General features: G+C 39.9%; 60 protein-coding genes, 2 tRNA genes and 1 pseudogene (1 of these 63 only partly in view). 39 read left to right on the top strand and 24 right to left on the bottom strand.

All coding sequences use genetic code 11. From position 1 onward, the window contains the following. The 7 genes from ACM44_RS11635 to ACM44_RS11605 all read left to right on the top strand — a co-directional run. On the top strand, nt 1-486 hold the 3' portion of the coding sequence (locus tag ACM44_RS11635; RefSeq protein WP_048500214.1) for an FAD-binding oxidoreductase. 831 nt of this gene lie to the left of the window's left edge; the window shows 486 of its 1,317 coding nt (coding positions 832-1,317); its start codon lies beyond the left edge, outside the window; it ends in the stop codon at nt 484-486. Nucleotides 487-545: 59 nt separating this feature from the next. After that, nucleotides 546-1,271, top strand: coding sequence for an SDR family NAD(P)-dependent oxidoreductase (locus tag ACM44_RS11630; protein ID WP_048500213.1), 726 nt, complete (start codon nt 546-548; stop codon nt 1,269-1,271). A 64-nt stretch (nt 1,272-1,335) separates the two neighbouring features. Beyond that, nucleotides 1,336-1,923 (top strand): HAD family hydrolase, encoded by a 588-nt coding sequence (locus ACM44_RS11625; RefSeq protein ID WP_048500212.1) that lies wholly within the window; start codon nt 1,336-1,338, stop codon nt 1,921-1,923. Between the two features lie 48 nt (nt 1,924-1,971). Continuing rightward, nucleotides 1,972-3,147, top strand: a complete 1,176-nt coding sequence (locus tag ACM44_RS11620) for a cysteine desulfurase family protein (RefSeq protein WP_048500211.1) — start codon at nt 1,972-1,974, stop codon at nt 3,145-3,147. 66 nt (nt 3,148-3,213) lie between these two features. Next, nucleotides 3,214-3,531 carry a thioredoxin gene (trxA, locus tag ACM44_RS11615; RefSeq protein WP_048500253.1) on the top strand — a complete coding sequence of 106 codons (318 nt, stop codon included), beginning with the start codon at nt 3,214-3,216 and terminating at the stop codon, nt 3,529-3,531. Between the two features lie 129 nt (nt 3,532-3,660). After that, nucleotides 3,661-3,734: transfer RNA gene (locus ACM44_RS11610), tRNA-Asp, on the top strand. 33 nt (nt 3,735-3,767) lie between these two features. After that, a tRNA-Asp gene (locus ACM44_RS11605) sits at nt 3,768-3,841 on the top strand. A gap of 248 nt (nt 3,842-4,089) precedes the next feature. On the opposite strand, the gene ACM44_RS11600 is transcribed toward ACM44_RS11605, so the two are convergent. Further along, nucleotides 4,090-4,998: a hypothetical protein gene (locus ACM44_RS11600; RefSeq protein ID WP_048500210.1), complete on the bottom strand. Its 909-nt coding sequence runs from the start codon at nt 4,996-4,998 to the stop codon at nt 4,090-4,092. Nucleotides 4,999-5,298: 300 nt separating this feature from the next. On the opposite strand from ACM44_RS11600, the gene ACM44_RS11595 reads away from it, so the two are divergent. The 6 genes from ACM44_RS11595 to ACM44_RS11570 all read left to right on the top strand — a co-directional run bounded on the left by ACM44_RS11595 (nt 5,299) and on the right by ACM44_RS11570 (nt 12,521). Next, on the top strand, nt 5,299-6,606 hold the full coding sequence (locus ACM44_RS11595) for a TolC family protein (protein WP_048500252.1): 1,308 nt from the start codon (nt 5,299-5,301) through the stop codon (nt 6,604-6,606). Between the two features lie 75 nt (nt 6,607-6,681). Then, entirely contained in the window at nt 6,682-7,767 is a 1,086-nt protein-coding gene (locus ACM44_RS11590) for an efflux RND transporter periplasmic adaptor subunit (RefSeq protein WP_048500209.1), read from the top strand. A gap of 69 nt (nt 7,768-7,836) precedes the next feature. Further along, nucleotides 7,837-11,097 carry an efflux RND transporter permease subunit gene (locus ACM44_RS11585; RefSeq protein ID WP_048500208.1) on the top strand — a complete coding sequence of 1,087 codons (3,261 nt, stop codon included), beginning with the start codon at nt 7,837-7,839 and terminating at the stop codon, nt 11,095-11,097. A gap of 80 nt (nt 11,098-11,177) precedes the next feature. Then, the gene (locus ACM44_RS11580) at nt 11,178-11,483 is read left to right on the top strand and encodes a P-II family nitrogen regulator (RefSeq protein WP_048500207.1); all 306 of its coding nucleotides are present in this window, start codon (nt 11,178-11,180) and stop codon (nt 11,481-11,483) included. Nucleotides 11,484-11,550: 67 nt separating this feature from the next. Continuing rightward, nucleotides 11,551-11,757 (top strand): YgaP family membrane protein, encoded by a 207-nt coding sequence (locus ACM44_RS11575; RefSeq protein ID WP_048500206.1) that lies wholly within the window; start codon nt 11,551-11,553, stop codon nt 11,755-11,757. Between the two features lie 17 nt (nt 11,758-11,774). Continuing rightward, on the top strand, nt 11,775-12,521 hold the full coding sequence (locus ACM44_RS11570) for a thioredoxin domain-containing protein (protein WP_152669349.1): 747 nt from the start codon (nt 11,775-11,777) through the stop codon (nt 12,519-12,521). Between the two features lie 205 nt (nt 12,522-12,726). On the opposite strand, the gene ACM44_RS11565 is transcribed toward ACM44_RS11570, so the two are convergent. Both ACM44_RS11565 and ACM44_RS11560 read right to left on the bottom strand, forming a co-directional pair. Further along, on the bottom strand, nt 12,727-13,419 hold the full coding sequence (locus ACM44_RS11565; protein ID WP_048500205.1) for a ZIP family metal transporter: 693 nt from the start codon (nt 13,417-13,419) through the stop codon (nt 12,727-12,729). Nucleotides 13,420-13,430: 11 nt separating this feature from the next. Next, nucleotides 13,431-14,234: a class I SAM-dependent methyltransferase gene (locus ACM44_RS11560; protein WP_048500204.1), complete on the bottom strand. Its 804-nt coding sequence runs from the start codon at nt 14,232-14,234 to the stop codon at nt 13,431-13,433. 117 nt (nt 14,235-14,351) lie between these two features. Between ACM44_RS11560 and ACM44_RS11555 the strand changes: the two genes are divergently transcribed. From ACM44_RS11555 to prmA, 3 genes are all read left to right on the top strand, one after another. Continuing rightward, nucleotides 14,352-15,521 carry a THUMP domain-containing class I SAM-dependent RNA methyltransferase gene (locus tag ACM44_RS11555; protein ID WP_048500203.1) on the top strand — a complete coding sequence of 390 codons (1,170 nt, stop codon included), beginning with the start codon at nt 14,352-14,354 and terminating at the stop codon, nt 15,519-15,521. Nucleotides 15,522-15,550: 29 nt separating this feature from the next. Next, nucleotides 15,551-16,549 (top strand): glycosyltransferase, encoded by a 999-nt coding sequence (locus tag ACM44_RS11550; protein WP_048500202.1) that lies wholly within the window; start codon nt 15,551-15,553, stop codon nt 16,547-16,549. A gap of 236 nt (nt 16,550-16,785) precedes the next feature. Further along, nucleotides 16,786-17,616, top strand: coding sequence for a 50S ribosomal protein L11 methyltransferase (prmA, locus tag ACM44_RS11545; RefSeq protein ID WP_048500201.1), 831 nt, complete (start codon nt 16,786-16,788; stop codon nt 17,614-17,616). A 1-nt stretch (nt 17,617) separates the two neighbouring features. On the opposite strand, the gene ACM44_RS11540 is transcribed toward prmA, so the two are convergent. Beyond that, the gene (locus ACM44_RS11540) at nt 17,618-18,829 is read right to left on the bottom strand and encodes a glycosyltransferase family 4 protein (RefSeq protein WP_048500200.1); all 1,212 of its coding nucleotides are present in this window, start codon (nt 18,827-18,829) and stop codon (nt 17,618-17,620) included. Between the two features lie 122 nt (nt 18,830-18,951). On the opposite strand from ACM44_RS11540, the gene kbl reads away from it, so the two are divergent. The 5 genes from kbl to ACM44_RS11515 all read left to right on the top strand — a co-directional run bounded on the left by kbl (nt 18,952) and on the right by ACM44_RS11515 (nt 24,271). After that, nucleotides 18,952-20,148: a glycine C-acetyltransferase gene (gene kbl / locus ACM44_RS11535; RefSeq protein WP_048500199.1), complete on the top strand. Its 1,197-nt coding sequence runs from the start codon at nt 18,952-18,954 to the stop codon at nt 20,146-20,148. Between the two features lie 45 nt (nt 20,149-20,193). Beyond that, a complete protein-coding gene (locus tag ACM44_RS11530; protein WP_048500198.1) occupies nt 20,194-20,466 on the top strand; it encodes a YciI family protein in 273 nt (90 codons plus the stop codon). Nucleotides 20,467-20,549: 83 nt separating this feature from the next. Then, on the top strand, nt 20,550-21,425 hold the full coding sequence (locus ACM44_RS11525; protein ID WP_048500197.1) for a glycosyltransferase family 2 protein: 876 nt from the start codon (nt 20,550-20,552) through the stop codon (nt 21,423-21,425). A gap of 86 nt (nt 21,426-21,511) precedes the next feature. Then, nucleotides 21,512-23,185 carry an amidohydrolase gene (locus ACM44_RS11520; RefSeq protein WP_241477179.1) on the top strand — a complete coding sequence of 558 codons (1,674 nt, stop codon included), beginning with the start codon at nt 21,512-21,514 and terminating at the stop codon, nt 23,183-23,185. 15 nt (nt 23,186-23,200) lie between these two features. After that, on the top strand, nt 23,201-24,271 hold the full coding sequence (locus tag ACM44_RS11515; RefSeq protein ID WP_048500195.1) for a hypothetical protein: 1,071 nt from the start codon (nt 23,201-23,203) through the stop codon (nt 24,269-24,271). Nucleotides 24,272-24,349: 78 nt separating this feature from the next. On the opposite strand, the gene ACM44_RS11510 is transcribed toward ACM44_RS11515, so the two are convergent. After that, on the bottom strand, nt 24,350-25,828 hold the full coding sequence (locus ACM44_RS11510) for a lipopolysaccharide biosynthesis protein (protein WP_048500194.1): 1,479 nt from the start codon (nt 25,826-25,828) through the stop codon (nt 24,350-24,352). Further along, on the bottom strand, nt 25,825-26,637 hold the full coding sequence (locus tag ACM44_RS11505; RefSeq protein WP_048500193.1) for an FkbM family methyltransferase: 813 nt from the start codon (nt 26,635-26,637) through the stop codon (nt 25,825-25,827). The genes ACM44_RS11510 and ACM44_RS11505 overlap by 4 nt, the downstream gene beginning before the upstream one ends. A 127-nt stretch (nt 26,638-26,764) precedes the next feature. Between ACM44_RS11505 and ACM44_RS11500 the strand changes: the two genes are divergently transcribed. Next, nucleotides 26,765-28,390, top strand: coding sequence for an alpha-amylase family glycosyl hydrolase (locus tag ACM44_RS11500; RefSeq protein WP_048500192.1), 1,626 nt, complete (start codon nt 26,765-26,767; stop codon nt 28,388-28,390). A gap of 2 nt (nt 28,391-28,392) precedes the next feature. Next, nucleotides 28,393-28,914: a TlpA family protein disulfide reductase gene (locus ACM44_RS11495; protein ID WP_048500191.1), complete on the top strand. Its 522-nt coding sequence runs from the start codon at nt 28,393-28,395 to the stop codon at nt 28,912-28,914. Between the two features lie 57 nt (nt 28,915-28,971). On the opposite strand, the gene mscL is transcribed toward ACM44_RS11495, so the two are convergent. Next, a complete protein-coding gene (gene mscL / locus ACM44_RS11490) occupies nt 28,972-29,340 on the bottom strand; it encodes a large conductance mechanosensitive channel protein MscL (RefSeq protein ID WP_048500190.1) in 369 nt (122 codons plus the stop codon). Between the two features lie 142 nt (nt 29,341-29,482). On the opposite strand from mscL, the gene ACM44_RS11485 reads away from it, so the two are divergent. Further along, on the top strand, nt 29,483-30,979 hold the full coding sequence (locus ACM44_RS11485) for a bifunctional ADP-dependent NAD(P)H-hydrate dehydratase/NAD(P)H-hydrate epimerase (RefSeq protein WP_048500189.1): 1,497 nt from the start codon (nt 29,483-29,485) through the stop codon (nt 30,977-30,979). A gap of 6 nt (nt 30,980-30,985) precedes the next feature. Here the strand turns inward: ACM44_RS11485 and lgt are convergent, their stop codons facing one another. Further along, nucleotides 30,986-31,855 carry a prolipoprotein diacylglyceryl transferase gene (gene lgt, locus ACM44_RS11480; protein ID WP_048500188.1) on the bottom strand — a complete coding sequence of 290 codons (870 nt, stop codon included), beginning with the start codon at nt 31,853-31,855 and terminating at the stop codon, nt 30,986-30,988. Between the two features lie 117 nt (nt 31,856-31,972). After that, nucleotides 31,973-32,233, bottom strand: a complete 261-nt coding sequence (yidD, locus tag ACM44_RS11475; RefSeq protein ID WP_048500250.1) for a membrane protein insertion efficiency factor YidD — start codon at nt 32,231-32,233, stop codon at nt 31,973-31,975. Nucleotides 32,234-32,324: 91 nt separating this feature from the next. On the opposite strand from yidD, the gene ACM44_RS11470 reads away from it, so the two are divergent. Next, nucleotides 32,325-33,602 (top strand): replication-associated recombination protein A, encoded by a 1,278-nt coding sequence (locus ACM44_RS11470; RefSeq protein WP_048500187.1) that lies wholly within the window; start codon nt 32,325-32,327, stop codon nt 33,600-33,602. A 79-nt stretch (nt 33,603-33,681) separates the two neighbouring features. Here ACM44_RS11470 and ACM44_RS11465 read toward each other — a convergent pair whose 3' ends face one another. Then, nucleotides 33,682-34,128: a hypothetical protein gene (locus tag ACM44_RS11465; RefSeq protein ID WP_048500186.1), complete on the bottom strand. Its 447-nt coding sequence runs from the start codon at nt 34,126-34,128 to the stop codon at nt 33,682-33,684. Nucleotides 34,129-34,379: 251 nt separating this feature from the next. Here ACM44_RS11465 and pepE point away from each other — a divergent pair, with 251 nt between their 5' ends. Then, nucleotides 34,380-35,072, top strand: a complete 693-nt coding sequence (gene pepE / locus ACM44_RS11455; RefSeq protein ID WP_048500184.1) for a dipeptidase PepE — start codon at nt 34,380-34,382, stop codon at nt 35,070-35,072. Nucleotides 35,073-35,194: 122 nt separating this feature from the next. On the opposite strand, the gene ACM44_RS11450 is transcribed toward pepE, so the two are convergent. Further along, nucleotides 35,195-35,599, bottom strand: a complete 405-nt coding sequence (locus tag ACM44_RS11450) for an acyl-CoA thioesterase (protein WP_048500249.1) — start codon at nt 35,597-35,599, stop codon at nt 35,195-35,197. Nucleotides 35,600-35,732: 133 nt separating this feature from the next. On the opposite strand from ACM44_RS11450, the gene dnaA reads away from it, so the two are divergent. The 3 genes from dnaA (at nt 35,733) to ACM44_RS11435 (ending at nt 38,471) form a co-directional block, all read left to right on the top strand. Next, nucleotides 35,733-37,187 (top strand): chromosomal replication initiator protein DnaA, encoded by a 1,455-nt coding sequence (dnaA, locus tag ACM44_RS11445; protein ID WP_048500183.1) that lies wholly within the window; start codon nt 35,733-35,735, stop codon nt 37,185-37,187. A gap of 96 nt (nt 37,188-37,283) precedes the next feature. After that, complete coding sequence (locus ACM44_RS11440) at nt 37,284-37,745, top strand: low molecular weight protein-tyrosine-phosphatase (protein ID WP_048500182.1); 462 nt, start codon at nt 37,284-37,286, stop codon at nt 37,743-37,745. Nucleotides 37,746-37,772: 27 nt separating this feature from the next. Then, a complete protein-coding gene (locus ACM44_RS11435) occupies nt 37,773-38,471 on the top strand; it encodes an SAM-dependent methyltransferase (protein WP_048500181.1) in 699 nt (232 codons plus the stop codon). A gap of 4 nt (nt 38,472-38,475) precedes the next feature. On the opposite strand, the gene ACM44_RS11430 is transcribed toward ACM44_RS11435, so the two are convergent. The 5 genes from ACM44_RS11430 to gldB form a co-directional block, all read right to left on the bottom strand. Next, nucleotides 38,476-38,874 carry a hypothetical protein gene (locus ACM44_RS11430; RefSeq protein WP_048500180.1) on the bottom strand — a complete coding sequence of 133 codons (399 nt, stop codon included), beginning with the start codon at nt 38,872-38,874 and terminating at the stop codon, nt 38,476-38,478. Nucleotides 38,875-38,957: 83 nt separating this feature from the next. After that, nucleotides 38,958-39,431: an Mpo1 family 2-hydroxy fatty acid dioxygenase gene (locus tag ACM44_RS11425; protein WP_048500179.1), complete on the bottom strand. Its 474-nt coding sequence runs from the start codon at nt 39,429-39,431 to the stop codon at nt 38,958-38,960. A gap of 82 nt (nt 39,432-39,513) precedes the next feature. Continuing rightward, nucleotides 39,514-40,731 (bottom strand): cystathionine gamma-synthase, encoded by a 1,218-nt coding sequence (locus tag ACM44_RS11420; protein WP_262486482.1) that lies wholly within the window; start codon nt 40,729-40,731, stop codon nt 39,514-39,516. A 2-nt stretch (nt 40,732-40,733) separates the two neighbouring features. Further along, nucleotides 40,734-41,060, bottom strand: a complete 327-nt coding sequence (gene gldC / locus ACM44_RS11415; RefSeq protein WP_048500177.1) for a gliding motility protein GldC — start codon at nt 41,058-41,060, stop codon at nt 40,734-40,736. Between the two features lie 12 nt (nt 41,061-41,072). Continuing rightward, nucleotides 41,073-42,053 (bottom strand): gliding motility lipoprotein GldB, encoded by a 981-nt coding sequence (gene gldB / locus ACM44_RS11410; RefSeq protein ID WP_083993719.1) that lies wholly within the window; start codon nt 42,051-42,053, stop codon nt 41,073-41,075. Nucleotides 42,054-42,096: 43 nt separating this feature from the next. Between gldB and ACM44_RS11405 the strand changes: the two genes are divergently transcribed. From ACM44_RS11405 to ACM44_RS11380, 6 genes are all read left to right on the top strand, one after another. Further along, complete coding sequence (locus tag ACM44_RS11405) at nt 42,097-42,612, top strand: GNAT family N-acetyltransferase (protein ID WP_241477178.1); 516 nt, start codon at nt 42,097-42,099, stop codon at nt 42,610-42,612. Between the two features lie 123 nt (nt 42,613-42,735). Next, nucleotides 42,736-43,170 carry a carboxymuconolactone decarboxylase family protein gene (locus ACM44_RS11400; protein WP_048500176.1) on the top strand — a complete coding sequence of 145 codons (435 nt, stop codon included), beginning with the start codon at nt 42,736-42,738 and terminating at the stop codon, nt 43,168-43,170. Nucleotides 43,171-43,361: 191 nt separating this feature from the next. Next, entirely contained in the window at nt 43,362-44,153 is a 792-nt protein-coding gene (gene nadE, locus ACM44_RS11395) for an NAD(+) synthase (protein WP_048500175.1), read from the top strand. A gap of 108 nt (nt 44,154-44,261) precedes the next feature. Beyond that, nucleotides 44,262-44,789, top strand: coding sequence for a ribonuclease domain-containing protein (locus tag ACM44_RS11390; protein WP_053215465.1), 528 nt, complete (start codon nt 44,262-44,264; stop codon nt 44,787-44,789). A 36-nt stretch (nt 44,790-44,825) separates the two neighbouring features. Next, nucleotides 44,826-45,431 (top strand): hypothetical protein, encoded by a 606-nt coding sequence (locus ACM44_RS11385; protein WP_053215464.1) that lies wholly within the window; start codon nt 44,826-44,828, stop codon nt 45,429-45,431. 1 nt (nt 45,432) lies between these two features. After that, the gene (locus tag ACM44_RS11380; protein WP_048500174.1) at nt 45,433-45,720 is read left to right on the top strand and encodes a barstar family protein; all 288 of its coding nucleotides are present in this window, start codon (nt 45,433-45,435) and stop codon (nt 45,718-45,720) included. A 100-nt stretch (nt 45,721-45,820) separates the two neighbouring features. On the opposite strand, the gene ACM44_RS11375 is transcribed toward ACM44_RS11380, so the two are convergent. Continuing rightward, nucleotides 45,821-47,059 carry a hypothetical protein gene (locus ACM44_RS11375; protein WP_048500173.1) on the bottom strand — a complete coding sequence of 413 codons (1,239 nt, stop codon included), beginning with the start codon at nt 47,057-47,059 and terminating at the stop codon, nt 45,821-45,823. A gap of 26 nt (nt 47,060-47,085) precedes the next feature. Further along, nucleotides 47,086-49,554: a TonB-dependent receptor domain-containing protein gene (locus ACM44_RS11370; RefSeq protein ID WP_048500172.1), complete on the bottom strand. Its 2,469-nt coding sequence runs from the start codon at nt 49,552-49,554 to the stop codon at nt 47,086-47,088. Nucleotides 49,555-49,745: 191 nt separating this feature from the next. Here ACM44_RS11370 and ACM44_RS11365 point away from each other — a divergent pair, with 191 nt between their 5' ends. The 3 genes from ACM44_RS11365 to ACM44_RS11355 all read left to right on the top strand — a co-directional run bounded on the left by ACM44_RS11365 (nt 49,746) and on the right by ACM44_RS11355 (nt 52,210). Then, nucleotides 49,746-50,423: a response regulator transcription factor gene (locus tag ACM44_RS11365; RefSeq protein WP_048500171.1), complete on the top strand. Its 678-nt coding sequence runs from the start codon at nt 49,746-49,748 to the stop codon at nt 50,421-50,423. A 33-nt stretch (nt 50,424-50,456) separates the two neighbouring features. Further along, nucleotides 50,457-51,491 carry a sensor histidine kinase gene (locus ACM44_RS11360; RefSeq protein ID WP_048500170.1) on the top strand — a complete coding sequence of 345 codons (1,035 nt, stop codon included), beginning with the start codon at nt 50,457-50,459 and terminating at the stop codon, nt 51,489-51,491. 137 nt (nt 51,492-51,628) lie between these two features. Continuing rightward, nucleotides 51,629-52,210: an IS1096 element passenger TnpR family protein gene (locus tag ACM44_RS11355; protein ID WP_048500169.1), complete on the top strand. Its 582-nt coding sequence runs from the start codon at nt 51,629-51,631 to the stop codon at nt 52,208-52,210. A 166-nt stretch (nt 52,211-52,376) separates the two neighbouring features. On the opposite strand, the gene ACM44_RS15360 is transcribed toward ACM44_RS11355, so the two are convergent. The 6 genes from ACM44_RS15360 to ACM44_RS11335 all read right to left on the bottom strand — a co-directional run bounded on the left by ACM44_RS15360 (nt 52,377) and on the right by ACM44_RS11335 (nt 55,230). Continuing rightward, nucleotides 52,377-52,523, bottom strand: a complete 147-nt coding sequence (locus ACM44_RS15360; RefSeq protein WP_160304027.1) for a hypothetical protein — start codon at nt 52,521-52,523, stop codon at nt 52,377-52,379. 212 nt (nt 52,524-52,735) lie between these two features. Continuing rightward, nucleotides 52,736-53,035 carry a type II toxin-antitoxin system RelE/ParE family toxin gene (locus tag ACM44_RS11350; protein ID WP_048500168.1) on the bottom strand — a complete coding sequence of 100 codons (300 nt, stop codon included), beginning with the start codon at nt 53,033-53,035 and terminating at the stop codon, nt 52,736-52,738. Next, a complete protein-coding gene (locus ACM44_RS11345) occupies nt 53,028-53,279 on the bottom strand; it encodes a type II toxin-antitoxin system ParD family antitoxin (RefSeq protein ID WP_048500167.1) in 252 nt (83 codons plus the stop codon). Before ACM44_RS11345 ends, ACM44_RS11350 begins: the two co-directional genes overlap by 8 nt. A 232-nt stretch (nt 53,280-53,511) precedes the next feature. Beyond that, nucleotides 53,512-54,012 carry a hypothetical protein gene (locus ACM44_RS11340; protein WP_152669348.1) on the bottom strand — a complete coding sequence of 167 codons (501 nt, stop codon included), beginning with the start codon at nt 54,010-54,012 and terminating at the stop codon, nt 53,512-53,514. 246 nt (nt 54,013-54,258) lie between these two features. Continuing rightward, on the bottom strand, nt 54,259-54,390 hold the full coding sequence (locus ACM44_RS15865; protein WP_262486481.1) for a hypothetical protein: 132 nt from the start codon (nt 54,388-54,390) through the stop codon (nt 54,259-54,261). Nucleotides 54,391-54,639: 249 nt separating this feature from the next. Continuing rightward, a complete protein-coding gene (locus tag ACM44_RS11335) occupies nt 54,640-55,230 on the bottom strand; it encodes a hypothetical protein (protein ID WP_160304025.1) in 591 nt (196 codons plus the stop codon). 320 nt (nt 55,231-55,550) lie between these two features. Here ACM44_RS11335 and ACM44_RS15985 point away from each other — a divergent pair. Next, nucleotides 55,551-55,676: pseudogene (locus ACM44_RS15985) on the top strand (IS91 family transposase); the annotation flags it as partial. Nucleotides 55,677-55,854 lie beyond the last annotated feature (178 nt).

Genomic DNA, 55,854 nt, shown 5'->3' with positions numbered 1-55,854 from the left:
AACATGCTCTATTTCAAAAAGCAGCGTGCCAAGGAAGTGAAGAGTTATATAGACTATGAAACGTTTTTCTATCCTTTGGATGCGATTAACGATTGGAACAGGATTTATGGCAAAAGCGGATTTATCCAGTACCAGATGGTGATTCCCAAAGCTAAAGGCAAAGAAGGAATGCGGCGGATTTTGGAAACCATTGCAAAAAGTGGAAATGGCTCTTTTTTGGCGGTTTTGAAGCTTTTCGGAAAAAATAATCCTGAAGCTTACAATTCATTTCCTTTCGAAGGATATACTTTGGCTTTGGACTTTAAAGTGAATTCTAAACTGAAGGATTTGGTGCAAAAACTGGATGAAATTGTTGAAGAGTTCGGCGGAAGAATATATTTGACCAAAGATGCCATGAGCAAATCATCATTGACAAATTACCTGCAAAATGTTCAGAATCCGAAATTTGTGTCGCTACAATATAAAAGAATCATTAACAATATTTGATTGCACCCTGAACTAAATGCACCAAAAAGCCAACTCAAATCTTAAAGCACCCATCAATCATGATCATTCTCGGCAGTAATTCAGAAGTAGCTCAAGCGTTTGTAGAAAAGGTTTTGCAATCGGGAGAGCAGTTTGCTTATGTTTATCTGTTCACTTCGGATATGGAAAACGCGAAGAGATTTGCACAGCATATCGATGTGAAATACCTTCAGCAAAGCAAAATTATTGAGCTTGATCTGTTGCGTGAAATTGATTATTCCAGCTTCGATGACATCGATTCTGAGCTCCTTTTTTGTGCAACCGGTTATCTGGGGCAAAGTACCGAAGATGGGCTTTATGACCAAAATAATACGCAAAAGATCATCGACATCAATTACGCGAAACTGGTTCCTGTTCTGAATTATTTTGCAGAAAGAATGGAAAGAAAACGTGCTGGAAACATGATTGTGCTATCATCTGTTGCCGGTGATCGGGGAAGACAGAGCAATTTTATTTACGGAAGTGCAAAAGCCGGTTTGACGGCGTATTTAAGCGGACTCCGAAATTATCTTTTCAGTAAAAAGGTTCATGTGATGACCGTGAAACCAGGATTCATGGACACCAAAATGACGGAAGGATTGCCACTGAATCCCACGCTTACGGCAAGTCCAAAACAAGCTGCCGCAGCAATCTACAAAGCCTATAAAAAACAAAAAAACATAGTTTACATTTTGCCGGTATGGGGAATCATTATGTTGATTATCAAAAATATACCCGAATTTATTTTTAAGAAATTAAAACTTTAGTTCGCTTTTGGCAAGTGGCTTTAAGCTGAATGGCGTAACCTGATTGCCAATTGTAAAAATACCAATGAAGAAACTGTATTTATTCGATTTCGACGGAACTTTAACGTACAAAGACACCATGTTTTTGTACCTTAAATTCTATGATCCTTTGAAGTTTAATTTTCAGTTTATCAAGCACGTTCCGCTTTTTATTTTGTTAAAGTTAAAATTGGCCAATGCCGAAAAAGTAAAGAAAAGTTTTATTTCATCCATACTTAAAGGCCAGAGGAAAAGCAGAATAGAAGAAAAAACAAAAAAATTCTTTGAAAATTATTATCCGGAAATTATTCGGGAAAATGCCCTTGAATTTATCAAAAACAGAAAAAGCGAAAACACGGAAAGTTACATCGTTTCCGCATCTTTGGATATCTGGGTAAAACCTTTTGCCGAAAAACTGGGTATGAATCTGTTGGCAACCCGGGCGGAATTTAGAGATGATATTTTCACTGGAAATTTTTTGGGAAGAAATTGCAATGGCACAGAAAAAGTCAGCAGGATTAAAGAGGCAATCGACGGAAAAAAATTCGATAAAATCATTGCTTTTGGAGATACTTCCGGAGACCGCCCAATGATGGATTTTGCTGATGAAAGCCATTATGAATTTTTTCATTAAATTTAGTCCCGCAAATACCTACCCTAAAAAACCCCTTTTTAAGTAAAAATGGACAAAATATATTTGGACAATGCCGCCACGACTCCGCTTTCGGAAGAAGTCATCGATGCGATGGTTGGCGTTATGAAATTCAATTTCGGAAACCCGTCTTCCACACACAGCTACGGTCAGGAAGCAAAAATCCTCATCGAAAAAGTTCGGCGCGAAGTGGCAGATTACCTCCATGTGACACCTGCGGAAATCATTTTCACCAGTTGCGGCACAGAGTCTAATAACATGATCATCAAATCCAGCGTCGATCATTTGGGAGTGGAGCGAATCATCACTTCACCGCTTGAGCACAAGTGTGTTGCAGAAAGTGTGCTAGATATGAAAAAGCGAAAGGGAATCGAAGTGGTTTATCTTCGTCCTGATAAAAATGGTGATATTGACCTCGGAAAATTGGAAGAAGCCTTAAAAAGTTCTGACAAGAAAACATTGGTCACCTTGATGCATGCCAACAATGAAATCGGAAACCTCTTTGACATTAAAAAAGCCGCGGAGATTTGCAAAGCCAACCATGCGCTGTTTCATTCAGATACGGTGCAGTCCATGGCGCATATGGAATTGGATTTTTCTGAAATTCCTATTGATTTTGCATCCTGCAGTGCACACAAGTTCCACGGCCCCAAAGGAAGCGGATTTGCATTCATCAGAAAATCATCCGGACTGAAGGGAATTATTACAGGTGGTCCTCAGGAAAGGAGCTTAAGAGCTGGTACAGAGAATGTTTGTGGAATCGTAGGTTTAGGAAAAGCGCTGGAAATCTACGTGAATAATATGGATGAATTTGCCAATAAGATCAAAGAAATCAAGCAGTACGCCATTGAAAGGATTGCTTCGGAAATTCCTGGCGTGAAATTCAACGGGAGAAGTGCGGATCTGGAAAAAAGTCTATATACGGTTTTGAGCGTTTTGCTGCCTTATAAAGATCCGATGATTGGTTTGAAATTGGATATGAAGGGCATTGCAATTTCTCAGGGAAGTGCCTGTTCATCGGGAGCTTCTCATCCGTCAATGGTGATGATGAGCATTTTGGACGAAGAAGAAATGGAAAACACCACTCCGCTGAGGATTTCATTCAGCCATTTTACCACGAAAGAAGAAATCGATGCACTGGTTGATGCCTTGAAGGAAATTTCGGTTTCTTTTGAAATAGAAAAAGCAAATGTGGGGCATAGATAGTTTGTGCGTTAAATTAGCCGGAAAGTTGTAAATTTGTACCATAAAAAAGATAAAAAATTAGATAAAATGGCATTAGAAATTACAGATCAATCGTTTCAGGAAACGGTTTTGAATTCAGATAAACCAGTATTGGTGGATTTTTGGGCAGTTTGGTGTGGTCCATGCAGAATGTTGGGTCCGATCATTGAAGAAGTAGCTGCAGATTTCGAAGGAAAAGCAATCGTAGGCAAAGTGGATGTGGACAATAACCAGCAGGTTTCTGTGGATTACGGTATCCGAAATATCCCTACTGTTTTGATCTTCAAAAACGGTGAAGTGGTTGACAAAATAGTGGGAGTGGTACCAAAAGAAACCATTGCAGAAAAACTTGCAGCCCACGTTTAAGAAATAATTTAATTGAAAATGAGTGCTTTCCTAGCAAGGAAGGCATTTTTTTTGGGATTTGTTTGCGGAAACGGATAAAAGTTGTATTTTTGCACTCACCAAAAAGAAAGAGTTCTTTTGATTTGAGGAGATCCGGTAGTTCAGCTGGTTAGAATGCCGCCCTGTCACGGCGGAGGTCGCGGGTTCGAGTCCCGTCCGGATCGCAAAAGATTTACAATTTTATCTTCGAAAAAATTGATCCGGTAGTTCAGCTGGTTAGAATGCCGCCCTGTCACGGCGGAGGTCGCGGGTTCGAGTCCCGTCCGGATCGCAACTATTAAATAAAAATAGTACAAAATGCTGTAAAATGTAGGTTTTACGGCATTTTTTGTTTTGTGCCGGTATTCAAAAGCATCAAAATTTACTGATCCGGTCATTCACTTTTCTGCTTCATCCTTATTTTATTAATGGTTTTCCTGAAAATAGTCCGGAAATAGCAAGAGCAATCCCCGGAAAAGCTTCCGGGGATTACAGCATCATTCTTGAGTTTTTAGAATAGTCTTGTTCCGCTATGTTCGTTTAAAGGGTGGTATTCACTACTCCGTAATTAACAGATATTACGGGTTCGTAATATTCAATGTGGGTGTTCCCAGTACCACCTACAAATATTTTAATGCCGTGATCTACGATTTCTTGGGTTACAATCACCGGTGACATCACCAGTTCGTCCCTTACATAGGTAAATCCACTGGTAGCATTGAGTTTGAAAAATAAGTCTTTGATCTTGGTTCCTCCGGAAATATAGAACCCTGTAGCACCGTCTGTCAGAGCATCACCGGTATAGGCCACCAAACGGGTTGAAAGAGAGTTGGAGCTCACCTGTTGGTATTTCAAGGAAACGTTGATGGTGATAGCATACCCTTTCAATTGCTGCGGAAATTTGATGGTAGAGGTCGCATTATCCCACATCTGCACATTGAGTGGATTACTTTCAAGGATCAGATCCGGAGTTCCCCCCGCATTGCCGTAGATCGGATTCAACAATTTAAGATCCGGACTGTGTGGAGAATTAAAAAAAGTACCTCCCTGCGGAAAATCATTATTATCACCGTACGCAAAGTTCATCGGTTTAACCAATGCTAAAATGTTATTGATAATCGTGGTGTTATTAGCAATACTCACCCAAGCGGAGCCGTCCCAGTAGAAATATCCTTTTTCGGTCAGGTTTACCCCCACTCCGGTTTGGTTACTCACGGAGGCAGGCGAAATGGCGTACACTAAATTTCCTTCATTGGAAGCAGGAGTTATCGGCATATTAAAAATTTGATCCCCGGTTAGTTTGGGAATCAGGATTCCCTCAACATGCGTAGCAGGCGATTTGGCGACAATCTCGAGAGTTGTTGCAGGCGCAGCAGTATTTATTCCTACTTGTGCGTCTATACCTACCAACCAAGGTAGGAAAAAGCAGATAAATAGTATTTTTTTCATCACTTAGGAATTTTAATTCTTATGTAAAGTTACACCTTTATCTATTTGTTTTCAAAGGTTTATGACTTTTTTTTATTTTTTTTTAAATATTTAACATCGATCTCACTTCCCTGGTAAGTCAGCTGTTTATTCATGCTTTTTTTGATGGAAAATTACTTAACATTATCTAAATAAATGGCAAACCCGAAATGGCATTTCTCCAAAAACAGCCTGAATTTTTTTGTAACTTTTCGTTATGTAACCTAAGTTACGTTCTACTCCGAAAGGTCCCGGTACTTTTGCATCAAAATAATAATGAAAATGAAGAAGTACCTTTTTACTGGATTTGCATTTATTTCTTTTCTGGTCTCCCAAGCCCAGGAAATCGTCACAGTTTCCAGGAGCGATTTGCAACAAAAGATCACCAACCAGAATCTGCAACTGAAAATCGCTGAAGCAGAAATGAATTCAGCCAGCGCAGATTTGTTGATGAGTAGAGCAATGTATCTTCCAAATGTAACCGCATCTTATACCGGGATTTCTACGAATAATCCTTTGATGGCATTTGGTTCCAAACTCAATCAGGGGCGAGTGGAAATGGAGGATTTTAATCCATCCCAATTAAATAACCCTAAAAACATTTTCAATTTTGCCACGAAATTGGAAGTGCAGCAACCAATCTTCAACAAAGATGCCGTCTATCAAAAGAAAGCAGGTGAAGTGAAGGTGGAAGTCTTAAAGCTGAAACAGGAGCGCACCAAAGATTACCTTCAATTGGAATTGAATAAAGGCTATATGCAGCTGCAAATGGCTTACAAAACAGTTGAGGTTTTGCAGAATGCTAGAAACACCGTGCTTGCCAACAAAAAAGTCATCGACAATTATTTCAAAAACGGAATGATCCAAAAGTCAGATGTTTTGGATATGAACGTTCGCGTCTCAGAGATTGACAATCAAATTCAATACGCGAAGTCAAACGTACGAAATGCTTCAGACTACCTTTTTTTCCTATTGAATGAAAATGCTGAAAATAAAGTATTTCAACCCGGGGAAAAATTAGAGTATCAGGAAAGTATTCTTACTCAATATCCACAGTTAAAGGCAGATCGGAAAGATTTGCAGGCCTATGAAAAATCATTGCAAGCTTATGATTACCTCATAAAGTCCTCGCAAGCCAAGTTTTTGCCGAAAGTAAATGCCTTCGGAAGTTTTGAAATCTATGACAAACGGCCTTATGAATTTCATGCGAATGGTTATTTGGTAGGCGTTCAGGTAGCATGGAATCTTTTCGACGGCTTGAAGTCCAAAAGTGAAATCGAAAAATACAGAGCAGACCTGAAAAAATCACAGCAAGAAGTTGAACAGTACCAAAAACAAAGCAGTTTGGAGCTCAACAAATCTTATCGACAGGTCTTAGATGCAGACAACAAGGTGAATCTCACAAAATTAGCGTGGGAACAAACCGCGGAAGCCTACCGAATCCATAAGAACCGCTACGAACAGGGACTGGAAAAATCGTCAGACCTCCTCAATGCAGAGTCCCAGATGTCTAAAAAAGAACTGGAACACCAGCAAGCGATCTTTGAATACAACATCGCATTGGAATATTACAAGTTTTTGAACTCATGATTCAGCTCAGAAGTTGCTTTTTTTCCAACCATTAAATAAAAATTAAAACTTTACACTCTAGCAAAATTAAAAATTATGAAAATTATAAAGACAGGATTTTTTCTTTCGGCAATTGCATTTCTAGCAAGTTGCTCTTCAGACCAAAACGAAATCAAGGCCAGCTCCAAACCGATTGAAGTGATGCTCAGCAAATCCACCACCACTGATGAGTTGGGTTTTGCCGGCGCAAGCGGAAAATTGGTCGCCAAGAATTCCGTGAATGTTTCCACCAGAATGATGGGATATATCACCGGCATGAAAGCGGAAATAGGCGATTTTGTAAAAGCCGGACAACCTCTGGTGAGTATCAATAACACAGATATCCAGGCAAAAGGCGGACAAACAGATGCGCAGATTGCACAGGCTCAGGCAAATTTCAATTTGGCCCAAAAGGATTTTCAGCGTTTCCAGAATTTATACAATAATCAAAGTGCTTCCCAAAAAGAATTGGACGATATGAGAGCACGGTATGAAATGGCAAAAGCCAATCTAGACGGCGCGAGAATGATGAAAAATGAAGTGAATTCCCAATATCGGTATACCAACATTACAGCGCCGATTTCTGGGGTGGTTACCGCAAAATATGCGAGCCAGGGAGATTTGGCAAATCCGGGAATGCCGATTTTAACGATAGAAAGTTCCGGGAATCTACAGGCGCAGGTATTGGTTTCTGAACAAGATATCACCATGATCAAAACCGGAATGGCTGTGAAAGTGCTCATGAAATCAACGAATACCGAAGTGGTGGGAAACGTGGCCGAAGTAAGTTTGTCATCCACCAATACAGGAGGACAATATTTGGTGAAAATCAACATGCCGCAAAGTGATGATTATCTTCCGGGAATGTTTGTGAACGTGGTTTTCCCATTCAAGCGAAGCGGAAGTGTCCATCAGGATTTTCAGGAATCGGTTGCCGTTCCTAAGTCTGCGATAGTCGAAAAAGGTCAGCTAACCGGGATTTATACCGTCAGTTCCGCCAATACAGCAACACTGCGCTGGGTGAAAACCGGAAAAACCTTGGGAGATCAGGTGGAAATTCTTTCTGGACTGAACTCCAAAGAACCTTATATCGTTTCCGCGAAGGGAAAATTGTTTAACGGAGCAAAAGTTCAAGTAAAATAAATCGGGAACAGGATTTTTGGTGCGAGATTACTCGAAACCCAAAACCCGAAACCCGAAACTCAATATATTATGGAAAAAGGATTTGCAGGACGTATCGCTGAATTTTTCATCAATTCAAAACTCACCATTTTGTTGATGATGGCATTGATGATTATCGGCGTTTACAGTTCCACATTGATACCAAGAGAAGAGGAGCCACAGATTATTGTTCCGATGGCCGATATAATGGTCGGATATCCCGGAGCATCTCCCACTGAAGTAGAAAACCGCGTGGTGAAACCTTTGGAAAAAATTGTTTCCAATATCAAGGGAGTAGAGCATGTTCACGCCATGGCGATGAACGGAAAAGCAATGCTGATCGTGCAGTTTTACGTAGGCGAAGACACCGAAAGGTCTTATGTAAAACTCTACGATGAGTTGATGAAAAATAAGATGATATTTCCAAAAGATGTGCAAGAACCCATCGTGAAAACACGTTCGATTGACGATGTTCCGATGCTGGGTTTGACCCTTTGGAGCGAAAAATATAGCGATTTCCAGCTTCGGCAGGTTGCTGAGGAGCTCGCCTCCGAAATCAAGAAAATCAAGGACGTTTCTTTGACCAACGTCATCGGAGGAAGTCCACGACAGTTGAAAATCATTCTGGACCGTGAAAAAATGGCCGAAAGCAATGTGGATGCACTTTCAGTAATGCAAATGATTCAAGCCAATAACGGCAGTTCGCAAAGTGGAAGTTTTGTAAGCAATGATCAGGAATATCTTTTAACTACCGGACAATTCCTCACGTCAAAAGATGACGTGGAAAACCTTGTGGTGGGAACTTCCAGAAATATGCCGGTTTATTTGAAGCAGATTGCAAAAGTGGAAGATGGAGCTTCTGCACCTGCAAATTATGTAAGTTTTGGCTATGGAATGGGAACTGAAAAAGGAATTAAAAACCCATCAGAATATCCTGCCGTAACCGTTTCGGTATCAAAAGTGAAAGGTGCAGATGCAATGAAGATTTCGGATCAGATCTTACATCAAGTGAAAAATTTGGAGAAAACTTTAATTCCGGATGAAGTACACGTGGAAGTGACCCGAAATTATGGGGAAACCGCATCGCATAAGGTTTCAGAACTTCTTCTGCATCTTGCTGTGGCCATCATTGCTGTGACAATTTTGGTGATGCTCGCAATGGGTTGGAGAGGCGGACTGGTCGTGTTTTTCTCGGTTCCCTTAACTTTTGCTTTGACCCTTTTCAGTTATTACATGCTCGGTTACACGCTGAACCGGATTACACTTTTTGCCCTGGTTTTCGTGGTAGGTATTGTGGTGGATGACAGCATCATCATCGCAGAAAATATGCACCGGCATTTTCACATGAAGAAACTGCCATTCAAACAGGCGGCAATTTATGCGATCAACGAAGTGGGAAACCCGACCATTTTAGCCACTTTCACCGTGATCGCGGCAATTTTACCAATGGCTTTCGTTTCCGGAATGATGGGTCCTTATATGTCACCAATGCCTATCGGGGCGTCAATTGCCATGTTGCTTTCCCTGTTTGTTGCATTGACCGTGACACCTTACCTCGGCTATCATTTATTAAAGGTAAAAGATCAGCAGGAGCATCAAGAAGAACAAGGTTTAGAAACTGGATTCATCTATAAATGGTACAAAAAGATCGAACAGCCATTTCTGGACAGCGGAAAGAAAAGATGGTCCATGCTTGGAATCACGGGTGTTTTGTTGATGATTTCCATGTTGGCGTTTTTCACGAAATGGGTGGCTGTAAAAATGCTTCCGTTTGACAACAAAAATGAGATACAGGTTGTCATCGACATGCCGGAAGGAACTACTTTAGAAAAAACAAATGCGGTAACCCAAGATGTTGCACAGTATTTGAGAACGGTTCCCGAAGTGGTCAACTACCAAAACTATGTAGGGTCTGCATCGCCGATCACTTTCAATGGATTGGTACGGCATTACGATATGCGTGGAGCAAGTAATACTGCAGATATCCAGGTGAATCTTTTGCATAAGGAAGACCGTGACAAACAAAGTCATGATGTGGCCAAAACCATCCGTCCAGAAATTCAGAAAATCGCCAAAAAATACGGAGCTAACATCAAAGTGGTGGAAGTTCCACCTGGACCGCCTGTTCTATCCACCATAGTTGCGGAAGTTTATGGTCCAAATTATGACGAACAGGTTAGAATCGCAAACCAGGTACAGAATATCCTGAAAAATACAGATGACGTGGTAGATATAGATTGGATGGTGGAAAGTCCCCAAACGGAATTCAAAATTATTCCTGACAAAGAAAAATCGATGCTGAACGGAATCGCACCGCAACAGCTCGTGGGAAATCTGTCTTATCTGATGGGCGAATATCCCATTTCCACTTTATATGACGAAAAAAGTAACCAGCCTGTAAATATGGTCATGAAGCTGGACAATTCCGAAAAAGCCAGCATTCAGGATATCACCGCATTGAAAATAAAAGGACAGCAGGGAAATATGATGCCGATCAGCGACGTGGTGAAGGTGAAACGTGAAACGCTGGAAAAAAGCATCTACAGAAAAGACCAAAAACGAGTGGTGTATGTACTTGCAGACATGGCGGGAGATTTGGAAAGTCCGGCTTATGCGATTCTGGGAATGGATGAAAAATTGAAAAATATTGAACTTCCGGCAGGTTATTCGCTGAACGAACTTTATATGAAGCAGCCCACTGATGAAAGCGATTATACCGTGAAATGGGACGGCGAGTGGCAAATAACGTTGGAGGTTTTCCGGGATTTGGGTGCAGCGTTCGCAGTGGTGGTCATCATCATTTATATGCTGATCGTAGGTTGGTTCCAAAATTTCAAAACTCCACTGGTGATGATGGTTGCAATTCCACTCTCACTGGTAGGAATTGTGCTCGGACACTGGCTTTTGGGAGCATTTTTCACGGCAACTTCGTTTATTGGAATGATTGCTTTGGCAGGAGTGATGGTAAGGAACTCCGTGCTTTTGATCGATTTTATCGAAATTCGGCTTAATGAGGGAATCCCAATAAAGCAGGCAATCATACAGGCAGGAGCAGTGCGCACCACACCTATTTTGCTCACTACCGGTGCGGTGGTCATTGGAGCAGTCATCATTCTCTTTGATCCAATTTTCCAAGGTTTGGCGATCTCATTGGTTTTCGGGGCGATTGTCTCCACATTGCTGACGCTTTTGGTAGTGCCGCTGATTTATTATATGAGCGAAAAGAAAAAATGGGAAAAAATCCAGGCAGAACAAGCCGATGAATTTTCAGATGATTACTCCGAAGAAAATTCAAATACAGAAAATCCATAGTTTATTTTTCACTGAAACTTTGCCGGAATATTGCTTTCCGGTGAAGTTTCTTATTTGCAACAAAAATCAATTATTAAAATATGAAACTACTACTCATCACCGCTGTGGAAGAATTTGAGAAGAATGTGAAAGAAATCCTGGTTCATGCAGGAGTTTCCGCATTTTCTTATACCTCCGTGAAAGGCTACAAATCCCAAGGAAAACAGATTTCGCTGGAAAGCTGGTTTGCGACCCAGGTTACGGAAAGTGACTCGCTACTTTTCACCGTGTTTGTTCCCGATGAAAACGTGGAAAAAGTCTATCATTACATAGAAAAATTCAACCAGAAACGGGAGTTTTTTTCACGCATCCACCTCGCAAGTCTGGATATTGAAAAATCCATTTAAGAGCAGATGTATATCAAACTGAGGTTGGAAATTTCAACCATTAAAATTTAAACATTAAATTAAAAATATGAAAACAAGAATTATTCATGCAGTGGCCGGAACCATGATTTTGGCGAGTTTACTTTTAGGAATTTTTGTGCACCAAAATTGGTTCTATCTTACCGGTTTTGTGGGCCTTAATTTATTGCAGTCCTCTTTCACCAACTGGTGTCTGTTGGGAAATATACTGGCTAAAGTCGGATTGAATGATGATCAAGGCAGTTGCAAGTGTTAACCTTAAAAAAAAATTGTATGATTAAGATGAAAACTTTGTGGATTGTTTTTGCCTTATTTTCTTGGTCGGGATGTGAAAAGGCACAAAATATTCAGGGCGAAACCTCTGTTTCGAAGGTATCAGAAGTAAAATCTGATCTTGCTGCACCAGAATTTTCGGAACTCATCAAACAAAATCCGGATGCCGTCATTTTGGATGTGCGATCGCCTCGGGAATTTGAAGCAAGCCATATCGCAAACGCTGTAAATATGGACATTAACGGTAATTTTCAAAGCCAGGTTTCTCAACTGGATCCCTCAAAGCCGGTTTTCGTCTATTGCCTAAGCGGAGCAAGGAGTTCTGCGGCCGTACAAATCTTGCGAAATTCGGGTTTTACAAAAATTTTCCACTTACAGGGCGGATTGATGGAATGGCGGTATGCAAATCTTCCGGAAACCGCAGACAAAGCCATGGCGAAAAAATCAATGACCATGGGTAAATACCACAAAATGTTGGAATCAGACCAATTGGTTTTGGTGGATTTTTATGCAGATTGGTGCGCTCCGTGCAAGAAGATGGAACCTTATCTGAAAGAAATCTCAGAATCCATGAAAGACCGCGTGAAAGTGGTGCGAGTTGATGCCGATGCGAATGCTGAACTTTGCAAAGAGTTGAAAATAGGCGCAATTCCAGTGCTTCATCTATATCAAAATCACAAACTTGTTTGGGAAAACACCGGTTTCGTAACCAAAGAAACCGTGTTGGAAAAAATTAATTTTCATTAATTTTATTTGGTTTTTAATTAGAAATGCGGCGAAAATTTTCACCGCATTTCTTCATTTTTAAGGCAATGAAGATCAGTGGTTTAGTAATTTTCAGAGGAAAAATTTTCCTTTAAACCTGAAAATAAATTAGCGGTGCGATCAAGGTTATTTTAAAACCCTGTTTTGGAAATGGGTTTTGCCATGATTTCAGCTGAGGTAATCGCCATTAATGTTGATGAAAAAGGTGAGCGACCATCGCCATCAGGATTCCGAGGATCACCAATCCCACTTTTTTCCAGTCCACGTTGTGGTTTTTGCTTCCCTCGAAAATGATCACCGAAGAAATATGGAGAAAAATTCCTCCAACCAGCGCCAGAAAATAGACTTCCCATTCTGGATTAAAGTATTTTCCCAAAAGCAGTCCTAAAGGGGATGCCAGTGCAAAGACCGAAATAATCAGCCAGGACGCAGGAGAAAATTTTCCCCGGTAAACAAGGAAAGCCCCCAGAATAAATGAAATCGGGAGATTATGGAAAAGGATCCCGGTTAGATAAGGACTTAAAACGTGCTCTTCATTGGCGAGCGGAATTCCTTCCAGAAAAGCATGGATAAACATACCGATCATCAGTGCCAACGGAAGAATCCCTTTTCCTTCACTGTGGTGGTGGAAGTGGCCGTGTTCAAAACCTTTGGTCAAATTTTCAAGCAGCATTTGAAGCAAAACTCCTGCAATGACCCAAATTCCGATATGGTGGTTTCCAGAATCGTAAACTTTTGGAAAAACCTCATTAAGACAAATGGTGATGAGAAATCCGGCGCTCAAAATGAGCAGGTTTTTGGCAAACGCCTTTTTGTTCCCAAAATATTTCCCCAAAAAAACACCCGCTAAAACGCTCAGAATCAATAGTAAAATAATCATTGCTTTCTTTTCTAAAATGGATGTTGCGAGCTTTTTTCAAACTTATTTTGGTCATCTTCGGCGTCTGGAGTCTGTACTTCGGTTTTTCTGAAAACATTGATGCATCTAGGCGAAGTTTCCAATTGAAATTCACCCAACTGGTAATCACCGTAAATTTTGATTCGCTCAAAACCGTTTTCCACGGCGTATTTTTCAATATCATCCAAAGTATGAAGCTTCACTTTTTCAAAGAAGTGGAAATCTTTGCCTTTATCTTTAAAATAAATGTCTTTGATGATGTGTTTGTCTTGAATCTTTTTTTTGATGTGGAAATTGATGCCTTCTTTAGTTACGAAATCTTCGGCAACCAAAGTGTTTTTTACCCATTTTTCATTCAGGAAATCCAGCACGAAAAAGCTATTTTCCTTTAAAACATGGTTCACCGACTGAAAGACTTTTTTGTCATCCTGGTCATTTTCAAAGTATCCGAAACTGGTGAACAAATTGAAAACGGCATCTACTTTTTCTTTAGAAACACTTGGGAAAAGCTCATTCCGCATATCATGAACTTCGAAAGTCAAGGTGGTGTTCTGAAATTGTTTATTGTGGAAAATACTTTCCTTCGATAAATCCACTCCCAAAACCTGATATCCAAGTTGATTAAGATAGACCGAGTGTCTTCCTTTTCCGCAAGCCAAATCAATGATTTTCGAACCACTCGGGATTTCCAAATCTTTAACCAGCAGTGAAATAAAATTTTCTGCTTCCGCGAAATCCCTGTTTTTGTAGAGTATATGATAGTAAGGTGTATCAAACCAAGTCTCGAACCACGCCATTCTGCAAAATTAACTAAATTTGCGGATTAATCATATTTTGCAATCAGTTTTCAGCAGGTAATTTTTACTAATGATAAAACGGAAAACCCAATGCAAAAGAAAGAAGTCAATAGCTAAATGGATCCAGAAAACTTAAAAATACAGATCAAAACCTTCTTCGGATTGGAAGAGGTTTTGGCAGAAGAAATCAGAAAACTCGGTGGGAAAAGGGTAGAGGTAAAAAACCGCGCCGTGAATTGTGAAGGCGACCTCGGTTTTCTTTACAAAATCAACTATTCCGCTCGAACCGCCCTGAAAATCATGGTTCCCATTCTCACTTTCAAAGCGTGGGATGAAAATCGTTTTTATGACAAACTGTTTGATTTTCAGTGGGATGAGTTTATGGATGTGAACCAGACTTTTGCGATTGACGCAACCGTTTATTCAGAAAGATTCAAACATTCCCAATTTATGTCGCTGAAAATGAAGGACGCGATTGTGGATTTCTTTAAATTAAAATACCATAAAAGACCGGATGTGGATCCGAAAGATCCCGACATTAAATTTCATCTCCACATCGACCGCGAATTGGTGACCATTTCGTTGGATTCTTCCGGAGATCCTTTGTTCAAGCGTGGTTACCGGAAAGAACAGGGTGAAGCGCCGATTAATGAAGTGCTCGCTTCGGGAATGTTGCAACTCGCCGGTTGGGACGGAAAAGGAAACTTCCTGGATCCGATGTGCGGTTCCGGTACTTTGTTGATTGAAGCCGCCATGATTGCCATGGATTTGCCTGCACAGATTTTCAGAAAGAAATTCGCTTTCCAAAACTGGAAGAATTACGACGGAGAGCTTTTTCAAAAAATAAAGGAATTCCGGATCAACAGGGTTAGAGAATTCACTGGAAAAATAGTGGGTTACGATATTGACAGTAAAATGTTGAACGCCTCAAAAATCAATATCGAAGCCGCAGAAATGGAAGACGTCATAGAAATCAGAAAACAGGACTTTTTTGAATCCAAAAAAGAACTCTTTCCTTTGATGATGGTCTTTAATCCGCCTTACGACGAAAGAATTGAAATCAGTGACGAAGATTTTTACAAAAAAATAGGCGACACTTTCAAACAAAATTATCCCAACACTTTGGCCTGGCTCATCACTTCGGATTTGGAGGCGGTAAAAAAAATCGGTTTGCGGCCATCAAGGAAAATCAAGCTTTTCAACGGAAAACTGGAATGTAGGTTTATGCAGTATGAGATGTATGAAGGGACGAAAAAGGTGCATAAACTTCCTAACCCGGCAAATTAGCAATCATCATTCATTATATTCATCACTCATTGAACACCATCTCCATCATCATCGCCATTTTCAACCGAAGAGACGAACTCTTCGAACTCCTCAAATCCTTGTCCCATCAAACGGATAAAGCTTTCGAGGTGATCATCGTTGACGACGGTTCTTCAATCGATTTGCGACCAACAGTGGAACTGTTCCATGAAATGCTGAACATCCAATTCTTCCGAAAAGACAATTCCGGTCCCGGTTTGTCCAGAAATTTTGGAGCCTATCGTGCAAAAGCAGAATGGCTCGTTTTCGTGGATTCCGACGTGATTGTGGAAACGGATTACATCCAAAACATTAAGAAAAATATTGCCGAAATTCCCTGCGACGCATTCGGCGGTGCAGACAAGGCGCACAAAGGTTTCAACCTCATGCAGAAAGCGATTTCCTATTCCATGACCTCGGTTTTTACCACGGGCGGAATTCGCGGCAGCAAAAAGGCGGTCACCAGATTCCAGCCGCGAAGTTTCAATATGGGGGTGAAAAAATCGGCGTTCGAAAAAGTGGGCGGCTTCTCTGAAATGCGAATCGGCGAAGACCCCGATTTGTCGATGACACTTTGGGAAAACGGTTTTGTGACTGCCTTTTTTGACAATATCGGCGTTTATCACAAACGCAGAGTGGACTTCGGAAAATTCTCCAAACAGGTTTATCAGTTTGGTTGCGCGCGACCAATTCTCAACCAAAGACACCCGAAATATGTAAAAATTTCCTTCGCCTTTCCGTCATTGTTTCTCATCGGCTACATGCTAGGATTTATCGAGTATTTCACCATCGGGAAAGGTTTTATCCTCGCCATGTACGGATTTTACACTTTCCTGGTTTTCTTCCACGCACTCTACAAAACCCGAAACATCAGTATTGCCGGAATGGCGGTGATTTCCACCTATATCCAAATGTTTTCCTACGGTTACGGCTTTCTGAAATCATGGTTTTTGCTCAATATTTTAAGGATGAAGCCGGAAGAAGCATTTCCACAACATTTTCACAAGTAATTTTTTGGGCGACAATTTCCGCCTTCCGTTCCCGCTTTTTTGTTCCACTTCGTTCCACAAAAAGAGCTCCACTCAAGTCGGGTCGCGGTTTCAGCATCTTTCAAATTATCAGTTTAGTTTAAAACTTCACTCATTCCAAAAATGATAAATCCGCGAAATCCCTGTATTCAGCGAGAAACTTATCAAACGAAATCCAAAGGACATCCAAATTCCCTATTTTTGCAAAAAATTTCCCAATGAACAATTATTTAGAATTTGATTTTAAAATCTCACCACTTCAACCCTGGAACGAAATCCTGATGGCAGAACTCATCGAAATCGGTTTCGACAGTTTCACCGAGGAACACGACGGGATTTTGGCATATATTCAAAAAGATTTGTTCAATGAAGACGCCTTAAAGGAAATCAACCTCTTTCAGCACGATGAGGTGAAAATTTCCTACACTTTCCAAGAAATGCCGAATATCAACTGGAACGAGGAATGGGAAAAGAATTTTGAACCGATTTACGTAGATGAAAAAGTTTTAATCCGGGCCGAATTCCACGCACCGGATCCCAAGCTTCACGAAATCATCATCCAGCCGAAAATGTCTTTCGGAACGGGACACCATCCTACAACCCATCTCATGATTCAGCAAATGCTCAACATGGATTTTAAAGACAAAACAGTCCTCGACATGGGATGTGGAACTTCAGTTCTGGCCATTTTCGCCAAACAAAAAGGAGCAGGAAAAACCGTGGCCATCGATATCGACGAATGGTCGGTGGAAAACTCTATAGAAAATGCCGAAAGAAATAATGTGGAACTGGAGATTTCTCAAGGAACTGCAGAGCATTTAGGCAAAGAAAATTTCGACATCATTTTGGCCAACATTAACCGAAATATTTTGATTTCAGACATTCCGACTTACGTTTCGGTGTTGAACAAAGGCGGTCAGCTTTTGCTTTCGGGACTCTGCTTCTTCGATGTGGACGATATTTTGGAAGTTTGCACCCAGGAAAAGCTCACGCTGAAAAAGAAACTGCAGCGCGAAGAATGGGTTTCCTTGCTATTGGAAAAATCATAAATTATTTATTCTTTTCCTCAATCCATTTCCCCAAATATTTCGCGCTCTGCAAAGTGTGATGTTGAAGGATTTGCCCCAGAAAATTTTTATTTCGATGGCTTTTCAAATTGCTTTCAATTTCTTTTAATCTCAAGGAAAATTGGGACAAAAAAGCTTTCTTCTGAAATCGATTTTCAACGATTGCAAAACCATTTTTCTGTTTTGCCGTCCATAGATTTTCATCGGAATAAAGTTGAACCGATTTTTCCACAAAGTCAGAATCATCATCGCAAACAAACCCGTTCCAGTTCAAGTTTCCATTCATTCCTTCCGCACCGATTGAGGAGGTCACGCTCGGCAAACCAAACTCCATGCTTTCCAGCAATTTCCCCTTGATTCCTGCGCCAAACGGAATCGGAGCCAGCAAAACCCGGTAATTTTTGAAAAGTTCTTCTTTGTTCGCCGCTCTTCCTTTAATCAAAAAGCCCTCTTTTTCTTGGTGAAGTTGTTGTGCTTTTTCCGGTACATAAGCTCCAAAAATGTGAAGTTCGGAATCGGGTAATTTTTTTCGGATTTGTGGCCAAAGTTTTTTTAGCTTCAAAACCGTCTGCCAATTTGGTTCATGCAGAAAATTCCCAATGCTGACGAAATTCTTCCTTTCCGAAAATGTTCTTCCCGAATCAGCTTTCTCCGCAAACAAAGGAAGATAATGAAGAATTGATTTATCGATATTGAAATGATTCGTGAGCAGATCCATTTCAAATTCGGAGATCATGAGCGATAAATCGCAACGAAGAACAGATGCGATTTCCCTTTTGAAAACATCGTTCAGCAAATTGTTTTCGTGAGCGTTTCTATTTTGCTTAAAAGCCATTTCTCTAGCTTTCCTTAGAAAATGCAGATCTTCGGTGTCTAAAATCTTCATGGCGTCCGGACAAATTTCAGAAACTTTCCAGCCGAATTGTTCTTCGGAAATGAACCGGTCAAAAATGACGATTTCAGGATGCAGTTCGGCGATTAATCTTTCGAAAGAGGAATCATTGATTTTAATGGAAAAAGTTTCGATTCCTTTTAATTTTAAGTCGAAGCTATTTTCTGAAATCGCTGCCGCCGACAAAAATGAAATCCTGAAGTTTTGTTCGAGAAAAAAATCAACCAGTTGGAGCATCCGTTTTCCTGCCGCGGTAGAATTGGGTTCAGGAAAAACAGTTCCAATGATGACGAGGTGCTTCATTTTTCAAAAATAGTAAAATTCAAGAGATTGCCCATCGTACTTCAGATTCCGATTTAATTGAGTTCTTTCAAAGTTTTCACCGCAAATTTTCTTAAATTTACCCTCATTAAAAAAAGTAAAATATGATCTCCAAAAATTATCTGGAAAATCTTCAGAATGAATTGCAAAATATCAAAAACGACGGTCTTTTTAAAACCGAAAGAATCATCACTTCCCAACAATCTGCGGTGATTGAGGCCAATGGGAAAACGCTGCTGAACTTCTGTGCCAATAATTATCTCGGACTTTCAAACCATCCGGAAGTCATGAAAGCTTCCCGGGAAATGATTGACAGCCACGGTTACGGAATGTCTTCTGTGCGCTTCATCTGCGGAACCCAGGATATTCACAAGGAATTGGAAGCCAAAATTTCCGGGTTTTTGGGAATGGAGGACACCATTCTTTATGCGGCATGTTTTGATGCTAATGGCGGTGTTTTCGAGCCTTTGTTTTCAGAGGAAGACGCCATTATTTCAGATGAGTTGAATCACGCCTCCATCATAGATGGAGTGCGGCTTTGCAAAGCGGCGAGATACCGATATAAAAACAATAATATGGCGGATTTGGAAGAACAGCTGAAAGCGGCTTCCGAAAAGAACCACCGTTTCAGAATCATCGTTACAGATGGCGTTTTCTCCATGGACGGAATTGTGGCGAATCTGAAAGGAGTCTGCGATTTGGCCGAAAAATATGACTGTTTGGTGATGGTGGATGATTCCCACGCTACAGGATTTATCGGGCAAACCGGTCGCGGAACGCATGAAGCAAACGATGTGATGGGAAGAGTGGATATCATTACTTCAACCTTAGGAAAAGCATTAGGTGGTGCTTTGGGCGGATTTACTTCGGGGAAAAAAGAAATCATCGATATGCTGAGACAGCGATCCAGACCTTATCTGTTCTCGAATTCTTTGGCACCTGGAATTGTGGGTGCGGCCATCAAAGTGTTGGACATGATTTCTACCGATACTTCCTTGCGGGATAAAGTGATGGAAAATGCCGAATATTTCCGTTCCAATATGAAGGCAAAAGGTTTCGACATTCCGGATGGTGATGCCGCGATTGTACCGGTGATGCTTTATGACGCTCCTTTGTCCCAAAAAATGGCGGAAAAGCTCATGGATGAAGGGATTTACGTGATTGGATTTTTCTATCCGGTCGTTCCTAAAGGAAAGGCCAGAATCCGGGTGCAACTCTCCGCAGCTCACACCAAGGAACACCTCGATAAAGCGATCGCAGCTTTTGAAAAAGTGGGGAAAGAACTGGGCGTGATTTCTTGAACTGAATAACGATTTCGAATATCAACAAAACCAAAACCCAGAAAGATGAGAACAGTAGTTTTTTATGAAAATACGCCCGAAGGAACAATGGAAAAAATGATGGAGGTTTTTCCAAAGCACCAGGAAAATGAGGATCAATTTGTCAATGCCGGCAAAATCATCGGAATCGGACCTTTCTCGGTTCCCGGACAAGGCGCGATGGGGATTTTCACCGACAGGGAATCTGCAGAAGAATTTGTGAAAAACGACCCTTTCGTTTCGGAAGGCTTGGTAACTTATACCATAAAAGACTGGGTGGACGATTTGGAGGAGAAATAGATGCGATTTCAGAGTAGTTTAAAGTTCAATCTGTTCAAATTTGTTCCATGCCATTTCGATAATTATCGGGAGGCAATCGCCGTATGAAGTTCCTCATCATCATTCCCGCCCATAACGAGGAGAAAAATATATTTTTTTGTCTCGAATCCTTGAAAAATCAAACTTTCAGGGATTTTCAGGTTATCGTGATCAATGATGGTTCAACCGATAAAACCGCAGAAATTGTGGAAAACTTCAAACTTCAAACTTCAAACTTCCAATTGAAGACCTTAGAAAAATCATCTCATGAACCGGGAGCAAAAGTGGTGCAGACTTTCAATAAAGGTTTGGAAATGGCGGATCTTAAGGATTTTGAAGTCATCTGTAAATTTGATGCGGATATTATTTTCCCTAAAAATTATTTGGAAAAAGTCAATCAAATTTACTTAGAAAACCCTAAAGCCGGAATGGTTTCGGGCTTGGTCAGAATCAAAAAGTCAGTTTTCGAAAAAAATCTCGCTTTTGATTTTAAGGATGAAAAACGGCAGTGGACTTTTGAAAACCTTTCCTCGAAAAATCATGTGAGAGGTCCTATAAAATCTTATCGAAAGGAATGTTTTTTGCAAATGAAAGGACTTCGGGCGGTTCTTGGGTGGGATAATATCGATGTGATGTTGGCCAAAAAAAACGGCTGGGAAATCGTCACGATCAAAGATTTGTGGGTGAAGCACCTTCGTCCGACCGCCTTCAAATACAAAAAGCAGAAAGCCGAAAAACTGGGCGAATATTTTTACAATATAGGGTTGAGTTTTCCTTTAGCGATCATCTCCTCGGCAAAATCTGCTTTGAAGAATAAATCTTTTTCAGAATTTTTGACCACCATGAAAATTTTCCTGAAACAAAAAGGAGAACGAAAACTTTCGAAGGAAGAAATAAAATACATCCGAAATCTGCGTTGGAAGCAAATGCTGCGACAGTAAAGTCCAGCAGCGAATTGTCCAGATTCCGAAGCTTCCTTCCACAATATAATCAAAGAATAATGACCCAATTTAATATTAAATCAATTATGAATAATTCCACCAGTTCGTGCACTGAAAATCTGCAGTTTTCGGGGAAGTCCCGTCTTCTCCAGATGGTTGTACTTTTGCTGATGTCTGTTTTCTTTTCTGCGCAAAAAAAAGCAGATATAATCATTCACAACGCAAAAATCTACACGGTCAACAGTAACTTCAATGTGGCGCAATCTATGGCGATCAATAATGGGAAAATTGTCGCTATTGGAAAAACTTCGGATATTTTGAAAAAATATCAATCAAAGAACATCCAGAATCTGGAAGGTAAAGTCGTTTTTCCTGGTTTCATCGATGCACATTGTCATTTTACTGGTTATGCAACTGATAAATGGAAATGTGAACTTTGGGGTACGAAATCTTGGAATGAAGTGATTTCAAGGATGACGGAATATTCCAAAAATGCGCCGATGGAATGGCTTTACGGAAGAAGTTGGGACCAAAATGATTGGCCGGTGAAGGAATTTCCGGATAAGGAAAAATTGGACGAACTTTTTCCAAACCGACCTGTTTACCTGAAGCGAATCGACGGTCATGCGGCGATTGCAAACCAGAAAGCACTCGACATTGCCGGAATTAATTTGCACACGAAAATTAACGGTGGCGAAATCGAACAAAAAAACGGTAAACTCACCGGGATTTTGATTGACAACGCCATGACTCTGGTCGAAAGACATCTGCCCCAAATCAGTGATGAAATGGCGATAAACTACTTTGCCGAATTGCAGAAGGAATGTTTTTCCTATGGGCTGACTTCCCTTCACGATTGTGGAATTACCGAACATACTTTAAGCCTGCTGGAAAAATCACAAGCTCAGAATGTCCTGAAAATGAAGGTTTTCGCTTTGCTGGAAGACAATCCCGATTATTATGAAAAATGGACAAAAAAAGGAAGATATACGAACGGAAATATCACCATTGGTGGATTCAAGGTGTATTCCGATGGTGCGCTTGGTTCCAGAGGAGCGTGTCTCATCCACGATTATTCCGACAAAAAAGGTTGGAGAGGATTTTTGTTGAGCGATCAGGAACATTTCAGAACTCTGGCTAAAAAATTGAAAAACAGCAATCTTCAAATGTGCACGCATGCCATCGGAGATTCCGCAAACCGCACGATTCTTAAAATTTATGGTGAGGTTTTGGGTGGAAAAAACGACAGAAGATGGCGAATCGAACATGCGCAAGTGGTGGATAAAAATGATTTCGGCCTTTTCGGGAAATATTCTGTAATTCCTTCTGTGCAACCCACTCATGCGACTTCCGATATGTATTGGGCGGAAGAAAGACTGGGTAAAGAACGGTTGAAATATTCCTATGCTTATGAAGATCTCCTGAAGCAAAATGGTTGGCTTCCTTTGGGAACCGATTTCCCGGTGGAGGAAATCAGTCCGTTTAAAACTTTCCTCGCAGCGGTTGCAAGAAAGGATGCCAGGAATTTTCCGGCAAACGGTTTTCAAAAAGAGAATGCATTAACCCGGGAACAAGCCATCAGAGGAATGACGATTTGGGCGGCGAAAGCGGCATTCCAGGAAAATGAAATCGGAAGTTTGGAGGTAGGGAAATCCGCAGACTTCATCATTCTGAACCAGGATTTGATGACGATTCCGGAAACGGAAATTCTGAATACGAAAGTGTTGGAGGCTTTTTCAAATGGAAAAAAAGTTTACTGAACCAAATCTTGAATTTTGAAAAAAATCGCCTACATCGAGCTTGATACCCATGCGGAAATTGCTTCTAATTTCATGGAACTGATTGCCGATTCTCGGGAATTTTCAGTGGATTATTATTTTTCAGAAAAGATTTTAAAGCAAATCGGTGTGGAGAAACCGAATGTTTTCCAGACTGAATGTTCTGAAATTTTGAATTCTTTGCGAAACACCCATTACGACCTGGTCATCATTGGGACGGTTCACAGGTATTTCAATGTTTTCAATGCGATTTCTAAAACACACAAAACTGCCGCTATTGTTCATAATCTCAATTTCAGCGGACTTTCAAAATTTCAGTTATTTAAAAGTATTTTCAAAAAGCAGATCCGGTTTCGTTTGAAATTGTGGTGGAAGGAAGGATTGCTTTCAGCACCGGAAGTTTATGAAAATTTGCGCAATCTTTTGGTTTTGGATGAGAGTTTAAGTAATGAAAAATTCAGCTTTCTACCGATTTTTTTTAATGAGTTTAATGAGAATGCGGATTCAAAAATTTTCACGATTGTCATTCCTGGAACGGTTTCGCAGGAAAGACGGAATTATCAGCAGGTCATTGAGAAAATTAAAGAGCTGGAAATTAAGTTCAAAACGGGTGAAATAGAACCTGAACTCCGAAACCTTGAAATCATTTTCCTGGGAAAGGCAAATGGTGAAGAACTTCGATGGCTAAAGGATTTGGAGCAGTCCTTGGAATATGTCAACATGAAATATTTCACTAAAAAAGTTCCGCGCAAAACTTTTGATGAGTGGATGAACAAAGCAAATGTTTTATGGTGTCCGATTCAGCCAAAAACCGAGTTCTTCAGCAATACTGAAATCTACGGAAAAACCAAGATGTCGGGAAATATCGGTGATGCCATTAAATATGGAAAAATGGCCTTTTTTCCAAAGAATTATCCTTCGAATTTTCCATTCATCATGCACGAAGGTGAAAATAATCCTTTTGAAATTTTCAGTAAAAGAACGATAAACCACTATGATTTTCAGGAAAAATTCAGCCGAGAAAAAATCAGAACTGAATTAGAAAATACTTTGCGCGGTTTACTGTAACCACTTTGAAACTTTGGAAAAAACAATCACCACCTTGACTGAAAGTCTATTTTCTATGCTCTTTCCTCTATCTTCTAATCAAAATTTAAATAAACTCTGGAAAAACCGGCGGTTCAGATAATCCTCCACCGGAAAAATGTTCATGAAATAGTTCCCGGTGAAAATAATCCCCAAAACCACGCTCGGTTTATAAAGCAGATTCCAAATGCTTCTGTTGAAATCAGGAAGGATGATCGCAACCGTAATCGCAACGGTGGAAATAATTGCGGCGTAAACCATTTCGATGCTCAAAGGCGAAACATCGAACTTTATAAAATTAAAGACGATTTTGATGCCATTGAAAAGAGTGAGCGAAATCGCGGTAGCCATGGCGATTCCGATGATTCCAAGATGAGTTTTCGTGAGGAAAAGCCAGTTCAGTGAAATCGTGGTAATCGCCAAAAAGAGCATTACCACAATGGTGAATTTGTAATATTTGGAGAGCGAAATGATGTGGCCGTTAAAACCGGTCGCCAAGTCGAAAAGCATGGCAAAACCTAATATCCAGATAACGGGTTCCGCTTGCCGGAGTTGGTCGCCATTTTTGATGAAATCGCAGAGATAGGGAAAGCCAACCAGAATACACGAAAACAGCACCGCTCCAAGGAAAAAAAGACTGAGCGAAGTTTTCTTATGAAATCGGTCAAGTTCCTGGAAATCGCCTTCTGCAATGGATTTGTTGATGATTGGTGCCGAAATGTTAAACAGCCCCATTTGGGGAATCATGATGAAGGACAAAACCGAAAGAATAATGCTGTAAACCCCGTTTTCTTCAAAATTCAGAAATTCACCGATCATGAAATTATCCACCCGGAAAGCAATATAATTGCCGATGTTTCCTAAGAATCCGAAAAAACTATAGGTCAAAACCTCTTTCCATAAACCATCTTTTTTCACATAATCGGTACTGAAATCTGGTTTGATTTTTTCGAGCTGATTGGCATAGAAAATATATCCGAAAAATGCGAAAATATACATTCCGAAGAAAAAACCATATGAACCTTTTTCAGAGATTCCAAGCCAGAAAAACAGGACGAATGCTCCTAAATTGGCGAGTTTCGGGAAGATGTTCTCAAAAATATTCGGAATCACGATCCTCTTGAAATTCGAAATGTATTTATTGAAAACCGCGGAAAGTGCCAAAACCAAAATCAAAGGCAATATCAGCCGCTTCATTTTCCAGAGTTCTAGACTTTTGAATTGCGGAAAAATGAGGAAAAAGGCAAAAAAGAGCAAAGTGAAAATCGCAAAATTGATCACCACCTGAAGTAAAGAAAGCGAGAGGAAATTTTGATGTTTTCCATCTTTCTGCGTGTGGTGAAAAAACTTCACGTTCGAAAAAGAAAGCCCGAAAACCACTACTGGCAGAAGCATTTCGGCAGTCGGCAAGATGTAGCGCAGTTTTCCATAGAATTCCATGTCCCGCGGGAAAATGAAAATCGACGAAACCGTTCCGAGTAAAAACCCGAAATAGCCGATCAGCGAATATTTGAAACCTTGTCGTGCAACTACGCTCATTCCTTGGACTTTTTGTGGTAATTTGGTACGAAAACGATATTGTTGATGTATTCGCTTTTATTCTTTAACACATTTTCTTTCTGAATTTCGAAAAAAGTGGAGTCTATTTTTTTTAGTCCAAAGTTTTCGCGGTTCATAAAATGCGCGGTATAATCCCATGTTTCTATTTCCGAAACCAATTCCTGCAAAGGTTTTTCATGGTGTCTTTGTTCCATTTCCACCATCAGAACCGGACGGAATTTCTGGATGGTTTTTTTTGCACCATGCAAAGTTTCCATTTCATTTCCTTCCACATCGATTTTAATGAAATCAAGTCGGGTCAAGTTTTGATTTTCACTCCAATCGTCGAGTTTCATGACCTTCACCTGTTGCGTGATTTTTCTTTCTTCGCCCACTTCCGGAAAATCGGTATGCAAAGTCCCGCGTGAATCATATGTTTTCCCTGCAATCACCGGAATCTTAAACATGGCCGTTTCATTTTTATCCGACAATGCAATCGGAAACAGGTTTACTTTAGGAAAAATCCTTTGCAAACGGGCGAAAAGTTTTGGATTGGGTTCAAAAGCATAGATGTTTTTTGGCGACAGTCTTTGTTCCACGCGGTAAACATAAGTTCCCACATTTGCTCCAATATCAAAAAATACGGCATTTTTCGGGAGATAATCTTTGATCCAAATCAATTCGGGCTCCATATTTTTTTCAGAAAAATTACCGGCAGACAGATCTTCCAATTTCTTGAAATACCTTTCCTTGTAAAATTTGGGCAGCACGAACTGCAAAATTTCGGCAATCTTCTGATAAATGGTCATTCTATTTCTAGATTAAGAAAGCAAATATAGCAAATTATGTTAAATTAATGTTAAAATGGAATCAAAATCGGAAATGATTTTATTGTGGTTTGCAATTGATTTACCTTTATATGTCCGAAAAAATAGTATGAAAAAATTATTGATCATCGCGGGGTTTGCATTTTTGGCTTCCTGCTCCAGTGTACAGAAAACAACTCCACAAACTTTCCATTGGGAAGGTGCAAATATGTATTTCCTTTTGACCGACCGATTTCAAAACGGGGATCAATCCAATGATGTGAATTTTGGCAGAACCGAAAAAGCAGCTGTGCTTAGAGGATTTGAAGGTGGCGATTTGCGCGGAATTATCCATAAAATTGATGACAACTATTTTTCAGATCTCGGAATCAATGCGATTTGGATGACCCCTTTGGTGGAACAAATTCATGGCGCAACCGATGAAGGGACGGGGAAAACTTACGGATTCCATGGGTATTGGGCAAAAGACTGGACGAGTTTGGATCCCAATTTTGGAACGAAGGCAGCGTTGAAAGAACTGGTGGAAAAAGCCCATAAAAAAGGAATCCGAATCGTTTTGGATGCGGTCATTAATCACACGGGTCCGGTCACCAACCTCGATGCGGTTTATCCGAATTCGTGGGTGCGAACTTCACCCCAATGCAAATACACCAATTACGAAAACACCACTGCCTGCACTTTGGTGGCCAATCTGCCGGATATTTTGACGGAATCCGATGCGCCTGCTGAATTACCGCAAATGCTGGTCGATAAGTGGAAAAAGGAAGGAAGATATGATGCCGAAATGCAATCTCTGAATGATTTTTTCGCAAGAACCGGTTATCCGAGAGCACCGAAATATTACATCATGAAATGGCTCGCCGATTATGTGCAGGAATTTGGAATTGATGGATATCGTGTGGATACCGTGAAACATACGAATGAGGATGTTTGGAAAGATTTCCAGAAAGTTTGCCAGGATGCATTTGATATTTACAAAAGAAACAATCCGTCCAAAGTTTTAGATGACAACTTGTTTTTTACAGTTGGCGAGGTTTATGGTTACGGGATTTCGCAAAAACAGCTCTACGACTTTGGCGATAAAAAGGTAAACTATTACCAAAATGGATTCAATTCGCTGATTAACTTTGATTTTAAAGGCGATGCCAACAAATCTTATGAAGAGATTTTTTCGAACTATTCCCAACTTTTACATTCAGATTTGAACGGGAAAACCGTGCTAAATTATCTTTCGTCACATGATGATGGTTGGCCTTTTGACAAGGAAAGAAAAAAAACCTTTGAAAGTGGAACCAAATTGCTTCTTGCACCCGGAATTTCACAGATATATTATGGCGATGAAACTGCGCGTCCTTTGGTGGTGAAAGGAGCGGAAGGCGATGCCAATCTTCGTTCCAACATGAACTGGACCGATGTGAAAACCAATCCCGAAACGAAAGCTTTATTGACTCACTATCAAAAACTCGGGAAATTTCGGGCCAATCATCCTGCAGTCGGAGCGGGAGTTCACCAAATGATTTCTCAATCGCCATACTGGTTTACCAGAACTTTTGATCAGGATAAAGTTTTAGTGGGATTAGATTTAAAGCCAGGTTTAAAAGAAGTTTCAACTTCCGGTATTTTCGAGGATGGAACAAAATTAAGAGATGCTTATTCCGGGATTACGACTACCGTGAAAAATGGGAAAGCAATCATCGAAACAAACTCACCTATTGTATTATTTGAAAAAATTTAAAAATGAAAAATGTAATCGCTGCCTTTTTGTTGATCTTTTCGGTCACTGTTTGGGGACAGAAAGTTCCGAAAATCAGCAAAACCGAATTTTCAAAGGCAGCTTTGATGCAAAAAATAGTTGACCTTAATGGCAAAAAAAGCTCTATTTCAGAAGTACTGAAAAAACATCAGGGAAGGATTCTGATCATTGATTTTTGGGCAAGTTGGTGTCGGGACTGTATTCTCGCACTTCCCGCAACTGAAGAACTGAAACAGAAAAATCCGGAAATTGATTTTGTCTATTTTTCTTTGGACAGAAGTCATGAGCAGTGGAAAAGAGGTTTGCTGAAGTATGGAATCGCAGAAAATGAAAACTATTGGTTTGATGAAGGCTGGAAGAATAATTTCAATAATTTCATCGATTTGAACTGGGTTCCAAGATTCATGGTGATCGATCAGAAAGGAGGAATTGCCAAGTACTACGCAATCCACCCAAATGACCCCGAAATTCAGGAAAAAATTGATTCGCTGAAAGCGGAAAAATAAAATGAAAAAAGCCCGAAAAAAATTCGGGCCGGATTTATTATTTTATAGAAACCCCATTTATTTTTTGAGTAAATCCCGGATTTCCGTCAACAATTTTTGATCTTCAGTTGGTCCAGGCGGAGCTACTTCTGCCTTTTTCTGGATTTTGTTGATACCTTTAATCATGATGAAAAGTACCAAAGCGATACAAATAAAGTCAATCACTGCGGCCAGAAAGTTTCCGTAGGTGACGCCGTTCCAAGTCAGTTTTGCTACGTTTTCGGCTCCTGCCGCTTTCAGTGCCGGATTCAAAATTAGTGGGGTAATTACATCAGCAACAAACGAGGAAACAATTTTTCCAAATGCTCCACCAATGATCACTGCAACCGCTAAATCAACCACATTGCCTTTTATGGCAAATTCTTTAAATTCTTGTACAAATCCCATAATTTATATTTTTAATGTTATGCTAACAAATTTATTAAATTAATTTAAAAAAATGGGTGGCTTTTTCAAAAAAAATATAACGTTTGTCCGAACTGCAGACAGAAATATTTATTAACTTTAATGAAAATAAACCTTGCACAACATGAAGATTTTCAGCGCGGAACAGATCCGAAAATGCGATTCATTCACCATAGAGAATGAGCAGGTTTCCTCAATTGACTTGATGGAGCGCGCAGCCGAATCCTGCGTAAATTCGATTTTGCAAAAGACTGAGGATGGCGCGGTATTTCTTATTTTTTGCGGAAATGGGAATAATGGCGGAGATGGATTTGCAATAGCACGAATGCTTTATCAAAGCGGCTTTGACGTGAATGTTTTCATAAATAAAGACCAAGCCGAATACTCAACGGACGCCAAAATCAATTTCAATAAAGTAAAGGGAATTTCAGGAATTGGAATATTTGATTTTGATGAGATTGGCGATTTTCAAATTGATGGAAATGCAGTAATCATTGACGCACTTTTCGGGACCGGATTAAACAGAAGTCTCGATGGAAAGTCTGCGAAAATCATTCAATTTCTCAATGAACTTTCATTTCCAAAATTCGCCATCGACATTCCGTCGGGTTTATTTGCGGACAGGATTTCAGAAGATAATCCGGTTATATTTAAAGCAGATGAAACTTTGAGTTTTCAATTTTGGAAAAGAACCTTTCTTCATCCCGAAACTGGAATTTTTTGCGGAAAAATAAATATTTTGGATATCGGTTTAAGCAAGGATTTTATAGAAAGGGAACCTTCGAAGTATTTTGTGATCGATGAAAATTTGGTGAAGGAGATTTTCACGCCCAGAAACGATTTTTCCCACAAAGGAAGTTTTGGCAAAACCACCATCATGGCAGGAAGTTACGGGAAAATGGGAGCAGCGGTTTTGGCTACGAAATCGGCCTTGAAATCGGGGAGTGGACTGACTTTCACACTTGCACCCAATTGTGGTTATGAAATCCTTCAAACCACCTGTCCTGAAGCGATGTTTTTATATGGTGGCGAAGATTATATTTCCAATTTTTCGGCGGAAGAGGATGCTGCCATTGGAATCGGTCCAGGATTGGGAACCGATCCGGAAACGGAAACTGCTTTTTTAACATTTTTAAAAAATTACCAAAAACCTTTGCTTCTAGATGCTGATGCGCTGAATATTATTGCCAAAAATCCCGAAAATCTGAACCTGATTCCGAAAAAATCAATCATCACGCCACATCCGAAAGAATTTGCAAGACTTTTTGGCGAGACAAAAAACTCATTGGAAAGACTGGAACTGGCCAAACGGAAATCGGCGGAACTTGGAATTTATATGGTTCTGAAAGACCATCATACCCAGATTATCACTCCGGAAAATGATGTTTTTTACAATATCACCGGAAATTCCGGAATGGCAAAAGGTGGAAGCGGTGATGTTTTGCTCGGGATCATTACTTCTCTTTTAGCCCAAAATTATTCCCCTAAAAATGCGGCTATTTTCGGAGTCTGGCTCCATGGAAAAGCCGGAGATTTGGCTGCGGAAAAATACTCAAAACAGGCGATGCTTCCTTCCGATTTGATGGAGGAACTGGGAAATGTATTTAAGACGCTGGATTAATTCGGATTACTCCGGTTTTTCGTTTTCCTCCTCGGTAATGGTGCGGTTTTTTGCAGTGAATAAAATCACGAAACCAGCCAACATAAAGGGAATCGAAAGAATTTGTCCGGTATTCAAACCGCCCATAGTGATGAATTCGTTTCCTTGAGGTTCTTTCAAGAATTCCACAAAAAATCTCACTGCCCATAGAACGATGAAAAACAGTCCGAAAAGCCACCCTTGCTGGTATTTTTTGTTGGTGTAGAGGTAAAGGATCCAAAGCAAAACAAAAAGCAGAAAATAACCCGATGCCTCGAAAAGTTGGGTCGGATAACGTGCCACGATTGCTCCATACTCCGAACTCTGCTGCGGAAAAAGTACTGCGAATGGGGAGTGCTCCGGTGCCGGTTTTCCGATGATTTCCGAATTGAAAAAATTTCCGATCCGCACGAATGCGCCGCCCAAAGCGACCACGATTCCGATTCGGTCATAAACCCAAAACGGATTTTTTTTGATGATTTTGTAGGAATAGTAAAGCGTGGTAAAAATCAATGCGATTGTTGCGCCATGACTCGCCAAACCCGAAAACCCTGTAAACTCCAGTTGTGGCTTTGTTCGGATGGGCAGAAATACCGACCAGAAATCTTCCTTGAAAAGTTCCGGCTGATAAAAAATGACGTGTCCCAATCTGGCTCCCAAAATCGTTCCCACCAATGTCCAGGTGAAAAGCGGTTCCAGGTATTTTTGGTTTACATTATCAATTTTAAAAATTTTGGATATGATGACATAACCCAGTCCAAACGCCAAGATAAACATCAAACTGTAGTAATGAAGCGTGATTGGACCCAGATGAATTCCGGTAGAAGGATCCCAGGTGGTGTATAAAAATGTCAGCATAAAATATTTTTTTTATTATAAATTTCTCCCCTTATTTTTTCGAGTCACGAATATGAAATCGACGGCAGCATTTCAAGTGAGGACCGTGCTCTGTTCAGGACTCCACCATTCTTCAACTCATTTTTTCGGTGGCACTGGATCATAACCTTGTCCACCCCATGGATGACAGCGCAAAATCCTTTTCACCCCCAAATATAAGCCTTTCAAAATCCCATGAACTTGAAGCGCTTCCACCATATAGTGAGAGCAGGTGGGCTCATAACGGCAATTTTTTGGTAGCAATGGCGAAATCGTCCATTGGTAAATTCTGATAAAAACTACCAAAGGAAACGATATGATTTTGTTGAACGTGGTTTTCAAAACATTGCAAAAATACATAAAAAGTTGGAAGCGGGAAGATGGAAGTAGGAAGAAGATTTTTCCTAAATTTGAAGTCTGAATTTTTAGAAATAATTGCACCACTACTACTTTGAGTCACAATATTCCTTTAGCCGAAAAACTCCGACCGAAAACTTTTGATGAAGTTCTGGGACAGGAACATTTAACCGGGAAAAATGGCACCATCCGGAAAATGATCGAGAACGACACACTGAATTCGTTGATTTTTTGGGGTCCTCCGGGAACGGGGAAAACCACTTTGGCCGAAATTATTTCAGAAAAATCGGGCCGGAAATTTTTTAAGCTTTCGGCGGTTTCGTCGGGTGTGAAAGATGTTCGGGAAGTCATAGATGATGCAAAAAAGCTAAATCTTTTTTCTGGAAAATCTCCGATTCTTTTTATTGACGAAATCCATCGTTTCAATAAATCGCAGCAGGATTCACTGCTTCACGCGGTGGAAAAAGGCTGGATCGTGTTGATCGGTGCAACCACAGAAAATCCGAGTTTCGAAGTGGTTTCCGCGCTTTTGTCCAGAAGTCAGGTGTATGTTTTGAAATCCTTGAGTTTTGAGAAGCTGGAGGAACTTGCCGATATTTCATTGGCCAGATATAATGAAGATGAAGGAACTGGCTTTAAGTTAAAGGATAAGGAAGCTTTCATCCAATATTCCGGTGGAGACGCCAGAAAGCTGATCAATTCGGTTGAAATAGTTCTGAATAATTTTAAGAATTCTAAGAAAAAGGAAATTTCAAACGAAGATGTGCTTTCCGTTTTGCAGGAAACCATGGCGCTTTACGACAAAAATGGGGAGCAACATTACGATATCATTTCAGCGTTCATCAAATCCATGCGCGGATCCGACCCGAATGCGGCTGTTTATTGGCTCGCCAGAATGTTGAGTGGAGGAGAAGACGTGAAGTTCATCGCAAGGCGGATGCTGATTTTGGCGGCGGAAGATATAGGATTGGCAAACCCCAATGCGCTTGTTGTTGCTAATAACTGTTTTCAGGCGGTAAATGTTATTGGAAATCCAGAATCACGTATCATACTCAGTGAAACAGCAGTTTATCTGGCGGTTTCCCCGAAATCGAATTCCACTTATCTGGCAATCGATCATGCTTTGGACTTGGTGAAAAAAACCGGAAACCTTCCGGTTCCGCTCCATCTTCGAAACGCTCCCACAAAACTGATGAAGGAAATGAATTACGGCAAAGATTATGATTATGCGCATTCCCACGCAGGAAATTTCGTGTTTCAGGAATTTTTGCCGGAAGAAATCAGAGGCACAAAATTCTATGAACCCGGAAACAATTCCACGGAAAACAAGATTTTAGAGGAACTGAAACGGAAGTGGCGAGGGAAATATTAAGTCCAGCACCAACTACTAACAAGAAAAAAAAATCCGCGCAAAAAGCACGGATTTCTGTGTAACAAATTAAAATTTAAGATTAAGCCTTTACTTCGGCATTAATTCCTTCATTGATATTTCCTGAACTCAGTGAAATTTCAGGTATCGCATAGATTTGCGATTTTGCCCGCAGTTCCACAATTTTTTTGATGTAGCTTAGGTTTTTTGCCTCTTCTATCGTCATGTCCTTGAACTCGTAGATGTTCACCGCATCGTTTTGGGCAAAAGTTTTTTTGGCGTCTTCCAACTCTTCTTCATTTTGAACCTGAACACTGGTGATCAGTTTTTCGGCCTCGATTTTTTCAGCCTCATTTTGGGCTGTTCCGAACAGTCTTTCCCAAAAATTCTTCCTCTCTTCCGGCGTGTTTTCCCGGTCTGTTCGGTAAATGATGTAATCTTCATTTTTGAATCCGGCATGTTCCAAACTTGCCGAAACTTTTTTGGCGTTTTCCTGACTTGGAAATAAGCCGACAACCGTGTAATTCATTGTGATTATTTTGATATTATTTTCAGTGCAAAGATAAATGTTATTTATTTATTTAATGTTAAAATCAATTATATTAATATAAAGTTGATAAAAATCATTAAATAATTTATGGATGTCACAATATTTAAATTTCTTTTTTGAGAACGAACTTGGGTTTAAAATAGGAATCCGCCTTTTTTTGGTGCTGATTATTGGAGTACCTTTGTAAAACATAATTAAATATTGCTTTTTCATTTTTATTTTTAAAAAAGATGAATGTTCTCCTCGCTTCTACTTCCACGCTTTATGGCGGAAATTATCTGGAATATTTAACTGAAGAAATCTCAACACTTTTTGATGGAGTTGATGAAATTATTTTCATACCGTTTGCTCGTCCCGGCGGAATTTCGCATGAGGAGTACACCCAAAAAGCAGCTGAATTTTTCGCGAAAATCGACATTAAGGTAAAAGGCCTACACGAATTTGACGATAGGGTTTCTGCGATTAATTCCGGGAAAGGGTACTTTACAGGCGGCGGAAATACTTTCCTTTTGGTCAAAACCTTGCATGAGGAAAATCTCATGGAAATCCTGAAAAAGAATGTAGAGTCCGGAAAACCTTACTTGGGAACAAGTGCCGGTTCCAATATCGGCGGGATCAATATGAAAACCACGAACGATATGCCGATTGTGTACCCGCCAAGTTTTGACTGCATGGGATTGGTGCCGTTTAACCTCAATCCGCATTACCTGGATCCTGATCCGGATTTGAAGCACAATGGGGAAACGCGGGAAACCCGGATCCGGGAATTTTTGACCCAAAATGACACGAAGGTTATCGGATTGCGGGAAGGGAACTGGATCCGAAAGATTGGCGACCGCATTTCCGTGGAAGGAAGTGAGCTCACTCGGATTTTCGAGAAAGGGAAGGAGCCGTATGAAATTGCGGCGGGAAGCGAGTTATGAGCTGAATGGTTCAAGCATTCGAAGACTGGGAATTCCGAAAGCTGTTCTGAAGCGATCTGCAAAGAGGAATGCTATGCGGCAAAGACGCAAGCTTCCAATGCCTTAACTTGCTTTTCTCGGCCTTAAAATTCTTTTTCAATAAGTTTCATCAGAAAATCGGGACATTTTACCGGTCGTTTTGTTTTGGAATCAAAAAAATAAAGCGTAGTTTTGGCTTGAGTGATCAGCTGTTTGGAATCGTTATAAATTTCATATTCAAACTCGATTCTCACCCCTGGAATTTTTTTGACATAGGTATGGATTTCAAGGACCTGGTCATACAAAGCAGGTTTCAAATATTTGATCTGAAATTCTGATACAGGCAGCCAAATTCCCCGGTTCTCGATCTCGTCATAAGGCATCCCGAGAGTCCTGAAAAGTTCCACTCTTGCCACCTCGAAATATTCGGCATAATTGCCGTAGTAAACATATTTCATGGGATCGGTTTCGCCGTAACGTACTCTTAATGAGTGGATTGTATGTATCATTTTAAGCATTTAATAGATCATACAAATATATTTTTAAATAATCAATAGGACAAAAATTTTTTTTTGAAAATTAAAAATGAGATATTTGTCTTCTCTCAAAAATTTTAACCGACGGATAAATTGTAGCACGAAAATGGATGAAAACTTAACGCTTGTGTGGGGAAAGTGTCTTCAGTTCATGAGGGATAATCTGAACGCCGCTGAAGACAACACAGACCTGAAAAAACTAGAAAATTCTTTTGATTTATTGTTTGATAACGTGCAGCCGGTTTCACTGGTGAGCAATAATCTTACGCTTTTAGTCCCTAGTGATTTTTATAAAGAATATATTGAAGACAATTATTTGTCTTTGCTTTCTGCTGCGTTAAAGAAAAATATCGGTAAAGGAGTTAAATTATGGTATTCCGTCATGGAAAACAAACCTGCAGGTCAGGAAAAACCCATCACCGTAAATGTGAAAGGGAAATCCATTTCCACTCCGAAAGTTCAGGAAACTTTGCCGCCGGCTTTTTCTCAGAATCTGATCAATCCTTTCGTGGTTCCGGGAATGAAAAAGGTCAACATCGATTCTAACCTGAAAGCGGATTTTTCGTTTGATAATTATGTGGAAGGGGAGAGCAACAAATTCGCATCAACAGTTGCAAAATCAATCGCAAAAAGACCGGGTGCAACCGCATTTAACCCATTGTTCTTGTACGGAGGTTATGGCGTCGGAAAAACCCACCTCGGACACGCAATCGGTTTGGAAGTGAAAAATGCTTTTCCGGATAAAGTGGTTTTGTATTTGTCCTCGGAGAAATTCATCCAGCAATTCGTTTCCGCTGCAAAAGCCCACAAACAAACGGAATTCGCGAATTTCTACCAAATGGTGGATGTGCTCATTATTGATGATATCCAGTTCCTTTCCGGAAAAAAATCTACACAGGACAGTTTCTTCCATATATTCGATTATCTGCACCAAAACGGAAAACAGATTATCCTGACTTCAGATAAAGCGCCGGTGGATATTTTGGATATTCAGGACAGAATCGTCTCCAGATTTAAATGGGGACTTTCTGCCGAAATCAAATCTCCGGATTTTGATACCAGAAGAAAAATCATCGTGGACAAATTAAGCCGAGACGGAATTGTTTTGACTGAAGACATGCTGGATTTTCTCGCTTCAGAGGTGAAAACCAATGTTCGGGAACTAATCGGAGTGATCAACTCTGTGATCGCATATTCCACCATTTATAAATCTGATCTTTCGCTCGAACTCTTAAAGGAGACCATCAACAAAATTGCGGCAAACCAAAAAAAGGTCATCAATATTCCTTATATCCAAGACGTAGTTTGCGAGTATTTTGGGATTCAGCGTGAACAGCTTTTGTCTAAAACCAGAAAAAGAGAAATCGCTTTGCCGAGACAGCTCGCGATGTATTTCGCCAAAGAATTTACCAATGCCACTTTCACCAAAATCGGTGAGGAAATGGGTGGAAAAGACCACTCCACGGTCATGTATGCTTGCGACACCATCAAAGATGTCTCTAAAATCGATAAAGAACTTAAAAAGTACGTCAAAGAATTGACTGAAAAAATCAAACAGTAGAAGTACGATTGACGAACTGAAAATATAAATGAAGGGTAGTGATATTCTTCATTTTTTTGTAAATTGACATTTCTTTATAACTCATCACTCACACTTATGAAACTATTAATGGTCTGTCTGGGAAACATCTGCCGAAGTCCGCTCGCGGAAGGAATCATCAGGACGAAGCTTCCGGAAAATTTCACCGTAGATTCTGCCGGAACCATTTCCCTGCATGAAGGCGAACAGCCTGATAAAAGAGGCCTCCAAATCGCCAAAACTCATGGGATCGACATTAGCGGACAGCGATCGAGACCGATTACCAAGCGAGATTTGATGGAATTTGATAGAATCTACTGCATGGATTTGCAGGTGTATGAAGACGTGGTTTCCATGGCAAAAGATGAGGAACAACGTAAGAAAATTTCACTGTTTTTGGAATCTGCTGGTGAAACTGGCGATCATATTGAAGTGTTCGACCCCTATTGGAGCGAGATGGATGAGTGGGAAAAAGTATATCAGATTCTTGATCAAGCATGCTCCGCCATTGCAGAAAAACTCACTACAAGATCTTCGTAATTCATAATTCATAATTCGTCATTCAACATGCTGTTTCTGATTCCTGCCTACCTCTCCGAAAACTCTCCGCGCGATTTTTTCGCACCGGTGATCAAAGAGTACATTTTAAAGACCGATTACTTCTTCGTGGAAAATGAAAAAACAGCGAGGAAAGTCATCAAATTTTTTGCACCCGAAAAAAAGCAGCCAGATTTGAAACTGTTTATTTTGGATAAATATTCTGAAAATGCAGATTTAAAGGAAGCGCAAACTTTAATGAAAAGCGGCCAGGATTTCGGGTTGATTTCCGAAGCAGGACTTCCGTGTATTGCGGATCCGGGAAATTTGATGGTGAAGTGGTGTCATGAAAATAAAATCAAAGTCATTCCCATCAATGGACCCTCATCGATCATTTTGGCATTGATTTCAAGTGGATTTAACGGACAGGAATTTACCTTTCATGGATATCTGCCGATTGATAAATCAGAAAAAAAACAGAAAATTCAATGGCTGGAAAACCAGGTCCAAAAATCGGGATATTCGCAGATCTTTATGGAGACACCCTATCGAAACAATCAGCTGCTGGAAGATTTGATTCAATTTCTTAATCCTAATACGAAACTCTGCATCGCAGCAAATATCAACGATCCGGAATCGGAATTCATCAAAACGATGCCCATGAAGGAATGGAAAAAAAATAAGCCGGAACTTCATAAAATCCCGGCAGTGTTTGTGTTGGGCAGATAATCCCTTATTTTTGGTAATGATAGGTGAATCCATCCACATTGTCGTCTGCCAAGACCAGATTGGTCGCATCGATCTGCATTACGATTTTTTCACTGTTGTTTGAAAAGACCATGTAGGTTCTTTCCATATGATCAGTGCTGGTTACGCCTTTCTGCAAGCTGTAGGTTCCTTCTTTGGTCACCACGTCGTTTTCGGTGATGGAGTATTGATAGGTTTCGGTAAGTTTCAGTTTTTTCACGATTCCGGTAGATTCGGGAGTTTCGATGATGTTTCCCAAACCACCATTGGTAGTTTTCCAATTCCAGGTTCCCACATAGAGGTCGTTGGCAAGCTCATCGTCTCTTTTCCCGCACTGAACAAAAAATAAAAGTACCAGCGGAAGAATTAAAAGCAATTTTTTCATTTCTTGAAATTTTCTTCAAAATTAGTTATTTGCGGCTAAGGAAACTTTATTTTTAATTTGAAAATTTCGAATTCTGACCAAAGTCAATATTTGATTCCCCATTTCTTTAGGAGAAAGTGCAGCAGCCAAATCGGTCCCACCAGCAGAAACTGCAAATCTTTCAAAAAACTCGGTTTTTTGCCCTCGATTTTATGTCCATAAAACTGACCAATCCATGAAAGCACAAAAACTGAAATAAACACAACCCACGATTGATGCTGAAATTTGATGTTCACGAAATAGGTGAAATGCTCCATCAAGAGCATCAAGAAAATCATCATCAGAGCAATCCTCCATGAAAGCCTGAAATAAAAAATCGTTACCAAAACAATCGCGACAATAGAAGCGATACTGATCATCCCAAAATATTCGATAAAGATGTGGGACGAAGGAATCAGCGAAATAAAACCCAGGATGCTCCAAAAAATTAATGGTACGCAAATCCAGTGGATCGTTTTGTTGGTCTTGTTTTGGTGGCTTTCCGCATATTCAGCGAAGAGTTGGTCGATTTTTCTCATTTTAAATTCATTTTCACTTAAAACAAATTTAAATAAAAAAACACATCGAATTGATGTGTTTTTTATATCATCCACTGATGAATTATGATTTAAACGCTTTTTCCAAATCTGCAATCAGGTCATCTTTGTCCTCAATTCCTACGCTAAGTCTCACCAGATCGTCGGTAATTCCCAATTCTGCCCGTTTTTCTGCAGGAATCGAAGCATGGGTCATCAATGCAGGATGGTTTGCCAGAGATTCCACGCCGCCCAAACTTTCCGCTAAAGTGAAGACTTTCAGTTTTTCTAAAAATGAAATTGCATCTTCTTTTTTTCCTGATTTAAAAGTGAATGAAACCATTCCACCGCTTTCCCGCATTTGTCTTAAAGCCAAATCATGTTGCGGGTGAGATTTCAATCCCGGATAGAAAACTTGGTCCACCGCCGGATGATTTTCCAGATATTTCGCGATTTCCAGACCATTGTCAGAATGTCTCTGCATCCTTAATGCCAAGGTTTTGATTCCCCTTAAAACCAAATAGGAATCGTGAGGTCCAAGAATTCCTCCGCTTGCAAATTGGATGAAGTGCAGCTTTTCACCAAGTTCGGCATCTTTCGCAATGAGCGCTCCTGCAATCACATCGGAATGACCTCCCAAATATTTCGTCGCGGAGTGCATCACGATATCTGCTCCCAAATCTATGGGATTTTGAATATAAGGTGATGCAAAAGTGTTGTCCACTGCAACCAAAATGTCTTTTCCCTTAACCAATTCGGTCACCGCTTTGATGTCCACCAACTTCATCAAAGGATTGGTCGGTGTTTCCAGCCAGATCAGTTTGGTCTTATCGGTGATTAAGCTTTCGATTTTCGAAACATCATCGAAATTCACGAAGGTAAATTTCAGTTGGTATTTTTCGAAAAGCCTTACAAACATTCTATAAGAACCGCCATATAAATCGTCAACCGAAATTACTTCATCTCCCGGATTCAGTAATTTTAGGACACAATCTATTGCAGCCAGACCGGAACCGAAAGCCAATCCTCTCGCTCCGTTTTCGATGGAAGCCAAACTGTCTTCCAATGCTTGTCTTGTGGGATTTGCAGCTCTGGAATATTCATATCCGGAATGGATTCCAGGTGATTTCTGGGCAAAAGTGGAAGTTAAAAATACAGGTACATTTACAGAACCCGTTGCTGATTCGTGGTGTTGACCACCATGGATTACTTTCGTGTTGAAATTCATAATATTTTTCTTTTGGCGGCTGGCTTTAGACGTTTGGCAACTAACAACGCGACAAAAGTCTAAAGCCGGTCGCAATTCTACATTTTTATCGCAGCTTTCTGTGCATATTCTTCTGCCATCACTTCCAGCCAATCGGCGATGTCTTCTTCACCGGTTGCTCTTTCGTAGGTACTTGCCAAAGAAAGTAAAACCTGGTGGATAAACATTTTCATGTGGTCAACCGGCATGTCTTTCGTCCATAAGTCGATTCTCAGGGCCTCACTTTTTTTATCGTCCCATACCGAAATCATGGTTGCTTTGGTTTCCTGCTTTTCAATTCCGCCGTCTTCGGCATTCCAGGTCATGGTTTCCGGCACGTGGTTTTCGTCCAGTTCTACATCTATGGTAATTTGGGTTTTGCGCATTTCTGTCTTAGATTAATTTTTTGGTTTATAATTGCTTTGATTAAAGATTTCCGTGGCATTCATTTTCAGAAAGTCCTGGAGTTTTGTCTTCGGGTTTTCTTGGAAGAATTTCCTGCAGATTTGCCAACCTTCAAAAATACCGATTTGCGGGGAAGATTCATTATCTATTTCGGTATAAAATTTTGAAAAAGGGCCCGGTTTGATGAAACGGTCGATTAACCTAGTGTCATCGCTGAACACCAAGTTGTTTTCCACAAAATAGTTCCAGATATTGACTTCATTCGCCTTTGCCCATTCATACTGTTTTTGGGTGTAATTAATTTTCAGATAATCTGGAAAATCGGGCAAGAACGCATCCTGCAGGATCATCAGTTTTCCTTCGTAAACCAGTTGGTCAATAAACTTTTGGTGGTCATAATTTTTAACCACAAAGAATTCTGCAAGAGTTTGGGAAGTCTTCGGAAGGATGTTCGTGGGGTTCATGGATTTTTGGAAATAATTTTCCAGACCGCTGTAAGTCGGATTATTTTCACCCATGAAACCGGAAACATCAATAAAGAGCATTTGCTGTTCCGGCTGATAAAAAACAGGTTCCATGATTCCCTGTAATGCGGAAGAATAAAGGAAAACTTTCGGTTCCTTAAACTGTGGGTAATAAAATTTGATGTGGGAAAACAGATCTGTCAATTCCTTGTTCAATTTCGCAGCATCAATTTTCGCGATGGCTTCTCTGTAGATTTTCGCCTCCGCTGCATCGGCTCTTCTTTTGGCAAAATCCTCATCGGGAACCGTTCCCTGAAACCATGGATATTTTTGCTTAAATTCTTCCAGCGGAACATTCAAGTCATAAAACTCCTTTGAAATATCAGTAACTTCCACTTTCGAGACAGGATTCTTGATTTCAATGTTCCATGGGTTTTCATCTTCCTTTTTGCACGAATTCATCATGGAAACTATGATGGCCGAAATCATTAAAAATCTAAAAAACTTCATTATTTTTACATCAGATTTAAAGGTGTAAAAATACGGAAAATTAATGGCAAAAATATGTATTGAAACAGAGCGGTTAATTTTGCGTGAATTGGTTCCCGAAGATGCGGAAAGAATGTTTTTGCTCGACCGCAATCCCGAAGTCATGAAATATCTGGGGGTGAAACCTTTTTCCAAAAAAGCGCTAACCCGGAAAATGATCCGGGATATCAGGCGGCAATATGAGGTGAATGGAATCGGCAGATGGGCGGTGGTGGAAAAATTATCAAATCTATTGATCGGATGGAGCGGCCTGAAATTTCTGGAAGTAGAAGTTAACGGCTACAAAAACGTTTACGAATTGGGATATCGATTTTTGCCGGAATTTTGGCGAAAAGGTTACGCGATGGAATCAGCAATTGCATCCTTAAATTATGGTTTTGAAAATTTGAATCTCGATGTCATTTATGCTTATTCAGACACAGCCAACGACGGATCAAACCATATTTTACGGAAATTGGGATTCAAACCGGAAAATTTATCGATCCTATTGATGGTGAAGAATGCTTTTGGTTTGAACTGAATCGGGAGAATTTCAAACCCTAAAATCAGTGTGCCGATCCGCCGTTAATCTGCATTTCATGGGAATTCGCAAGATGATTCGGAATCATGATCTGAATAAATGTAAAATTTAAAATTATAAATAATGATGACGAGAATGAATGTGAGCGAAATGGAACCAAAATCCTACGAGATTCTTTTGGCTATGGAAAAATATCTTGCCACCACCGATTTAAGTCACCGGTTGCGGGAATTGATAAAAATTCGGGCTTCACAAATCAACAAATGTGCATATTGTTTGGAAATGCACACGAAAGATGCCCGGGAAAATGGCGAAACCGAACAGAGAATCTACGCCCTCTCTGCTTGGGAAGAAAGTCCTCTGTTTACCGATGCAGAAAGGAGTGCGCTCCATTTCACCGAGCAAATTACAGAAATCTCTAAACAGGGCGTAACTGATGAGGTTTATGAAAATCTGAAAAAGCACTTTACTGAACAGCAAATTGCACAGATGATTATCGCAATCGGTCAGATCAATTTCTGGAATAGGATTGCAGTTTCTACAAGGATGGTTCACTGAACTGATCGATACGCAAAGCGTTCCGCAGAAAGACATCCTTGAAATTTAAAAATGGAGATGGGAAACGGGGATGTTGAAAAGCATGGAGGATGCTGAATTTTGAGCAGGCATTTTTTAAGGAATTAAATACATCAGAAACAAAGTAACGCAAAAGAGAATATCATTTTAAAAAAAAATATACAGAGTATTTTATGCAAACACAAAAAATCATTGACCATATCGTGAACTGGCTGAAAGATTATGCGCAAAAAGCCGGTGTAAAAGGCTATATCATCGGTGTTTCGGGCGGTGTGGATTCCGCTGTGGTTTCTGCGCTTTGTGCGATGACCGGACTGGATTTGCTGATGCTCGAAATGCCCATTCGACAAAAATCAGAAGAAGTGAACCGTGCATGGGAACACATGAACGATATCACTGAAAAATTCCCCCATGCAAAAGCGATGACCGTTAATCTGACTCCCGCCTTTGAGGAACTGCATAAAACCTTTAATGTGAAAGACCAGGAATTTCCTGCAGAAAAGCTCGCTTTTGCAAATACCAGAAGTAGATTGCGAATGTTGACACTTTATTATTATGGTCAAATCAACTCACTTTTGGTTTGCGGAACCGGGAACAAGGTGGAGGATTTTGGGATCGGATTCTACACGAAATACGGCGATGGAGGAGTAGATGTTTCCCCAATCGCAGATTTATATAAAACTGAAGTTTATCAATTGGCAAGAGCGCTAAATCTTGTGGAATCTATACAGGAAGCGGTTCCGACTGACGGACTTTGGGATGTGGACAGAACTGATGAGCAACAAATTGGTGCCACTTATCCGGAACTCGAAAAAATCCAAAAAGAGTGGGGAACCAAATCTGAAGAAGATTATTCCGGAAGAGATTTGGAGGTCTTCAACATCTTCAGGCGGATGAACCGTGCAGCCCAACATAAAATCCAACCGATTCCCATTTGTGATATTCCGGAACAATGGCGTTCATAGGCAGAAGTTGCGACTGATTCCATAAGATGTGATGCAAAATAAATCAGAAATTCCAAAATAACATAAAGCTTCAAACCTACCTGTCGGCAGACAGGTCTCAAACCAGAAATGAATAACCCAAAAGTCAAATTATTCCTCTATTTCATCATCGGAGTGCTTTCAGCATTTTTGGCGATGTATTTTTTTAATAATAATAAGGTTGAAAAGAATGACACCGCCCAACAACAAACTGCGGAAGCGGTCTCAAAAAAAGTGGAGAGCGTTTCTGAAAACAGCGAGTCAGCCAATGAAAATTCTTTTGATGAAAATTCCATTGAAAATTTAACGGATGAAACCCTTGTCATTAATTATGTGAAAGCCCACAAGCAGCTTCCTGCTTATTACATCACAAAATCGGAAGCCAGAAGAAATGGATGGAATCCTTCACAGGGAAATCTCTGCGATGCCGCACCGGGAAAAGCAATCGGTGGAGATCAATTCTCAAACCGCGAAAAAAAGCTGCCCATAGGAAATCAATATTTTGAGGCAGACGTGAATTTCTCATGCGGGCAACGCCAAGCGGACCGCATTGTTTTTACGAAAAAAGGGGAGGTATGGCTCACAAAGGACCATTACCGAAGTTTTCAGAAACGGTAAACTAGGGTTGAATTTTTTGAACCGGTTCATGTTTTTATGAAAATTATTAATTATTTTCTTGCAGTCTCGATGGTCATTTCCTGCAAAAAGGAACATGTACCGAAACCCGTAATTTCTATGCATCCGAAAACAATTCTGATTCAACCTTTTAAGGGAATTGCTTCGGTTCACGTGGACGAAATTGCTTCTGCAATTCGTGAAATTTATCCTGAAATCAAAGTATTGAAAGCGATTGATTTTCCGACAAACAGCTATTATGCACCCAGAAACAGATACCGTGCAGATTCCATCATCAAATATTTAAGTTCCATGGCTCCCGAAAATACGATCATACTTGGATTGACGACAAAAGATATCAGTGCGACAAAAGGATCTAATCCTGATTTTGGGATAATTGGATTGGGATTTCGGCCGGGAAACGCCTGTGTGGCTTCTTCTTTTCGACTTAGAAACGGGAATAAAAATGAACAGTTTTCTAAAGTCGCAATCCATGAATTAGGGCATACTCAGGGACTGCCGCACTGCAGAGAAAAAACCTGCTTTATGAGAGATGCGGAAGGTGGAAACCCCACTGATGAAGAGAAAGATTTCTGCAAAAAATGCAAAGAATTTTTAAAAACAAAAAATTGGAATTTTAACTGATATGAATACAATTTACATAGACTTTACAGAAATTGGCGATTATGAAGATTTCTACGCCCAACTCAAAGAAAAGCTTAAACTTCCCGATCATTTTGGTAATAACCTGGATGCACTGTATGATTCCATCACCGGTTTTGTGGAGTTGCCGCTGCACATGGAGTTTGTCAATATGAGTGTGGATCAGCTGGAAAATTTTGAGGATTTGCTTGTCACCTTGGAGGACGCGGAGGATGAGCTGGATGATTTCACTTTCAGCTATTACCTGGAGCAATATGAAGATGAAGAATAGATCTCAAGATTTTGGGACTGCCAAAAACCGGAAACCGCCTCAGTTGGTAAACTGAAGCGGTCCGGGAAAAAATATTTCTGAAAAAACAGAAAGAAATTAATTAGTTTCCTGCGTCTGCCACAGTGAATGAAGTCAATCCAGACCATCCTTTTGCCCAAGCAGGCAAATCTGTTCCGGAACCAGCTCCGGTGGCATTTGAATTAAAAGTGATATTTGCAGTAAGGTTTGCTGCGAGTGCATTTGCATCCGGGAATGCGGTGCTTGCTTTTGCTTTCACTGCCGTACCTACGCTTAATAAGTTGATGTTATTTAGTTTCACACCGCTCAAGAACCAGTTGTAAGTTCTGTCGGTTTCGAAATCTAGACCGGTTGCAAAGTTTGAAATTACCACGTTGTCAAAAATACCGTTTGATCCCGCTCTGATCTTCATCCCTTGAGATTCTGAACCTTTCAGGTTTCCGATCAAAGTAAAGTTCTTGATGGTAGGATTAGAGACTCCTCCGTTTGCACCGTTGGTAGTATTTGCGTCGGTATCTTGCGTATCAGCTTCAATTCCTCTGTTTCCTGGTTCAGCATTGTTTAGATATTCTTTTTTTCTGGCAGCATAAACATACTCTGCATTTCCCTGCCAACCTTCAGTCCAGTCAAAGCTGTCATCACCGTTTCCTAATAAAAGGAGGTGGTCCACATTTACGTTTCCACCGAAGAATTCGATTCCGTCGTCACCACCGTCAATGACTGCGATGTATGAAATTGAAGTTCCGCTTCCTACTCCGAAAAGGGAAAGTCCGTTGAATTCCTTCTCAGGATTATATTTGAAACCACTGTCTTTGATGACCACATATTTCATTGATCCTGAATTGTCGGTTTTGTTGGTTCCACCATAAATCATGTCTCCTAATTCAGAAGTTGAAGTTCCGGAAGCACTTCTGTTGGTTGGAGCATTTCCTAAGATCACGATTCCACCCCAATAACTCTGTCCGTGTGCTACACCTTCGAAAATAATTGGTTTCTCAGCAGTACCGTTTGCCTGGATTTTTCCGCCTCGGTCCACAATCAGGTAAGTTGCACCTTGAGCTCCTTTGATCACGGTTCCAGCTGGAATAATCAGCGTTGCACCGCTTTCAACCAAAAGTTTCCCCGTCAAAGTGTAAGTTTTGGAAGGATCCAAAGTCACCGTAGTTCCGGACTTGATGGAACCTTTGAAATCTGCCGGGTTAATTCCGTTGGAAGGAGTTTCAGTGGGATCGTCGTTGCTTCTGCTGCAAGAGGTCGCTACCATAGAAGCGGATGCCATTAAGGTCAAGCAAAATGCTGCACTTAAAATGTTCTTTTTCATAATTAATTTTTGATTTATTTTATTTGTTAAAATTTGTAGGATAGATTGAGTCCGAGCTGCCTTCCTTTGGTGTAGTTTTTATGGTCATAACCTACCCCTTTCACCACTTGCTCAATTTTGTTTTCGGAGTTGATTAAGTTCTTTGCACTGATTCCGATTCCGATCTGGTTGAACTGCAGTTTTAAGTTGGCATCCAGCAAATGGATTGGGCTTTCATAGAAATTTCCAACATTGTTTGTTCCCAGCGCAAATAAACTTTTTCCGACATAGGAATAAGAGATCACGAAATCCAAAATAGAAGCTGAGCTGAATTTTTGGTTGTAGCCCAAGTTTACATTGGCCAGAAAATCTGCCACACCTTGAACTTTATCCTTGGTTTGCCCGCTAAACTGGATCACTTTTCCTCGGTTTTCATTGGCCAGTTCTGATTCAGATTTCAGTTCCTGCTCAGAATGCATATAGGTTCCGTTTAAGAAAGTATAAAGTTTGGCGTTATTCCACTTAAACAGGTCTTTTCTGATTTCCATTTCCGCTCCCACTACATAGCCTTTGTTGGCAATGTTGAAATAGGTCATGTCACTGGATGCTGCAGTAGAATAGGTGGTTCTGGCGATTGGGTTCAGAAGGTATTTTCCGAATGCGGTTACTGAAATTACTTCACCGGATTTTGGGAACAATTCCCATTTCAAATCCGCATTGTAAATATCGGATGGATAAAGATCCTGGTTTCCATACACGTTTGTAGTCACGTCATAGTATGCAATCGGGACCAATTCCTTCGCTTGCGGTAAACTATAGGTTTTCGAAGCCGCAAATCTTAAATTTTGAGAATCGCTGAGGCTGTATTTCATATTGAATGCCGGCAAGAACTTGGTGTAGGTTTTGTTGCTTTTTCCCTGCTGGAAAATCACATCGTCCCATTTGCTTTTGATGTCCACGTAATCTATTCTGGCACCCAATTGCGCTACGAACCTGTCGCTGAATTTATAATCCAGATTGGCAAAACCTGCCTGGATCATCTGCTCAAAATTGTAATAGAACGGCTTGTATCTTTCAGCATCTGGTCGGAAAGTGTTGTAAACAAAAAGTCCATTATTATAGGAATTGATGAAGGCATCAATATTATTGGGGTCTAAAGCCACGTTCGACGTGAAATTCATACCGATGGTGGTGTTGTTGAATTTTCGGTCCTTGTAGCTGCCATTATACCCGAAATTGACTTTCAATTTCTCGAAATCCTTGGTAAGGCTCACCAATCCGTTGAAAGTATTATCTGTCAAATCATCAAAATAGCGGTGATTGTTCACTGCACTAGCTGCGATCAGCTCTTTAGTTTCGGCGTTCAAAGTGTTTTGCAGCCGGTCCGGTCTTTTGCTGCTCAAATAGTTGTATCCGAGTGCCCAGTCAGCAGTCCAGGAATCAGTGATTTTGTGGTTGCCATACAGCTGGTTGATCACCGTGGAAGTAACTTTGTTGTCACCTCTGTTGATGATCACATCGTTTCCGATTTCACGCATATAGCCTTGGAAAAATCTAGCATCCTGCTCGGAAGAATGGATGAAGTTGGTGGTAAAATTCAGCCTGTTTTTAGGATTCAATTTATAGGCAACATTCAATACTGCGGTGGTGTTGGTTCCGTAAGTATATCGGTCCACATCCAGTTTTTTCAGGGGCTCTCCCTCTGAATCATAGAATCCTTCTCGTCCCTTGCTGTAAACGTAGTTGTTATCAAAACCGCCATAAAGGAAAAATGCAAACTTTCCTAAATTGAATCCACCCTCGATATCCAGATTGGAATTGTACGGATTCGGTTCGTTCTTGAAATTCCACTTGGTGGAAAATGGGTATATCTCGTATGGATTTCCTGGTCTGAAAGTAGTTTCCTTGTATCCGAAAAAACCTGGGCCGCCATCTTGCAGCTTAAATTGCCCTATGTTGACAGTCTGCAGATTGATGCTGCTCCCGATTCCTACTTTGAAATACGGCTTACCGACATGTTCTTTAGAAACAATATTGATGTTTGCACCTCCGAAATCCCCGGAAAGTTTCGGATTGTAAACTTTGTCTAAGGAAATATAATCGATGATGGAAGTCTTGAAGATTTCCAGATCAATGTTTTTGAACTCCGGATTGTCAGATGGAATCGGGAGTCCGTTTAGGGTGGTGGCATTGTATCGGTCACCCAAACCACGGATCACAATTTGTCCGCTTCCTTCCTGTTTCTGTGTTCCGGTTGCTTTGGTGACCGCGGTGGCCACATTGCTCACGCCCTGTTTTTCGAGTTGGGCAGAACCCACTCTTTCAATGATCTCTACGGATTTCTTTTGGGTGTTGATGATGTTGCTTTCGGTTCCTTTTCTTGCGGATCCGGTAATCACCACTCCTTCAATCTTTTTTTCTTTTTTGATAGAATCTTTTCTTCCATCTTGCGCGTAAAATACGGAAGATGATGCAGTTAAGAATAACGCTGCAATTGTCAGTCTGTTAATTTTCATTTTTTGCTTTCTCTTTACTTTTTCCTGTTGCAAAGAAATGAGGAATTAAAATCAAAGCTGTTTAGAGAGTTTTAAATCTTCTTTAAGAAATCTTTAAGGATTTTGAAGTGATGTTAAGAAATCGTGAACTTTCGGTCGGGCGGTATTTTAAATGCTAAAAATGGCTAACTTTGAAAGGTTAAAAAGTAGAAATGAATCAAAAAAAAATTCTTTTGATTGATGATGAAATGGACATTCTGGAGCTCCTTTCATACAATCTGGAAAAGGAAGGCTATATGGTCTATACCGCCAATAACGGGAATGAAGGGATTGAAAAAGCAAAAAGCATAGTTCCGGATCTCATCCTTCTAGATGTGATGATGCCCGAAAAAGACGGAATCGAAACCTGTCAGGAATTAAGGAAAATCAAGGAACTGCAAAAAACGCTCATCGTTTTTCTTTCTGCAAGAAGTGAGGAATTCTCCCAGTTAGCAGGTTTCCAGGCAGGAGCTAATGATTACATTGTGAAGATTATCAAGCCGAAAGTCCTTATTTCTAAAGTCAATGCGCTTCTGCAGCTTACTTCCAATATATCCGATTCTTCCAAACTCATCGAAATTGGTGATTTGATCATTGACAAGGACAATTTCAGGGTGACCAAAAATGGACAACAGTTTTTGCTTCCCAAGAAAGAGTTTGACCTGCTTTATCTTTTGGCGTCAAATACAGAAAAAGTTTTTAAACGCGAAGAAATCCTGGAAAAGGTGTGGGGAAGCGATGTGATTGTTGGCGAAAGAACCATAGATGTACATATCAGAAGACTTCGCGAAAAACTGGGCATTGAATCCATCCAAACTTTGAAGGGTATCGGATACAAATTAGTTGTGTAACTTTGTGAATCCTAATAAAAAAGGGTTCGTAAAATGAAATTCCAGCGCCTTACTTTATTTGCGTCTATCGTACTCACTGCAGTCGTGCTCATGGTGGTCTATATTTTTGACAACGTGAAGCACGAATTCTCAGATACTGACCAGCAGTTTTTCCTCACCGTCGGGATCAGTTCCGTGCTGATGTTGTTGATAAACTATTTCATCATCGATTTCCTGCTGAATTTTTATGGGAAAAGACAGATCAGAAAAATTTCCACCATTCTTCCCGGAGATATCATTCATGACGACGAACAGAGCTTGAACTTTCAGGAATTGGGCGAAAGGGTTTCGGAAATGAGCCAGAAAAAGACCACCGAAATAGACACCATGAAGGAAATGGAAACCTACCGGAAGGAATACATAGGAAATGTCTCCCACGAAATGAAAACCCCGCTTTTCTCCATCCAGGGTTATGTGGAAACACTGATGGACGGCGGAATCGAAAACCTCAATATCCGCGACAAATACTTAGACCGGATCGACAAATCCGTGGAGCGGCTCTTGAACATCGTGAAAGATCTGGACATGATCAACCAGTTCGAAAGTGGCGAGATTACTTTGAACAAAAGCGATTTCGATATCAATCTCCTGGTTCGCGAAATCATCGATCTGCTCGATTTGGAGGCGGAAAAGAAAAGTGCAAAAGTGTCATTGCACACCACTACAAACCAGTTGATGGTAACGGCGGACAAGCAGAAAATTTCCCAGGTTTTAATTAACCTCATTTCTAATGCCATTCATTATTCAAACCGGGAGGAAGCCAAAATCACAGTGAACACGGCCGTTCTGAAAAACAAAGTTCTAGTGGAAGTGGAGGACAACGGTATGGGAATCAAACCGGAAGCGCTGCCGCGGATTTTTGAGCGCTTTTACCGGGTGGAATCCAGCAGGAACAGGAAGGATGGCGGCTCCGGTTTGGGACTGGCGATTGTGAAGCATATTCTGGAAGCGCACCACCAAAACATCAAAGTGGAAAGTGTGTATCTGGAAGGCACTAAATTCAGCTTTTTGCTGGATCGCGCGATCTAGTTTTGGGGCTGAATTTAGCGAAATATTTTTAGAAAAAAAGCGGTGAAAATATTTTCTTGTGCAAAGCCAATTGTTTTATATTTGTACCCGAAATCAAAATCCAAAAACAAACACAATAATCTTATTTAAAAGTAAAAATGGTTTATAAAATCCGTATCATTTTAGACACCAAAGATGACATTTTCCGGGATGTGGAAATCAAGGAAAATCAGAATTTATGGAATCTTCACCTTGGAATCAAAAGTGCTTTTTCGCTGATGGGCGAGGATCTGTCACTCTTCAATATTCTGGATGAGGATGGCGTGATTGTGAAAACAGTTCCGCTGGAGGATATGAGCGACGATGGTGATGGCGAAATTATGAGCGATGTTTACATCAAGGAGGCCTTTGAAAAAGTAGGTGATAAAATACACTTCCAGTACGGTTTTATGGATCTGTGGGAATTTTTCTGCGAACTCGTAGAGATTATCGATGAAAAACCGGCCGTGAATTATCCGATCACCGTTTTCCGCTTCGGAAATATGCCGCTGAAAGCACCAACTAAATCAGGCGGAGCAAAAAGTGCCAAAAATGCAGCGATTCCTTTGATGGAAGACGATTTTGGAACCTTCGATGAAGAATTCAATTCAGATGGATTCGAAGATGAAGACGACGAAACTTTTGATGAAGAAGAAGATTTCGTGGATGACAATTTCGAGGATGATTTGGATGAAGAATAAAAATTGAAGCAAGATAAAAAAACTAGCATAAAAGCTAACTTCTTGCCGTAATAAAAAATAGGGAATCCGTCTCAAAATAAAATTGGAGGCGGATTTTTCTTTTTTTGCGTCGTTTCAGTTTTTGGGGAAGATTAAAAAACCGTAGCACGAAGGTTTTGTCTTTAACTTAAAAGAAATCCGTTACGAAAGCCAAAATGCCGGCAGAAACCTTGCGCTCCTGATCTTTAAAGTCGCCAAAACCGACAGCAAAGGCTACACGAAGAACATCTACCAAAGCAGCGAGCATGACTGCAAAGGCTGCCAAGCGCCACAAAAAAAGCAGCCTTCCAAAAAAACTGCTTTGTATCTTTAAATTCTGAAATCAAAAAAACCCATAAGGGGGGCCAAAATGCCGCCGAAAAGCTACCGGAACTAGCCTGTCCTGAGCGCAGCGAAGGATCTAACGGGCTTTCATTTGGCTCCGCCGACCCTCCGGTTTCTTGTCTTGCAGACAAAACGAAAGCTTAGTTATTAGGCGTAGTTTTTTTATTCTTTGATTCGTTTCTTTAAATCCATTTCAGCTCCAAGAAATCTTTCAACTTCAATTTCTGCTTGGCTCAGAATTCTGTAAAAAATTATATGTTTGTTCGCTAGAAATCCATAAAATTCCTTGTCAATTTCTGCGTAGTTTTTTCCAATATTTGGATTTTCAGCGAGAAGTTGACAAAAATTTATCAAATCATCATAGTATTTATCAGCTTGATTTTCTGACCAAAATTCAAATGTATATTCATAGATTTTGGATAGATCCTCAACGGCTTTATTTGTTAAAAAATATTTAGCCATTATTTCTCATTTTGGCTTTTAAAGATTCTAAGTGTTTTTTCGGATTAAAATCTACTGCAATTCCACTTTCAATTCCTTCTTGAATTGCATTTTTTAAAATCTGAACCTTATTTTCTTCTTCTTCCAAAAGTCTTAAACCAGCTCTAATGACTTCGCTTGCGTTTTTATATCTTCCTTGCGAGACTTTATTGTCAACAAAATCTTCAAAATAATTTCCTAAAGAAACAGATGTATTTCGTCCCATTTTATTTAATTTTTTAATTACTAATTCAAAGTTACCAAATTTTGGTAATTTAAACAAATGTTTCTATTTGAAACTGCGCTTACAAAATTACGCCTAACGTTTGGGTATTTCTTTTGGCGGGACTTGTTATAACCAGCCTTTGTAAATATAACAAAAAGTACAAATAGAGAAAATCTTCGATGAAAACTTCAACCCCGTTCTTTGTCATAGAATATGTTAGCTGCTGCCACAATTACTGTTTCTCAATTCCTAAGAATGTATTACTAATTTTTGAGTAGTAAATCTTGACGGTAGTATTTATGTCAACCGATTCATAAACTGAATTTTTTACAGCAACTAATTCGTTATCAACCTTTAAAAATTTAATTTGCTCTTTTTTCATTTGCTGTCCCCAAATTTTAGGAAATAAATTTCCGAGGATTGGAATATATAAGGATCCTGATCCAGCTTCATATTCAGTTTGTGAAATTTTATCATTTACGTTTCCTGTAACAAAGTATTTTTCATTTATTTCTAAATCTTTTCTGTACTTGGAATTAAGTAAATAGTTAGAGAAAATAGCTATCAATAATCCGAAACCATTGATTAGAAGTATATTCTCAACTGAAAACGATTTTTGATAAACTTGTGCAAAATCAAATATTAAGACTCCAAAAACTATAACAATTGAAATTAAGTTTCCAATTATCATTTCCTTCTTAATATTTGCTATATCTTCTTTTTGTAATGTCATTTTGGAAGTGGTTGCTGCTAACGGTTGGGTATTTCTGTTGGCGGGTCTTGTTATTACCAGCCTTTGTAAATATAACAAAAAGTACAAATAGAGAAAATCTTCGATGAAAACTTCAACCCCGTTCTTTGTCATAGAATATGTTGAACTAAACCTCCGGTAGCTTTCCCATTCGCCGTTTTATTAACTTTGTTTTTATTAACCTTTTAAAAACCTATAAAATGGCTACAAAAAAAATCTCCGGAGGATTTAAGGACGAACAAAATCCTGAATCGTGCCTCGAGCGAAGTTAACGGTTTTGCCGAACTGCTGCAACGCTTCGAAAGAAATATTTCCATCCTGGGCAGAAGCAAACGGACCTTCGATAATTACTCCCGTCATGTATCATGCTATTAAGAAAAACCGTAGAAATCTACTCCCAAAGGCTACCAAGCGCCACAAAAAAAGCAGTCCTTCTAAAAAACTGCCTTTATATCCTGAATTCTAAAAACGATATCCCCACAAGAGGACTATTATGCTGCTCGAAAGCTACCGGAGCTACCGTTCAACGGGCTTTCATTTGGCTCCGCCGAACCTCCGGTTTCTGGTCTTGCAGACAAAACGAAAGCTTAGTTATTATCTGCAGTCTTTTTACATTTCATAAAGCGTTGTAAAACAATCAACTCTATAAGTTTCAATACGCAAAATATATTCATTTACATTTTTAGAATCATTAAATAATTTATAAACTCGACCATTTTCTTTATCTAAAATATACGAAGGTCTTATTCCATTTTTTCTATCTTCTACAATTTGCTTATATAATTTTGAGGTTCTTTCTAAACAATTATTCCCTTCCTCATCTTTATACTTTGATTTACGAGGTGACCACAATACAAAATCATTAAATAATTCTGGTTTTTTTTCAAGCATATCTTCGGTATTTAAAATACTTGTAATTAACTGGATGAAAATTTGTTGCTTTTCATCCGCGCTTAAATTTAATTGCAATGCAGAATTGTTAAGCTCTTTTTCAAAAGTTGTATTTGTGTTTGCAAATTTACTTTTTTCAGTTTCATTTTTAAAATTCCAAAAATCAAAATACATATTTGATAAAAAGGGAATTGCGTAAAATTTACTTCCTTTTTGAAATACTAAGATTTCATCATAATCTGTTTTGTCAATATTTCGATATAAAGAAATTGCCAAAGAATCAAATTCTACTTTCTTTATTTTTTCCATTTTTTTGTCCATAAATGGAAATCTTTTAAGAACATTATCTACACTTCTCTGTTCATTGTCGAAATTTTCCTTTTGTTTTTCATTATTACAAGAATAGACGAAAATGAAAGATAAAACTAAAAAAAATTTTATGGGAAATTTCATTGTAAGGAAGTGTTTTTGTAAGATCCTAACTAACGTTAATTCTTAATATTGATAATCAACTTATTACAAAATCGATATGCTCGTTAGTCAGCCCAAATTTAGTGATTTGTTTTTGAATGCTTTTTACCATTCCCATTTTTCTTTTTTCGTCTAAGAAAAGATATTGAATTTTTGTCCCCCACACCATGCTCAGAAAGTGCCGGTGTTGTAAGGAGGGAAACCTCTTTACCATCTCTGTTTTCGGGCAGCGCGGCCCGCCGCAGGATTTTCTTTTCGTTACCCAAAATGTGCCTGCAAAATAATTTGCGGGTAAGGGAACCTGTATTCTTCAGCGAAGAAAAACCGCAGAAACGCCCTACCAAAGGCTACCAAGCGCCACAAAAAAAGCAGTTCTTTTGAAAAAACGGCTTTGTGTATCTAAATTCTAAAAACGATATCCCCATAACAGGACCAAAATGCCGCCGAAAAGCTACCGGAGCT

It is taken from the genome of Chryseobacterium koreense CCUG 49689 (assembly GCF_001045435.1).
GTDB lineage: Bacteria > Bacteroidota > Bacteroidia > Flavobacteriales > Weeksellaceae > Kaistella > Kaistella koreensis.
Note: the sequence above shows the minus strand (reverse complement) of the source record. Positions and strands in the feature narration are given on the sequence as shown.

What these genes read in the sequence shown, in the direction of transcription:
- ACM44_RS11485 (WP_048500189.1), top strand. Translation starts at nt 29,483, where the DNA reads ATGAAGATTTTCAGCGCGGAACAGATCCGAAAATGCGATTCATTCACC.
- pepE (WP_048500184.1), top strand. Translation starts at nt 34,380, where the DNA reads ATGAATGTTCTCCTCGCTTCTACTTCCACGCTTTATGGCGGAAATTAT.
- ACM44_RS11580 (WP_048500207.1), top strand. Translation starts at nt 11,178, where the DNA reads ATGAAACTACTACTCATCACCGCTGTGGAAGAATTTGAGAAGAATGTG.
- gldB (WP_083993719.1), bottom strand. Translation starts at nt 42,053, where the DNA reads ATGAAGTTTTTTAGATTTTTAATGATTTCGGCCATCATAGTTTCCATG.
- prmA (WP_048500201.1), top strand. Translation starts at nt 16,786, where the DNA reads ATGAACAATTATTTAGAATTTGATTTTAAAATCTCACCACTTCAACCC.
- ACM44_RS11540 (WP_048500200.1), bottom strand. Translation starts at nt 18,829, where the DNA reads ATGAAGCACCTCGTCATCATTGGAACTGTTTTTCCTGAACCCAATTCT.
- ACM44_RS11355 (WP_048500169.1), top strand. Translation starts at nt 51,629, where the DNA reads ATGGTTTATAAAATCCGTATCATTTTAGACACCAAAGATGACATTTTC.
- ACM44_RS11335 (WP_160304025.1), bottom strand. Translation starts at nt 55,230, where the DNA reads ATGGAAAAAATAAAGAAAGTAGAATTTGATTCTTTGGCAATTTCTTTA.
- ACM44_RS11575 (WP_048500206.1), top strand. Translation starts at nt 11,551, where the DNA reads ATGAAAACAAGAATTATTCATGCAGTGGCCGGAACCATGATTTTGGCG.
- dnaA (WP_048500183.1), top strand. Translation starts at nt 35,733, where the DNA reads ATGGATGAAAACTTAACGCTTGTGTGGGGAAAGTGTCTTCAGTTCATG.
- ACM44_RS11400 (WP_048500176.1), top strand. Translation starts at nt 42,736, where the DNA reads ATGATGACGAGAATGAATGTGAGCGAAATGGAACCAAAATCCTACGAG.
- gldC (WP_048500177.1), bottom strand. Translation starts at nt 41,060, where the DNA reads ATGCGCAAAACCCAAATTACCATAGATGTAGAACTGGACGAAAACCAC.
- ACM44_RS11560 (WP_048500204.1), bottom strand. Translation starts at nt 14,234, where the DNA reads ATGGCGTGGTTCGAGACTTGGTTTGATACACCTTACTATCATATACTC.
- ACM44_RS11465 (WP_048500186.1), bottom strand. Translation starts at nt 34,128, where the DNA reads ATGAATTACACGGTTGTCGGCTTATTTCCAAGTCAGGAAAACGCCAAA.
- ACM44_RS11380 (WP_048500174.1), top strand. Translation starts at nt 45,433, where the DNA reads ATGAATACAATTTACATAGACTTTACAGAAATTGGCGATTATGAAGAT.
- ACM44_RS11555 (WP_048500203.1), top strand. Translation starts at nt 14,352, where the DNA reads ATGGATCCAGAAAACTTAAAAATACAGATCAAAACCTTCTTCGGATTG.
- ACM44_RS11435 (WP_048500181.1), top strand. Translation starts at nt 37,773, where the DNA reads ATGCTGTTTCTGATTCCTGCCTACCTCTCCGAAAACTCTCCGCGCGAT.
- ACM44_RS11625 (WP_048500212.1), top strand. Translation starts at nt 1,336, where the DNA reads ATGAAGAAACTGTATTTATTCGATTTCGACGGAACTTTAACGTACAAA.
- ACM44_RS11500 (WP_048500192.1), top strand. Translation starts at nt 26,765, where the DNA reads ATGAAAAAATTATTGATCATCGCGGGGTTTGCATTTTTGGCTTCCTGC.
- ACM44_RS11350 (WP_048500168.1), bottom strand. Translation starts at nt 53,035, where the DNA reads ATGGCTAAATATTTTTTAACAAATAAAGCCGTTGAGGATCTATCCAAA.
- ACM44_RS11530 (WP_048500198.1), top strand. Translation starts at nt 20,194, where the DNA reads ATGAGAACAGTAGTTTTTTATGAAAATACGCCCGAAGGAACAATGGAA.
- ACM44_RS11390 (WP_053215465.1), top strand. Translation starts at nt 44,262, where the DNA reads ATGAATAACCCAAAAGTCAAATTATTCCTCTATTTCATCATCGGAGTG.
- ACM44_RS11340 (WP_152669348.1), bottom strand. Translation starts at nt 54,012, where the DNA reads ATGACATTACAAAAAGAAGATATAGCAAATATTAAGAAGGAAATGATA.
- trxA (WP_048500253.1), top strand. Translation starts at nt 3,214, where the DNA reads ATGGCATTAGAAATTACAGATCAATCGTTTCAGGAAACGGTTTTGAAT.
- ACM44_RS11585 (WP_048500208.1), top strand. Translation starts at nt 7,837, where the DNA reads ATGGAAAAAGGATTTGCAGGACGTATCGCTGAATTTTTCATCAATTCA.
- ACM44_RS11440 (WP_048500182.1), top strand. Translation starts at nt 37,284, where the DNA reads ATGAAACTATTAATGGTCTGTCTGGGAAACATCTGCCGAAGTCCGCTC.
- ACM44_RS11590 (WP_048500209.1), top strand. Translation starts at nt 6,682, where the DNA reads ATGAAAATTATAAAGACAGGATTTTTTCTTTCGGCAATTGCATTTCTA.
- ACM44_RS11375 (WP_048500173.1), bottom strand. Translation starts at nt 47,059, where the DNA reads ATGAAAAAGAACATTTTAAGTGCAGCATTTTGCTTGACCTTAATGGCA.
- ACM44_RS11570 (WP_152669349.1), top strand. Translation starts at nt 11,775, where the DNA reads ATGATTAAGATGAAAACTTTGTGGATTGTTTTTGCCTTATTTTCTTGG.
- lgt (WP_048500188.1), bottom strand. Translation starts at nt 31,855, where the DNA reads ATGCTGACATTTTTATACACCACCTGGGATCCTTCTACCGGAATTCAT.
- ACM44_RS11385 (WP_053215464.1), top strand. Translation starts at nt 44,826, where the DNA reads ATGAAAATTATTAATTATTTTCTTGCAGTCTCGATGGTCATTTCCTGC.
- ACM44_RS11450 (WP_048500249.1), bottom strand. Translation starts at nt 35,599, where the DNA reads ATGATACATACAATCCACTCATTAAGAGTACGTTACGGCGAAACCGAT.
- ACM44_RS11520 (WP_241477179.1), top strand. Translation starts at nt 21,512, where the DNA reads ATGAATAATTCCACCAGTTCGTGCACTGAAAATCTGCAGTTTTCGGGG.
- ACM44_RS11565 (WP_048500205.1), bottom strand. Translation starts at nt 13,419, where the DNA reads ATGATTATTTTACTATTGATTCTGAGCGTTTTAGCGGGTGTTTTTTTG.
- ACM44_RS11505 (WP_048500193.1), bottom strand. Translation starts at nt 26,637, where the DNA reads ATGACCATTTATCAGAAGATTGCCGAAATTTTGCAGTTCGTGCTGCCC.
- ACM44_RS11595 (WP_048500252.1), top strand. Translation starts at nt 5,299, where the DNA reads ATGAAGAAGTACCTTTTTACTGGATTTGCATTTATTTCTTTTCTGGTC.
- ACM44_RS11495 (WP_048500191.1), top strand. Translation starts at nt 28,393, where the DNA reads ATGAAAAATGTAATCGCTGCCTTTTTGTTGATCTTTTCGGTCACTGTT.
- ACM44_RS11405 (WP_241477178.1), top strand. Translation starts at nt 42,097, where the DNA reads ATGGCAAAAATATGTATTGAAACAGAGCGGTTAATTTTGCGTGAATTG.
- ACM44_RS11525 (WP_048500197.1), top strand. Translation starts at nt 20,550, where the DNA reads ATGAAGTTCCTCATCATCATTCCCGCCCATAACGAGGAGAAAAATATA.
- ACM44_RS11365 (WP_048500171.1), top strand. Translation starts at nt 49,746, where the DNA reads ATGAATCAAAAAAAAATTCTTTTGATTGATGATGAAATGGACATTCTG.
- ACM44_RS11630 (WP_048500213.1), top strand. Translation starts at nt 546, where the DNA reads ATGATCATTCTCGGCAGTAATTCAGAAGTAGCTCAAGCGTTTGTAGAA.
- ACM44_RS11600 (WP_048500210.1), bottom strand. Translation starts at nt 4,998, where the DNA reads ATGAAAAAAATACTATTTATCTGCTTTTTCCTACCTTGGTTGGTAGGT.
- yidD (WP_048500250.1), bottom strand. Translation starts at nt 32,233, where the DNA reads ATGTATTTTTGCAATGTTTTGAAAACCACGTTCAACAAAATCATATCG.
- nadE (WP_048500175.1), top strand. Translation starts at nt 43,362, where the DNA reads ATGCAAACACAAAAAATCATTGACCATATCGTGAACTGGCTGAAAGAT.
- kbl (WP_048500199.1), top strand. Translation starts at nt 18,952, where the DNA reads ATGATCTCCAAAAATTATCTGGAAAATCTTCAGAATGAATTGCAAAAT.
- ACM44_RS11425 (WP_048500179.1), bottom strand. Translation starts at nt 39,431, where the DNA reads ATGAGAAAAATCGACCAACTCTTCGCTGAATATGCGGAAAGCCACCAA.
- mscL (WP_048500190.1), bottom strand. Translation starts at nt 29,340, where the DNA reads ATGGGATTTGTACAAGAATTTAAAGAATTTGCCATAAAAGGCAATGTG.
- ACM44_RS11620 (WP_048500211.1), top strand. Translation starts at nt 1,972, where the DNA reads ATGGACAAAATATATTTGGACAATGCCGCCACGACTCCGCTTTCGGAA.
- ACM44_RS11370 (WP_048500172.1), bottom strand. Translation starts at nt 49,554, where the DNA reads ATGAAAATTAACAGACTGACAATTGCAGCGTTATTCTTAACTGCATCA.
- ACM44_RS11510 (WP_048500194.1), bottom strand. Translation starts at nt 25,828, where the DNA reads ATGAGCGTAGTTGCACGACAAGGTTTCAAATATTCGCTGATCGGCTAT.
- ACM44_RS11430 (WP_048500180.1), bottom strand. Translation starts at nt 38,874, where the DNA reads ATGAAAAAATTGCTTTTAATTCTTCCGCTGGTACTTTTATTTTTTGTT.
- ACM44_RS11345 (WP_048500167.1), bottom strand. Translation starts at nt 53,279, where the DNA reads ATGGGACGAAATACATCTGTTTCTTTAGGAAATTATTTTGAAGATTTT.
- ACM44_RS15865 (WP_262486481.1), bottom strand. Translation starts at nt 54,390, where the DNA reads ATGACGGGAGTAATTATCGAAGGTCCGTTTGCTTCTGCCCAGGATGGA.
- ACM44_RS11360 (WP_048500170.1), top strand. Translation starts at nt 50,457, where the DNA reads ATGAAATTCCAGCGCCTTACTTTATTTGCGTCTATCGTACTCACTGCA.